Origin of the sequence: Halobacillus sp. BAB-2008 (genome assembly GCF_000328325.1) — a bacterium.
GTDB lineage: Bacteria > Bacillota > Bacilli > Bacillales > Halobacillaceae > Halobacillus.
On sequence record NZ_ANPF01000048.1, the window covers coordinates 1 to 54,657 of the forward strand.

63 protein-coding genes, 1 pseudogene and 1 riboswitch are annotated in these 54,657 nt (G+C 45.9%); of the genes and pseudogenes, 48 read left to right on the forward strand and 16 right to left on the reverse strand.

The genetic code is table 11. The features are described from left to right. Positions 1-371 precede the first annotated feature (371 nt). From D479_RS11090 to phoU, 8 genes are all read left to right on the forward strand, one after another. Positions 372-986 carry a superoxide dismutase gene (locus D479_RS11090; protein WP_008636963.1) on the forward strand — a complete coding sequence of 205 codons (615 nt, stop codon included), beginning with the start codon at positions 372-374 and terminating at the stop codon, positions 984-986. Positions 987-1,089: 103 nt separating this feature from the next. Further along, on the forward strand, positions 1,090-2,325 hold the full coding sequence (locus D479_RS11095; RefSeq protein WP_008636964.1) for an MFS transporter: 1,236 nt from the start codon (positions 1,090-1,092) through the stop codon (positions 2,323-2,325). 84 nt (positions 2,326-2,409) lie between these two features. Continuing rightward, the gene (locus tag D479_RS11100; RefSeq protein ID WP_008636966.1) at positions 2,410-4,578 is read left to right on the forward strand and encodes a penicillin-binding protein 2; all 2,169 of its coding nucleotides are present in this window, start codon (positions 2,410-2,412) and stop codon (positions 4,576-4,578) included. Positions 4,579-4,720: 142 nt separating this feature from the next. After that, the gene (locus tag D479_RS11105) at positions 4,721-5,695 is read left to right on the forward strand and encodes a PstS family phosphate ABC transporter substrate-binding protein (protein ID WP_008636967.1); all 975 of its coding nucleotides are present in this window, start codon (positions 4,721-4,723) and stop codon (positions 5,693-5,695) included. A 79-nt stretch (positions 5,696-5,774) separates the two neighbouring features. After that, positions 5,775-6,722: a phosphate ABC transporter permease subunit PstC gene (pstC, locus tag D479_RS11110; RefSeq protein ID WP_008636970.1), complete on the forward strand. Its 948-nt coding sequence runs from the start codon at positions 5,775-5,777 to the stop codon at positions 6,720-6,722. Next, on the forward strand, positions 6,722-7,600 hold the full coding sequence (gene pstA / locus D479_RS11115; protein WP_008636973.1) for a phosphate ABC transporter permease PstA: 879 nt from the start codon (positions 6,722-6,724) through the stop codon (positions 7,598-7,600). Before pstC ends, pstA begins: the two co-directional genes overlap by 1 nt. Before the next feature lie 21 nt (positions 7,601-7,621). After that, positions 7,622-8,461, forward strand: a complete 840-nt coding sequence (pstB, locus tag D479_RS11120; RefSeq protein ID WP_026577208.1) for a phosphate ABC transporter ATP-binding protein PstB — start codon at positions 7,622-7,624, stop codon at positions 8,459-8,461. 19 nt (positions 8,462-8,480) lie between these two features. Continuing rightward, a complete protein-coding gene (phoU, locus tag D479_RS11125) occupies positions 8,481-9,140 on the forward strand; it encodes a phosphate signaling complex protein PhoU (protein ID WP_008636976.1) in 660 nt (219 codons plus the stop codon). Between the two features lie 26 nt (positions 9,141-9,166). Here the strand turns inward: phoU and D479_RS11130 are convergent, their stop codons facing one another. Beyond that, complete coding sequence (locus D479_RS11130) at positions 9,167-9,610, reverse strand: hypothetical protein (RefSeq protein ID WP_008636979.1); 444 nt, start codon at positions 9,608-9,610, stop codon at positions 9,167-9,169. After that, positions 9,607-9,993, reverse strand: coding sequence for a response regulator transcription factor (locus tag D479_RS11135; protein WP_008636981.1), 387 nt, complete (start codon positions 9,991-9,993; stop codon positions 9,607-9,609). Before D479_RS11135 ends, D479_RS11130 begins: the two co-directional genes overlap by 4 nt. Positions 9,994-10,172: 179 nt before the next feature. On the opposite strand from D479_RS11135, the gene rpmG reads away from it, so the two are divergent. The 4 genes from rpmG to D479_RS11155 all read left to right on the forward strand — a co-directional run bounded on the left by rpmG (position 10,173) and on the right by D479_RS11155 (position 12,848). Next, complete coding sequence (gene rpmG, locus D479_RS11140) at positions 10,173-10,322, forward strand: 50S ribosomal protein L33 (protein WP_008636983.1); 150 nt, start codon at positions 10,173-10,175, stop codon at positions 10,320-10,322. A 55-nt stretch (positions 10,323-10,377) separates the two neighbouring features. Continuing rightward, entirely contained in the window at positions 10,378-10,947 is a 570-nt protein-coding gene (locus D479_RS11145; protein ID WP_008636986.1) for a 5-formyltetrahydrofolate cyclo-ligase, read from the forward strand. Between the two features lie 81 nt (positions 10,948-11,028). Further along, complete coding sequence (locus D479_RS11150) at positions 11,029-11,220, forward strand: hypothetical protein (protein ID WP_008636994.1); 192 nt, start codon at positions 11,029-11,031, stop codon at positions 11,218-11,220. Positions 11,221-11,315: 95 nt separating this feature from the next. Continuing rightward, positions 11,316-12,848: a rhomboid family intramembrane serine protease gene (locus tag D479_RS11155; RefSeq protein ID WP_008636996.1), complete on the forward strand. Its 1,533-nt coding sequence runs from the start codon at positions 11,316-11,318 to the stop codon at positions 12,846-12,848. Here the strand turns inward: D479_RS11155 and D479_RS11160 are convergent. Then, positions 12,842-13,702, reverse strand: coding sequence for a hypothetical protein (locus D479_RS11160; RefSeq protein ID WP_008636997.1), 861 nt, complete (start codon positions 13,700-13,702; stop codon positions 12,842-12,844). The two genes, D479_RS11155 and D479_RS11160, sit on opposite strands and share 7 nt — an antisense overlap. Positions 13,703-13,904: 202 nt before the next feature. Between D479_RS11160 and D479_RS11165 the strand changes: the two genes are divergently transcribed. From D479_RS11165 to fetB, 6 genes are all read left to right on the forward strand, one after another. Further along, positions 13,905-15,308 (forward strand): spore germination protein, encoded by a 1,404-nt coding sequence (locus D479_RS11165; RefSeq protein WP_051348876.1) that lies wholly within the window; start codon positions 13,905-13,907, stop codon positions 15,306-15,308. Positions 15,309-15,374: 66 nt separating this feature from the next. Beyond that, positions 15,375-15,545: a YqgQ family protein gene (locus D479_RS11170; protein WP_008636999.1), complete on the forward strand. Its 171-nt coding sequence runs from the start codon at positions 15,375-15,377 to the stop codon at positions 15,543-15,545. A 45-nt stretch (positions 15,546-15,590) separates the two neighbouring features. Next, the gene (locus D479_RS11175; protein ID WP_008637000.1) at positions 15,591-16,550 is read left to right on the forward strand and encodes an ROK family glucokinase; all 960 of its coding nucleotides are present in this window, start codon (positions 15,591-15,593) and stop codon (positions 16,548-16,550) included. Between the two features lie 289 nt (positions 16,551-16,839). Continuing rightward, the gene (locus D479_RS11180) at positions 16,840-18,720 is read left to right on the forward strand and encodes an LTA synthase family protein (protein WP_008637001.1); all 1,881 of its coding nucleotides are present in this window, start codon (positions 16,840-16,842) and stop codon (positions 18,718-18,720) included. Between the two features lie 139 nt (positions 18,721-18,859). Then, entirely contained in the window at positions 18,860-19,546 is a 687-nt protein-coding gene (locus D479_RS11185; RefSeq protein ID WP_008637002.1) for an ATP-binding cassette domain-containing protein, read from the forward strand. A gap of 14 nt (positions 19,547-19,560) precedes the next feature. Further along, positions 19,561-20,349 (forward strand): iron export ABC transporter permease subunit FetB, encoded by a 789-nt coding sequence (gene fetB / locus D479_RS11190; RefSeq protein WP_008637003.1) that lies wholly within the window; start codon positions 19,561-19,563, stop codon positions 20,347-20,349. Positions 20,350-20,398: 49 nt separating this feature from the next. Here fetB and D479_RS20235 read toward each other — a convergent pair whose 3' ends face one another. Continuing rightward, a complete protein-coding gene (locus D479_RS20235; RefSeq protein WP_008637004.1) occupies positions 20,399-20,566 on the reverse strand; it encodes a DUF2759 family protein in 168 nt (55 codons plus the stop codon). Between the two features lie 159 nt (positions 20,567-20,725). Here D479_RS20235 and D479_RS11195 point away from each other — a divergent pair, with 159 nt between their 5' ends. Next, the gene (locus D479_RS11195) at positions 20,726-21,349 is read left to right on the forward strand and encodes an MBL fold metallo-hydrolase (protein WP_008637007.1); all 624 of its coding nucleotides are present in this window, start codon (positions 20,726-20,728) and stop codon (positions 21,347-21,349) included. A gap of 50 nt (positions 21,350-21,399) precedes the next feature. Here D479_RS11195 and D479_RS11200 read toward each other — a convergent pair whose 3' ends face one another. After that, on the reverse strand, positions 21,400-21,645 hold the full coding sequence (locus D479_RS11200; protein WP_008637009.1) for a DUF2626 domain-containing protein: 246 nt from the start codon (positions 21,643-21,645) through the stop codon (positions 21,400-21,402). Positions 21,646-21,887: 242 nt separating this feature from the next. Between D479_RS11200 and D479_RS11205 the strand changes: the two genes are divergently transcribed. Continuing rightward, a complete protein-coding gene (locus D479_RS11205) occupies positions 21,888-22,271 on the forward strand; it encodes a Spx/MgsR family RNA polymerase-binding regulatory protein (protein ID WP_008637011.1) in 384 nt (127 codons plus the stop codon). Positions 22,272-22,419: 148 nt separating this feature from the next. On the opposite strand, the gene D479_RS11210 is transcribed toward D479_RS11205, so the two are convergent. From D479_RS11210 to comGA, 7 genes and pseudogenes are all read right to left on the reverse strand, one after another. After that, on the reverse strand, positions 22,420-22,818 hold the full coding sequence (locus D479_RS11210) for a hypothetical protein (RefSeq protein WP_008637014.1): 399 nt from the start codon (positions 22,816-22,818) through the stop codon (positions 22,420-22,422). After that, complete coding sequence (locus D479_RS11215) at positions 22,778-23,194, reverse strand: ComGF family competence protein (protein ID WP_008637015.1); 417 nt, start codon at positions 23,192-23,194, stop codon at positions 22,778-22,780. The genes D479_RS11210 and D479_RS11215 overlap by 41 nt, the downstream gene beginning before the upstream one ends. Then, complete coding sequence (locus tag D479_RS11220) at positions 23,178-23,504, reverse strand: type II secretion system protein (protein WP_008637016.1); 327 nt, start codon at positions 23,502-23,504, stop codon at positions 23,178-23,180. The genes D479_RS11215 and D479_RS11220 overlap by 17 nt, the downstream gene beginning before the upstream one ends. After that, positions 23,494-23,940, reverse strand: coding sequence for a competence type IV pilus minor pilin ComGD (gene comGD / locus D479_RS11225; RefSeq protein ID WP_008637017.1), 447 nt, complete (start codon positions 23,938-23,940; stop codon positions 23,494-23,496). The genes D479_RS11220 and comGD overlap by 11 nt, the downstream gene beginning before the upstream one ends. Continuing rightward, positions 23,927-24,225, reverse strand: a pseudogene (comGC, locus tag D479_RS11230) (competence type IV pilus major pilin ComGC). Before comGC ends, comGD begins: the two are co-directional and overlap by 14 nt. 20 nt (positions 24,226-24,245) lie before the next feature. Further along, positions 24,246-25,298, reverse strand: coding sequence for a type II secretion system F family protein (locus tag D479_RS11235; protein WP_008637020.1), 1,053 nt, complete (start codon positions 25,296-25,298; stop codon positions 24,246-24,248). Then, positions 25,252-26,262, reverse strand: coding sequence for a competence type IV pilus ATPase ComGA (gene comGA / locus D479_RS11240; protein WP_008637023.1), 1,011 nt, complete (start codon positions 26,260-26,262; stop codon positions 25,252-25,254). Before comGA ends, D479_RS11235 begins: the two co-directional genes overlap by 47 nt. Positions 26,263-26,360: 98 nt before the next feature. On the opposite strand from comGA, the gene D479_RS11245 reads away from it, so the two are divergent. After that, positions 26,361-26,843 (forward strand): shikimate kinase, encoded by a 483-nt coding sequence (locus D479_RS11245; RefSeq protein ID WP_008637026.1) that lies wholly within the window; start codon positions 26,361-26,363, stop codon positions 26,841-26,843. A gap of 49 nt (positions 26,844-26,892) precedes the next feature. Further along, positions 26,893-27,078 (forward strand): YqzE family protein, encoded by a 186-nt coding sequence (locus D479_RS11250; protein WP_008637028.1) that lies wholly within the window; start codon positions 26,893-26,895, stop codon positions 27,076-27,078. A 202-nt stretch (positions 27,079-27,280) separates the two neighbouring features. Here the strand turns inward: D479_RS11250 and D479_RS11255 are convergent, their stop codons facing one another. Then, positions 27,281-28,087, reverse strand: coding sequence for a YqhG family protein (locus tag D479_RS11255; RefSeq protein ID WP_008637030.1), 807 nt, complete (start codon positions 28,085-28,087; stop codon positions 27,281-27,283). Then, entirely contained in the window at positions 28,084-29,727 is a 1,644-nt protein-coding gene (locus tag D479_RS11260; protein WP_008637032.1) for an SNF2-related protein, read from the reverse strand. The genes D479_RS11255 and D479_RS11260 overlap by 4 nt, the downstream gene beginning before the upstream one ends. 177 nt (positions 29,728-29,904) lie before the next feature. After that, a riboswitch (glycine riboswitch) is annotated at positions 29,905-29,993 on the forward strand. A 165-nt stretch (positions 29,994-30,158) separates the two neighbouring features. Here D479_RS11260 and gcvT point away from each other — a divergent pair. The 3 genes from gcvT to gcvPB are packed head-to-tail and all read left to right on the forward strand — an operon-like array spanning position 30,159 to position 34,087. After that, a complete protein-coding gene (gene gcvT / locus D479_RS11265) occupies positions 30,159-31,259 on the forward strand; it encodes a glycine cleavage system aminomethyltransferase GcvT (protein ID WP_008637034.1) in 1,101 nt (366 codons plus the stop codon). 22 nt (positions 31,260-31,281) lie between these two features. Further along, complete coding sequence (gcvPA, locus tag D479_RS11270; RefSeq protein ID WP_008637036.1) at positions 31,282-32,631, forward strand: aminomethyl-transferring glycine dehydrogenase subunit GcvPA; 1,350 nt, start codon at positions 31,282-31,284, stop codon at positions 32,629-32,631. Then, positions 32,624-34,087, forward strand: coding sequence for an aminomethyl-transferring glycine dehydrogenase subunit GcvPB (gcvPB, locus tag D479_RS11275; protein WP_008637040.1), 1,464 nt, complete (start codon positions 32,624-32,626; stop codon positions 34,085-34,087). The genes gcvPA and gcvPB overlap by 8 nt, the downstream gene beginning before the upstream one ends. An 81-nt stretch (positions 34,088-34,168) precedes the next feature. Here gcvPB and D479_RS11280 read toward each other — a convergent pair whose 3' ends face one another. Continuing rightward, positions 34,169-34,549, reverse strand: coding sequence for a rhodanese-like domain-containing protein (locus D479_RS11280; RefSeq protein WP_008637042.1), 381 nt, complete (start codon positions 34,547-34,549; stop codon positions 34,169-34,171). A 354-nt stretch (positions 34,550-34,903) separates the two neighbouring features. Here D479_RS11280 and D479_RS11285 point away from each other — a divergent pair, with 354 nt between their 5' ends. The 3 genes from D479_RS11285 (at position 34,904) to D479_RS11295 (ending at position 39,087) form a co-directional block, all read left to right on the forward strand. After that, on the forward strand, positions 34,904-37,477 hold the full coding sequence (locus D479_RS11285; RefSeq protein WP_008637044.1) for a vitamin B12-dependent ribonucleotide reductase: 2,574 nt from the start codon (positions 34,904-34,906) through the stop codon (positions 37,475-37,477). A gap of 170 nt (positions 37,478-37,647) precedes the next feature. Then, positions 37,648-38,079 (forward strand): transcriptional regulator MntR, encoded by a 432-nt coding sequence (mntR, locus tag D479_RS11290; protein WP_008637045.1) that lies wholly within the window; start codon positions 37,648-37,650, stop codon positions 38,077-38,079. A 120-nt stretch (positions 38,080-38,199) separates the two neighbouring features. Continuing rightward, positions 38,200-39,087: a patatin-like phospholipase family protein gene (locus D479_RS11295; RefSeq protein WP_008637046.1), complete on the forward strand. Its 888-nt coding sequence runs from the start codon at positions 38,200-38,202 to the stop codon at positions 39,085-39,087. A 27-nt stretch (positions 39,088-39,114) separates the two neighbouring features. Here D479_RS11295 and D479_RS11300 read toward each other — a convergent pair whose 3' ends face one another. Beyond that, complete coding sequence (locus tag D479_RS11300; protein WP_008637047.1) at positions 39,115-39,516, reverse strand: SA1362 family protein; 402 nt, start codon at positions 39,514-39,516, stop codon at positions 39,115-39,117. Positions 39,517-39,829: 313 nt separating this feature from the next. Here D479_RS11300 and D479_RS11305 point away from each other — a divergent pair, with 313 nt between their 5' ends. The 20 genes from D479_RS11305 to D479_RS11400 all read left to right on the forward strand — a co-directional run bounded on the left by D479_RS11305 (position 39,830) and on the right by D479_RS11400 (position 54,006). Further along, on the forward strand, positions 39,830-40,345 hold the full coding sequence (locus D479_RS11305) for a YqhR family membrane protein (RefSeq protein WP_008637049.1): 516 nt from the start codon (positions 39,830-39,832) through the stop codon (positions 40,343-40,345). Between the two features lie 42 nt (positions 40,346-40,387). After that, positions 40,388-40,843, forward strand: a complete 456-nt coding sequence (gene aroQ, locus D479_RS11310) for a type II 3-dehydroquinate dehydratase (protein ID WP_008637050.1) — start codon at positions 40,388-40,390, stop codon at positions 40,841-40,843. A gap of 2 nt (positions 40,844-40,845) precedes the next feature. Continuing rightward, positions 40,846-41,907, forward strand: coding sequence for a Xaa-Pro peptidase family protein (locus D479_RS11315; RefSeq protein WP_008637053.1), 1,062 nt, complete (start codon positions 40,846-40,848; stop codon positions 41,905-41,907). An 18-nt stretch (positions 41,908-41,925) separates the two neighbouring features. After that, positions 41,926-42,483, forward strand: a complete 558-nt coding sequence (gene efp / locus D479_RS11320) for an elongation factor P (protein ID WP_008637056.1) — start codon at positions 41,926-41,928, stop codon at positions 42,481-42,483. Positions 42,484-42,638: 155 nt separating this feature from the next. Continuing rightward, positions 42,639-43,616, forward strand: coding sequence for a stage III sporulation protein AA (spoIIIAA, locus tag D479_RS11325; RefSeq protein WP_008637058.1), 978 nt, complete (start codon positions 42,639-42,641; stop codon positions 43,614-43,616). Beyond that, entirely contained in the window at positions 43,555-44,070 is a 516-nt protein-coding gene (gene spoIIIAB / locus D479_RS11330) for a stage III sporulation protein SpoIIIAB (protein ID WP_081594825.1), read from the forward strand. Before spoIIIAA ends, spoIIIAB begins: the two co-directional genes overlap by 62 nt. Positions 44,071-44,087: 17 nt before the next feature. Further along, the gene (gene spoIIIAC, locus D479_RS11335; RefSeq protein ID WP_008637060.1) at positions 44,088-44,294 is read left to right on the forward strand and encodes a stage III sporulation protein AC; all 207 of its coding nucleotides are present in this window, start codon (positions 44,088-44,090) and stop codon (positions 44,292-44,294) included. Between the two features lie 3 nt (positions 44,295-44,297). Next, the gene (gene spoIIIAD / locus D479_RS11340; protein ID WP_008637061.1) at positions 44,298-44,690 is read left to right on the forward strand and encodes a stage III sporulation protein AD; all 393 of its coding nucleotides are present in this window, start codon (positions 44,298-44,300) and stop codon (positions 44,688-44,690) included. A 14-nt stretch (positions 44,691-44,704) separates the two neighbouring features. Then, a complete protein-coding gene (gene spoIIIAE, locus D479_RS11345; RefSeq protein WP_008637062.1) occupies positions 44,705-45,883 on the forward strand; it encodes a stage III sporulation protein AE in 1,179 nt (392 codons plus the stop codon). Between the two features lie 13 nt (positions 45,884-45,896). Then, positions 45,897-46,499: a stage III sporulation protein AF gene (gene spoIIIAF, locus D479_RS11350; RefSeq protein WP_008637063.1), complete on the forward strand. Its 603-nt coding sequence runs from the start codon at positions 45,897-45,899 to the stop codon at positions 46,497-46,499. Further along, the gene (gene spoIIIAG, locus D479_RS11355) at positions 46,492-47,121 is read left to right on the forward strand and encodes a stage III sporulation protein AG (RefSeq protein ID WP_008637064.1); all 630 of its coding nucleotides are present in this window, start codon (positions 46,492-46,494) and stop codon (positions 47,119-47,121) included. The genes spoIIIAF and spoIIIAG overlap by 8 nt, the downstream gene beginning before the upstream one ends. Before the next feature lie 15 nt (positions 47,122-47,136). Beyond that, the gene (locus tag D479_RS11360; protein ID WP_235601470.1) at positions 47,137-47,682 is read left to right on the forward strand and encodes a SpoIIIAH-like family protein; all 546 of its coding nucleotides are present in this window, start codon (positions 47,137-47,139) and stop codon (positions 47,680-47,682) included. A gap of 143 nt (positions 47,683-47,825) precedes the next feature. After that, entirely contained in the window at positions 47,826-48,323 is a 498-nt protein-coding gene (accB, locus tag D479_RS11365) for an acetyl-CoA carboxylase biotin carboxyl carrier protein (RefSeq protein ID WP_008637068.1), read from the forward strand. A gap of 16 nt (positions 48,324-48,339) precedes the next feature. Continuing rightward, complete coding sequence (gene accC, locus D479_RS11370) at positions 48,340-49,698, forward strand: acetyl-CoA carboxylase biotin carboxylase subunit (protein ID WP_008637070.1); 1,359 nt, start codon at positions 48,340-48,342, stop codon at positions 49,696-49,698. Positions 49,699-49,712: 14 nt separating this feature from the next. Then, on the forward strand, positions 49,713-50,114 hold the full coding sequence (locus D479_RS11375) for an Asp23/Gls24 family envelope stress response protein (RefSeq protein WP_008637072.1): 402 nt from the start codon (positions 49,713-49,715) through the stop codon (positions 50,112-50,114). A 159-nt stretch (positions 50,115-50,273) separates the two neighbouring features. Further along, positions 50,274-50,651 carry a transcription antitermination factor NusB gene (gene nusB / locus D479_RS11380; protein WP_008637074.1) on the forward strand — a complete coding sequence of 126 codons (378 nt, stop codon included), beginning with the start codon at positions 50,274-50,276 and terminating at the stop codon, positions 50,649-50,651. A gap of 23 nt (positions 50,652-50,674) precedes the next feature. Then, positions 50,675-51,532, forward strand: coding sequence for a bifunctional methylenetetrahydrofolate dehydrogenase/methenyltetrahydrofolate cyclohydrolase FolD (folD, locus tag D479_RS11385; protein ID WP_008637076.1), 858 nt, complete (start codon positions 50,675-50,677; stop codon positions 51,530-51,532). Positions 51,533-51,544: 12 nt separating this feature from the next. Continuing rightward, complete coding sequence (xseA, locus tag D479_RS11390) at positions 51,545-52,891, forward strand: exodeoxyribonuclease VII large subunit (protein ID WP_008637085.1); 1,347 nt, start codon at positions 51,545-51,547, stop codon at positions 52,889-52,891. Further along, positions 52,888-53,124: an exodeoxyribonuclease VII small subunit gene (locus D479_RS11395; RefSeq protein ID WP_008637088.1), complete on the forward strand. Its 237-nt coding sequence runs from the start codon at positions 52,888-52,890 to the stop codon at positions 53,122-53,124. The genes xseA and D479_RS11395 overlap by 4 nt, the downstream gene beginning before the upstream one ends. Positions 53,125-53,136: 12 nt before the next feature. Next, entirely contained in the window at positions 53,137-54,006 is an 870-nt protein-coding gene (locus tag D479_RS11400) for a polyprenyl synthetase family protein (RefSeq protein ID WP_008637091.1), read from the forward strand. The last annotated feature ends 651 nt before the right edge of the window (positions 54,007-54,657 follow it).

A 54,657-nucleotide genomic window follows, 5' to 3' on the forward strand; every position in this document is an offset into this window, starting at 1 on the left:
TCAGTCGGTAGAGCAACGGACTGAAAATCCGTGTGTCGGCGGTTCGATTCCGTCCCGAGCCACTTTTGATAAAGAACAAGCCTTAAGGCTTGTTCTTTTTTTTAGCAACAGCCGAGTCTCCCTTGTTCCGATGATCCCGGCACCAAGCTTCTTCTCTCCGTAGTTTTATGCGTATGTATTCTTCGTAGGATGAAGAATGGGACGTGAAAATTTCATGTTTGAATTTCTATTCAGGGGGAATTCTTAATACCGGAAGAGAAATAGCTTTCTTCCGGATGCAAAAAATTTGCATGTCATTTTGCGGTTTGATAATGTAAGATGAGAAGCGAGGCTTCTGTTCTTACATATTAATTTAAAGGAGGAGTTACATTATGGCTAAATTTGAACTACCAGAACTACCTTACGCCTATGATGCACTAGAACCAACAATCGATAAGGAAACAATGAACATCCACCATACGAAGCACCACAACGGCTACGTTACGAAACTGAACGGCGCGTTGGAAGGTCACGCGGATCTTCAGGACAAATCTCTTGAGGAATTGCTTGCCAATAACCTTTCTGTCGTACCGGAAGAAATTCGTACAGCTGTTCGCCGCAACGGTGGTGGACATGCCAACCACAGCTTGTTCTGGACAATTCTTTCTCCGAATGGCGGCGGTGAGCCGGCAGGAGATCTTGCTACGAAGATCAATGATACGTTCGGAAGCTTTGACAAGTTCAAAGAAGAATTCGAATCCGCAGCAACAGGCCGTTTCGGTTCCGGTTGGGCTTGGCTAGTAGTCAATAATGGCAACCTTGAAGTAATCGATACCCTTAACCAGGATTCACCGATTATGGAAGGAAAAACTCCAATCCTAGGTCTTGACGTTTGGGAGCATGCATACTACCTGAACTACCAAAACCGTCGTCCTGACTATGTTTCCGCATTTTGGAACGTTGTCAACTGGGATGAAGTATCGAAGCGCTTCGACGCTGCAAAATAACTAAATGAGGAGAAGGGTACGGATTTATATCCGTACCCTTCTTTTTGTATATCTCCTTTTGTTCTGATAACACTAAAGAGGAACACAAAGGAGACGTGGATTTATGGTGAGCAGCTTGCGAACGTGGCTCGGCCGCGAAGACGTACCGAAAGATTTGTTGTTGTTGCTTTTGATCGGAGGCTTATACTCGCTTGGCATCTTCTTATCCAGTACATTTGTGAACATATATTTGTGGAAGCAATCCAACAGCTATACAGATATAGCCATGTATAATTTGGCCATTTATGTCATGCAGCCATTGACATTCATCTTTGCTGGAAAGTGTGCCAAACGAATCGACAGAGTCATTGTGCTTAGAGCCGGGGTGACCGTTTTATCTCTTTTCTTTATGACGGTATTGATTGTAGGGGAAAGGGCAGCCGAGTTCAATATTATGCTCGGCGCACTGCTTGGTATCGGCTATGGCTTTTACTGGCTTGCCTATAATGTCTTGACCTTTGAAATTACGGAACCGGAAACGAGGGACTTCTTCAACGGATTTCTAGGGGTTCTACAGTCCCTTGGTGGAATGAGTGGACCACTGCTTGCTGGTTTCATCATTTCCCGGCTGAATAATTTTACAGGATACACCGTCATCTTTACGATATCTTTCAGCTTATTTATCGTAGCGGTGCTTGTAAGCTTCGGTTTATCGAGAAGGAAGGCGGCGGGGGTATTTTCTTTCAGGCAGATAGTAAGGGAGAGAAAGCGAAACGGCAATTGGCGAAAAATCCTTCATGCCCACGTATCTCAGGGCTTCCGGGAAGGGATCTTCTTGTTTGCTGTCACCATCTGGATTTTTCTAATGACCCAGAATGAGCTGTCGCTTGGCGTTTTCAACCTGGTTTATTCCGGCTTCTCCTTCCTTTTTTACTTCCTTGTAAGTAAAATAGTGAAGCCTTATAACAGAAAAAAGGCCATCTTCATATCGGGGCTTGTCTTATATTTGAATGTCCTGCTTTTGCTCATCAGTGATACGATGCCGCTCCTCCTTTTATACGGTGCCATTGCCGGAATGTTCTTCCCGCTGTTATATGTTCCCTATGTCTCCCTGACCTATGATGTGATAGGGAAGTCCTGGAACGCTGCCGAAATGAGGATCGAATACATCGTTGTGCGCGAAATTTTCTTGAATATCGGCCGTGTCGTATCGATTATCATTTTCCTTCTGGCGATTGCGCTCATATCTCCGGAAACGGGAATTCCTTATATTCTTTTGATTGTAGGTGGAGGACATTTCTTCATTTACTTTTTTATAAAAGGGATTGATACGAGGGTGTCCAGAGCGTCACATAATTGAAACATAATCCCATGTTCTCCTATCCTTCATAACAGGAAAAATGCTATAATGATGGAAGGATTTTTTTAAGAAGGAGAGGAGTCCATGGGGAAGAAAAACAAGAATAAATACAATCAGAATTCACATCTTCCTTTCCGTTTGAACATCGTGTTTTTTGTTGTCTTTGTCCTATTTGCAGCGATCATTCTGCAGCTGGGTGTCGTACAGATACTCAACGGGGAAGAAGCACAGGATGAAATTGACCGAACAGAGAATACGACTACGACCATACCGGTCCCCCGCGGGGAAATGTATGATCGCTATGGAAGGGTAGTCGTCGATAATAAGCCGCTGTATTCCATTACATACACGCCGTCCAAAGGGGTACAGGCGACGGATAAATTGGAACTGGCAGAGAAGCTTGCCGCGTACATCGATATGGACCATGATAATTTGACCGATCGGGATCTGAAAGAGTATTTCTTCTTATTACATGAAGAAGAGATTACAGAACGGGTCGAAGATAAAGTCGATGATGATATGGATAATGGAGAAGTGTATAAGGTTCAGCTCGACAGCATCAAAGATGACGAAATTTCCGGCTATGATGATCAGACGAAGGAAGTCATCGCGATCAAGAAAGAACTGGACCAGGCCTACGCGCTTGCACCGCACGTGGTGAAAAATGCAGATATATCGGAGAAGGAGTATTCTGCTGTAGCGGAAAACTTGGAAATGCTTCCCGGTATTAACGTAACCGCAGACTGGGAACGGGATTATCCTTACGAGTCCCTGTTCCGCAGCTACATCGGAGGCATCACGTCAAGCAAGCAGGGTATTCCAAAGGATCAGATGGATCGTCTGATGTCGCTCGATTACAGCCGCAACGACCGTGTCGGCGTCAGCGGCCTCGAACAGCAGTATGAGGACGTCTTAAGAGGTACAAAAGAGAAAGTCCAATACGAAACCGACAGCCGCAACAACGTCATCAACACGAAAGTCGTGAGAGAAGGAGAGCGGGGGAAAGATCTCGTTCTGACAATCGATGCGGAATTACAGGAACAAGTCGACAAAATCGTCCAGGAGGAGCTCGCGGCTGCCATTCAGAAGGCGCCGGGACAGAACCGTCATTTAAGGTCCTCCATGGCCGTCGTCTCCAATCCGAAGACCGGCGAGATTCTTGCCATATCCGGCCAGCAGTATAACCGCGTCATCGAAGAGGGCGGCTCGAGGTTCACCGATGTTTCCCACCAGGCGGTGTACAACTCGTACACCCCGGGGTCCTCTATTAAGGGAGCGACGATTTTGACCGGTTTACATGAAGGGGCTATTCAGCCCGGGCAGACATTCTTTGACAAACCAATGTATATTAATGGATTGAAAAAAGGTTCCTTATCCCAAAACAATGGAACTGTAAATGATATTACAGCCCTGCAGAAGTCATCAAACGTATACATGTTCTTCCTCGCAAGAAGGCTGGGTGGAGATTACGGGATGGATTATAATGTCAAAGGATTATCTCTTAAAGAGGGAACTCTTGATAAGTTCGTTTATAATTTCAATCAATTCGGTCTAGGTGTAAAGACCGGAATAGATTTCCCATATGAATCGACCGGTGTAAATGGAGAGATTTCAAATCCAGGAGAGATTCTCGATTTCTCTATCGGTCAGTTCCACAGTTATACAGCGATGCAGCTCAATCAGTATGTATCCACGATCGCTAATGGCGGTTACCGTATTCAGCCGCATCTTGTGAAGAGCATTCACGACCCTTCCCAACAGGAGGGGCTGGGACCGATATACAAAGACTATGATCCAAAGGTCTTGAATCGTATCGATATGGATCCCTCCTATATCGAACGGGTGCAGGAAGGGTTCCGCCAAGTGTTCCAGACGAGCGGGGGAACGGCGAGCAGCGTGTTCTCCAGTCCTGCCTATAAAAAGTATAAAATGGCAGGGAAAACCGGAACGGCGGAAGCGCCGGCTACCGTCCCGGACGGGCAGGGCGGCAATACGTATGTAGAGGAATTATTGAACAAAGTGCTGGTAGGTTATGCGCCTTACGATGATCCGGAAATCGCCTTTTCCGTCGTTACGCCGCACGTCGGTGAAGACGCCAACAGTACGTTCAATGTCAGTAACAACATCGGTGCCCGGATCGGCAAAGCCTACTTCGATCTGAAGGAAGAGCGCGCAGAGAAGGGCTTGACGATGAGCGGAGATGAAGAACAGGTACAAGGAACAGAAGAAGAGCAGACGACCGAAGAAGAGTGATGCGAAAGCATCGCTCTTTTTTTCTATTTACAAAACCTTTACGTATAGTTCATATGTCCTTAAAATACCCCCGTTATGATGTAGTTGTGGGTCGGCCGGGGCCGCCTACATAGATCTGAAAAGAAATAGGGGGAGAAAAGAAATGAACAACTTGAAGAAATTTGCACTACTTTCTGTATTAATGCTTGCAATGGGTGTATTGGCAGCGTGTGGGTCGGACAACGATTCATCTGCAGAAGGTTCTGATTCCGAAAGTGGAGACGGAGTATCCGGTCCAATCGCCATTGACGGTTCATCTACTGTATTTCCAATCATGGAAAACCTGACATATACGTATAACCAGGACAATCCGGATGTCAATGTGACAGTTAACGCTTCCGGATCAGGCGGCGGATTCAAGAAATCAACGGTCGGAGAAATCGACTTGAGCAATGCTTCCCGTCCTATTAAGGAAGAAGAGATGGCTGCAGCAGAAGAAAACGATGTACAGTTGGAAGAGCTTGAACTTGCCTATGATGGTCTTTCCGTCGTAGTAAGTAAAGAAAACGACTTCGTCGATGAATTGACAATCGATCAGCTGAAGCAGATCTTCCTTGATTCTTCGGATGTACAAACTTGGTCTGACATCAATCCGGAATGGCCGGATGAGCAAATCAAAATCTTCAGCCCTGGTCACGATTCCGGTACGTTCGACTACTTCAATGAAGTCATTCTTGAAGAAGAGCCGATGAAAGAAGGCAAGAACACGACCCTTTCTGAAGACGACAACGTCCTAGTACGCGGAATTGAGAATGATCCAAATGCGATCGGATTCTTCGGATATGCGTATTATGCAGAGAATGAAGACAAGCTTAAGGTTCTTGGAATTTCTGAGGATGGTGGAGAAGCAGTTAAACCGAATCCAGAAACGATTCAGGATGGTTCTTACACACCGCTTTCCCGTCCATTGTTCACTTACGTAAACGTGGATGCATACAAAGAGAAGGAGCAGGTTCAGGATTTCACAACATACCTGCTTGAGAATGCCGGTAAGGCAGCAGAAGAAGTTGGTTATGTAGCTCTGCCTGAAGAGAAGTATCAAGAACAGCTGGAAACAGTAAAAGGCTGGACGGAATAATAAATTTGGAAAACTGAACAAGGAGAGGTGAGACTGATTATGGTCTCACCTTGCCTTATGGATGAGAGGAGTTTTGAAGATGGACAAAGGATTGCAATCAGAGGGGAAAATGATTGATGTCCAACAGATGATAGAAGAGAACAAAAGAAAGAAAACCATGGGGGAGCGTATGGAACGTGTCATCCCGTTCTTCCTTCTATTGTGTGCAGCCGTTAGTGTACTGACAACAGCAGGTATTTTGTTCACATTGTTACGGGAGTCTATCGGATTTTTCTCCGAGGTGAATCTCTTTGATTTTTATACAGGAACCCAGTGGTCCCCGTGGTCCGGGGAATATGGGATTGCACCATTGATCGGTGGAACGCTTTTGATTACATTGATCGCTACAGTTGTAGCAGTTCCGCTCGGATTAATGTCCGCTATTTTCTTGAGTGAGTACGCAAGTGATCGAGTAAGAAGGATTATCAAGCCGATTCTGGAAGTGTTGGCTGGTATTCCTACGGTCGTTTATGGATATTTCGCATTGACGTTCATTACACCTTTGTTTCAGTCCTTCATTCCTGACTTAGGAATATTCAACGCCATGAGTGCAGGTGTCGTCGTTGGAATTATGATTATTCCCATGATCGCCTCTTTGTCGGAAGATGCAATGAATTCCGTGCCGAACGCGCTTCGGGAAGGTGCGTATGGACTCGGTGCAACCAAGTTGGAAGTTGTCTTTAAAGTGGTCCTTCCAGCTGCATTCTCTGGAATTGTCGCTTCCGTCGTTCTCGCTGTATCGCGGGCTATTGGGGAAACGATGATTGTAACGATTGCGGCAGGTGCCACCCCTAATATGACATTCAACCCTACGGAATCCATTCAGACGATGACGGCGTTTATTGTGCAGGCGGCAACGGGTGATACGACGTTTGGCTCTACGATTTATTACAGCCTTTATGCTGTAGGAATGACGTTGTTCGTCTTTACGCTTGTCATGAACCTAATTGCACAATTTATATCACGCAGGTTCAGGGAGGAATATTGATGCTTGGACAAAAGGAACAAACCATAAAGAGACGAATGGAAGGAAGAGTAGCTGTCAATAAAATCATGATGGCACTGTTCGGGCTTGCGACCGCTGTAGGACTCATCTTCCTCGTCCTGCTCTTTTATCGTGTATTGACTCAAGGAATTGGCTATTTAAGCTGGGATTACATTTCTAACTTTCCTGCTCCCTATCCGGAAGAAGCAGGAATTTATGCCGGTCTCATCGGTTCGATCTTTCTTATGATCATTGTTGCGATTGTATCAGTGGTCATAGGCGTGGCTACGGCCATTTATTTAGAGGAATATGCACCGAAGAATAAGATGACGGATTTCATCCGTGTCAATATCCAGAACCTTGCCGGCGTTCCATCTATCGTGTTTGGTCTACTGGGTCTGACATTTTTCGTTTACATGTTCAGCTTCGGTTATACCTTGCTTGCTGGAGGATTGACGATGGCTCTCTTGATTCTTCCGGTCATCTTTGTAGCAGCGCAGGAATCCATCCGGTCTGTACCGGCGGAAATTAAAGAAGCGTCATACGGAATGGGAGCTTCCAAATGGCAGACGATTCAGCGGGTAATCCTGCCGGCTGCCGTACCTGGTATTCTGACGGGAACAATCATCGCCCTTTCCAGAGCCATCGGAGAAACGGCTCCGCTCATCATCGTCGGAGCGGCCACAGCGATCTATACGCTGCCGGAATCGCTGCTTGCGAAGTACACGGTCATGCCGATTCAAATTTATAACTGGACGGGCCGCCCGCAGGAAGAATGGCAGTTTGTTGCAGGGGCCGGGATCATCATTCTTCTTGCCGTATTGTTGCTCATGAACTCTATTGCCGTTGTAATCAGAAACAAATATCAAAAACGTTTTTAACTTGGATGAGGAGGGTTTCTCATGATGAAAGTCATGGATAAAACAAAAAAGAACCAAACGACACCAGCGGTGGATCAGACTGCGGACCATGGTAGCAAGGAAAGCATGAAGAACATCATGGAAGTGGAGAATTTGAACCTTTGGTACGGATCAGACCAAGCACTGTACGATGTGAATATGGAGATTCCGGAACGAAATGTGACGGCAATTATCGGCCCATCGGGTTGTGGGAAATCTACATTCCTGAAAACGTTGAACCGTATGGTGGAAATGGTGCCGATTGTAAAGACATCCGGAAGTATTAAATACCGGGATGAAGAAATATTCAACAGTAAATTCAAGAAGGAATACTTGCGGACGAAAGTCGGTATGGTTTTCCAAAAGCCGAACCCTTTTCCAAAATCCATCTATGACAACGTTGCTTACGGACCGCGTATCCATGGAATCAAGAAGAAAGCGGTGCTGGACGAAATCGTAGAAAAAAGTTTAAAGGGCGCTGCTATTTGGGATGAGCTTAAAGATCGTCTGAACGAAAATGCCTATGGTTTGTCCGGTGGTCAGCAGCAGCGTGTATGTATTGCTCGTGCTCTTGCCGTGGAACCGGATGTCATTTTAATGGATGAGCCGACTTCCGCCCTGGATCCTATTTCTACGGCTAAGGTCGAAGAGCTCGTTCAGGAGTTGAAGAAGAAATACAGCATCATCATCGTCACTCACAATATGCAGCAGGCTGCGCGTATATCTGACAAGACAGCTTTCTTCCTAAACGGGGAATTAATCGAATATGCCGCTACGGATGACCTGTTCCAAACCCCTAGGGATAAACGTACAGAAGATTACATTACAGGCCGTTTCGGTTAAGAAACAAAAGGGGGATACTATGACGACACGAACACACTTTGAAGAAGCACTTGATGGTTTAAAGAAACAGATTCAGGATTTGGCTTTATCGACGAAAGAATCTTTGGACACGGCTATCCATGTTTTCTACGAGGGAGACCTGGAGGGAGCAAGGAAGATCATGGAAGAGGATGAATGGATTGATTTAAAAGAAGAAAAAATTAATGACGAAGCGATTCTTATGCTGGCAAAGCAGCAGCCTGTTGCCAGGGATCTGCGTAAGATCATCATTTCCATCAAGATATCTGCAGATTTGGAAAGAATGGCAGACCATTCCACGAACATTGCGAAGGCAACGCTTCATCTTGGTGAAAATCATGGGATAGCTATCAACCCGGAACTTAGGGAAATGGCGGTCATGGCGATGGACATGGTTGACCTCGCCATCAAGGCTTTCGAGTACGAAGATATTTCTCTTGCGAGGAAGCTTCAGGAAATGGATGATATCGTGGATGACAAATACGGGAAAATTACACGAGAAACACTTGAATTGACGGCGATTAACCCGGAACAGATCCAGCATATCATGCAGGTTTCCTATGTGGCGCGGTATATCGAGCGTTTCGCTGATCATATCACGAACATTGGAGAGAACATTTATTACCTGGTTAAAGGGAAGACGCTTGATTTGAATAAATAATGAAAAGGCCGCCAAAAGGCGCTTCATTATTTAGTAGAGATGGCTTCCGCTATTTCTTCCATAGACATGTTGGAATTGACGGTAACGGTACCCTGGCGTATATATCGGCTGTAATCGTTCTCCTCCATGTAGTCGGAGAGAGCGTCCGGGTCTTGAAGGATGTTTGTTCGGGCCAGTTTCTCAATAATATCAGGGAGCGTAGTTCCTGCTGTTATATCAAGGGAAAATGTGTGGACAGCTGTATCAGGCTTGGCAGCTTCCACAGGCTGTTCAGCAGTAAGGGCAGCCCTTTCGTCGCTGGTCATAACGGCATACCCATCATCTTCCAGCTGGCTGATCATTTCCTCTTTCGCAGGCAGCTGCCTGCTCTCCACTTTCTTAACCGGTTCGTCCGTAATCCAAAGGAATCCTGCAAGGATAAGAGCGGAAGTCATCAATCCCAGGGAGAAGGCTCTGAGTGACGTCTTCATTGCTTCACACCTGCCGCTTTCTCTTCCTCAATCAAGGACTCCACCGTATGTTCACTGAGTTTTGTCTGTTTCGCTATGTAATGTGTCTTATAGCCTTTTCTGTACATATGCAGTACGGTTTCTTCAGCCGGAAGGTCTTCGGGAACAGGCGCGGACGGACGCGGGGAAGCCGGGCGCGGAGCTTTATCTTCCACTATATGATCACTTAAAAGTTCTTCTTCCAGGACCTTCATTTTCTTTTTCATTTGATAATTGTTCTGCATCATCGTAAGAGAGACCTGCTCTACCTGCTTCTCTACTTCCTTCACACGATCTTTCATGAAAAATGAGAGGATGAACAGGACCGCGGCAATGATGACGATGGTACTAATGATGGATATCATAAAACCACTCCTTTTTTTTCTCCAAAATTAGTTATATCATAGATGGTCTCCGGTGACTATGGGTTTTCCGATGTTTTCCGTGAATATATACTTGAAAGGAAAGTTTCTTTTTGTTATTATGATTAAGTCTGATAGTGAAGGATAGACAGTGAATTCGATGATGATTAGGAGGAATACACATGCGCGTAAATATTACACTTGCTTGCACTGAAACTGGTGACCGCAATTATATTACTACGAAAAACAAGCGTAAAAACACAGAGCGTCTGGAGCTTATGAAATACAGCCCACGCCTAGGTAAACACACGCTTCACCGTGAAACGAAGTAAGCAGTAGGATTTTTTCCTACTGTTTTTTTTGTATCAAAAGAAGGGAGAGGACGTTGTGGACAAGACAGAGCTACGTTTCAGAGGAAAGCGTCTGCTTAAAGGGATTGGTGCCGGGGATAGAGAGAAGCTGGAGGCATCTATGCAGGAGAACCTGTTCCGCAGTTCTTTATGGAAGACAGCCGACGTCATAGGGGTGACGCTCTCCCAGGCTCACGAATGGTCGACTAAAGGGATCATTGAGGAAGGGTGGCGGGATGACAAAACGATTGTTATACCGAAGTGCTTCCCTGATACGAAACAGATGGCATTTTACCGCCTGGAAGATTACGACCAGCTGGAAAAAGTGTATTTCGGTCTTTTAGAGCCGGATCCCGAGCGAGCCGAAATGGTCGACAAAATGCAGATCGATCTTCTTCTCGTACCAGGGCTGTTGTATGACGCGGAAGGATACCGGATTGGGTACGGAGGGGGCTATTATGATCGTTTCCTGGAGGATTTCCGAGGGACTACGATGATGATGGCAGCGGAAATGCAGCAGCAGGAAAGGCTTCCCATCGAATCTTATGATCAGCCTGTCCATTATATTCTGACAGAGTCAGGCATCCGTTCCACAGTTGAAAAGTGAAGGAACTTAACTTTTCATGAATAAGACTACATCCGCCTGCGGAAAATAGGGATATCACAGAAAAGAGTCGAGGTGGTTTGGATGCGCCGTTTCTTCCGTTGGGCGGTTTTCGTGAGCACCATGATCAGTACGCTGTATCGCTACCGGTATATGGTTCTCGATGTGGTGGCGAAGGTCCCTGTATTAAGGAGAATACTGGTCCGTTTCTCGATGAACATTCCTTGGATCAGAGAAAGAATGCTGAGCCAAATGTTTCGAAGAGGTGGAGAGTAAAGCTGTCAGGTTTCCTGATGGCTTTTTTTGTGCACGCTATTAGCCCGCTTGAATGCCGTCATGGTATGATGAACGGGAAGAGGGGGGAATCGGTTGTGTTTATCGAACAGGAGTTTCACTTATGGAAAATGACCTATGATTTAGTGTTAAACAAAGGTTTCCAAGTTTTACATATGAATACTCAAGCAGGGGAAGTCTGGCTTGAGAAACAATACAAACGGAAAAATCATGTCGTCCGCATGAAACATAAACAAATCAATTGGAGAAGTGAATGGAAAAGAGATTTGGAAATCACCCTCACCCAGCTTAATCAAAATAAACAGCTGTTCCGCGGGGCGAAAGTCGTCTTTCATTCCATTTATATATCCGAGCATCCGCCGGTTGATGACTGGGAGGATGTATCCGAAATCACGTCCTCTTTTAAGACGACGACGGAGCTTTACTATCTCCATGATGAGAACAAGAGGGAAGGGACAGCAAAATTCTATGATCAATTAGGCTTGACGCCGATGGAAGAGACCGGAGATTGGGATGCAGATCAGAAAGAGGCTGCCATTCCTCAGCTGCAGCGTCAGATTGTAGCTCATCATGAAAGAAAGAAACAGGAAGTACAAGAGCTGTTCGGAAATGGAAAGCCGTTCGTCACTTATCTGCTTTTGGCTGTGAACGTCGCCCTGTTTCTTTTACTGGAGTGGGCGGGGGGAAGTACAAACGTGGAAACCCTCATTGAGTATGGAGCGAAATTTAATCCTGCAATCATGGAGGGGGAATGGTGGAGGCTCGTGACTTCCATGTTCCTTCATATTGGTCTTATCCACTTGATGATGAACATGCTTGCGCTCTATTATATAGGAACGGCAGTGGAGCGTATTTACGGATCGTGGCGTTATATCATTATCTATCTGCTTGCCGGAGTATTCGGAAGTGTTGCCAGCTTTATGCTTAACCCACAAGTCTCCGCAGGTGCTTCCGGGGCGATATTCGGATTGTTTGGTGCCCTGCTGTATTTCGGAGTTTGGAACAGACGGTTGTTCTTTCAGACGATGGGCTGGAATCTGCTGTTTATTATCGGACTGAACATCGCTTTCGGACTATTTGTTCCACAAATTGATAACGGAGCTCATATGGGTGGGTTAATCGGCGGTTTTATCGCAGCGGCGATCAGTCAGCTGCCGAAACAGAAGCGGCCAGGGCTGCGGACGGTGTCGGTGCTCGTATTTGCAGCAGCTCTTGGGGCGATGGTCCTTCTCGGATGGAATGGCACATTCAACGGCGGCCAGGTCTTTTCTGAAGTACAGAAAACGCAGGAACTAAATGAACAAGGGGAGTTTCAGGAGGTCATCGATCGTACGACAGATGCGTTGGAGGCCCCTGACTTGTATGAAGCGGAGCTTTTGTTTAACCGTTCTTATGCGTATTTTCAAGAAGGGGAGACCGCTCTTGCAGAGAAGGATCTGAATAAAGTCGTAGATCTAGCTCCGGATATGGCCGAAGCTCATTATAATCTCGCTCTTCTGTATGAAGAGCAGGGAGATATAGAGAAAGCAGCCTCTCATGCGAGAGAGGCTGCCCAGTTGGTTCCCGGCAATGAAGATTTCCATCGGTTTTATCAGGAACTCAATCAATAATATTGGAGCAGCTGATGTTTCTTACCTGTGTCGTCTTCATACAGAACCATTACATGCTTCCCCTTTTTATCGAAGAGAAGGAGTGGGATATAGCTTTGGATCGGGTGGCTGGAATTCGTATCATGGATACCCAGAATGTAGTTCTTATACAATCCTTCCCAAAGCTGTCCCTTAATCCTCTCTGACTGCCCTTTAGGAACTCCTGGAAGTTCTTTATCTTCAAAGTCTGCCAGGCGTGTGAGGGGAACAGCGGTATAGTCGCTTTCTTTCACTTGAAAGTGAGCGAGAAGCTCATCCCACTGGGCGCGGATCTGTTGATTAATGGTATGATCGAGCCGTTGTTTCCACTCTTCTTCCTCCGGTGTTTCCGGGGATGTAAAAGAGGTGCGCTTCGTATGCGGAGAATCGATGACGTAGAGCTCATCTCCGGATGTTGCCTGAATGCTCCTGATTGCTTCCTCCCCTAGATGAAGCTCACCGTGATGGAACGATACCGCTTGATATTTCTGACTGTCCTCTCCGTGGATGCTCGTTTTCTTCTTGATGATGGACGCGTTCTCCTCCCATTTGCTCACCACTCCTTTTAGTCTTCCATTTACATATAGAAGGGAAACATCCTGACGCAGATACATCGGTTTTTCGCTCTCGGAAGAAACTTCCCAAACCACTTCATATTCATCTTCGTCTTCCTGGCCGGAAAATTCCAGACTCGTCCCAAAAGATTTGAATGCCGTTGTCTCATCCAGCGGGAAATATTTAATGACTGCTTCTTCCGTGTAAGATTGTGTGAACACAGCGATGGTGGCGGCTAATACGAGCAAACCCAGCACCCAATAAATCCATACCTTCTTCACCACTACCAACTCCCTTGAAGGCTGAAAGCTATTCTATATAGGGAGGATATGATGTTTTTCTCCGGGACATGCCTGTGAATTCCTTGATCGTCCATGCATGATTCCTCTTGTTTGGAAAAAACTAACCGGTAGCAAGGAAGAAGGAGGAAATGCTGTGGAGGAACAACGGTTATTTCAGGACTACTCAAAAAATGTTTCCTATATGAAAGAGCGGCTCGGTGTGGATGAGAGCTTTGACATGATCCACCTTGATCTCGTCTACGCAGGCAGGGGCATGTCCCTGTTCATGGTCGACGGCTTTGTGAAAGATGATATACTCCACTATTTAATGAAGTTACTATCGGAGCTTGATAAAGATCAGCTTGAGCCTGATCCGCTGGAACGCCTGCTTCGAACACACCTTCCTTATATAGAACTGGATAAGCAAAAGGATTTAAATAAAGCAGCAGATACGGTATTGGCAGGACCAACGGCGCTTGTCGTGGAAGGTGTGGATGAAGTCATACTCATCGATGCCAGGACGTATCCGGTACGCGGCCCCCAGGAGCCCGATTTAGAGCGGGTGGTTCGAGGATCCAGGGACGGTTTTGTTGAGACGATCGTTTTTAATACGGCACTAACACGGAGAAGAGTGAGGGATCGCTCCCTTCGGATGGAGTACTTGCAGATTGGAAGACGTTCCCAAACGGATGTGTGTATCTGCTATATTAAAGACATCGCAGACACAGAACGCGTCGAGCACCTCCAGCGTGTGTTGAAAGAGATCGATACGGATGCTCTTCCAATGGCGGAGAAAACGATCGAAGAATATATCAGTGGGAGATATTGGAATCCTTACCCTGTCATTCGATATACGGAAAGACCGGATACAGCCGCCGCCCATCTATATGAAGGGCATATTCTGGTCATCATTGACGGATCACCAAGTGTAATGATTACGCCGGCTACTTTTTTTCATCACTTGCAGCACGCGGAGGAATACCGGCAGAAACCGCTTGTCGGCGCATATTTGCGCTGGGTTCGTTTCTTTGCATTCTTTGCGTCTATCTTTGTATTACCTTTATATTTCCTTTTCTCTAAACAGCCGGAATTACTGCCGGAATTATTGTCATTTATTGGTCCATCAGAGGCGGGAATCATTCCGCTGATCATCCAGTTCCTGATTGCCGAGATCGGTATTGACATGCTGCGTATGGCGGCCATCCATACACCATCATCGCTCGGGACAGCACTTGGTCTTGTAGCGGCGATCTTAATCGGACAGGTTGCCGTCGAAGTCGGCTTGTTCTCGAGTGAAGTCGTCCTCTATTTAGCACTCGCTGCCGTGGGTACGTTTGCAACACCGAGCTATGAAATCGGTCTCGCAGACAGACTCTCACGAATGGCGCTGTTGTTGTTTACCGGTGTGTTCGGAGTGAAAGGGTATGTCATAGGTGTGACGTTTTGGATATTGTATCTTGCGAACATGCAGACCTTTAAGACTCCTTATTTGTGGCCGTTTCTTCCTTTCGCCTGGAAGCCGTTGCGGGATGTCCTGCTCCGTTCACCGATCCCTCTCAAAAACAGACGGCCTGCGTTCCTGCATCCCCAAGACCCCGACCGTTAATGGTATCGGGGTTTTATTATTTTCAGAATGCGATGGACTTGGTATAATGGATAAAGGTGATGCTTCGTGAAAACGATTTATGATATTCAGCAATACTTAAAAAAGTTTGGAACATTTATTTATATCGGAGATCGTATTGCCGATCTCGAGTTGATGGAAGAGGAAATCAGGGAGTTGTATAAGGCCCAATGCATGTCCTCCCATGATTACCAAATGGCCCATTTTACTGCTGCGTAGTGAAATGGCAGAAGAGAGAGAACGATTGAGGGGAGAGGGAACATCATGACACAAACCTATTACATAGGTGCGGATATCGGAGGCACGACCGTAAAACTGGCTGTTATTAAAGAGGACGGCGACATTCTTACGAAATGGGAGATACCTACGAACACCACAGACATGGGGGCATCTATACCTGCTGATATTGCAGAAGCAATCGCTTCCAAATTGCAGGAAAGCGGAATTGACAGGGAACAGGTAGCCGGTATAGGTGCAGGAGCTCCCGGTTTTGTTGATACAGAAACCGGCTTCATACATGAAGCGGTCAATATCGGCTGGAAAGATTTCGATTTCGGTATGCACTTGAAGGAATTGACTGGTTTACCTGTCTGGGTCGATAATGATGCCAACCTGGCCGCTCTCGGGGAAAATTGGCTCGGAGCCGGGCAGGGATGCAAAGAATTGATTGCAGTAACGATCGGAACCGGCGTCGGTGGCGGCATTATTGCGAACGGCAATATCTTAAACGGCGCAAATGGAACAGCGGCTGAACTCGGCCATGTGACCGTCCTGCCTTCAGGCGGGGCGCCATGTAACTGTGGAAAGACCGGCTGTTTGGAAACGGAAACATCTGCTACTGGAATTGTTCGTAAAGCAACGATTGCTGCCAATAAGGACAAGACTTCTATATTGAACGATCTTATCAATAAAGGGGAACTATCTGCGAAAGCAGTCTTTGAAGCAGCAGCAAATAAAGATGCTTCAGCTGCCCAAGTCGTGCATGAAGTGACAGAGACCCTGGGGATGGCCATCGCCAACCTGGCCATTGCCATTAATCCGGAGAAAATCGTCATTGGCGGGGGCGTTTCCAAAGCCGGCGACATTCTGCTCAAGCCGCTGGAGGAAGCGTATAGAAAATATGCACTGAAGCGGACGGCGCAAGCTTCGTCCTTCGGTATCGCCCAATTAGGGAATGATGCAGGAGTAATCGGTGGTGCCTATTTAGTCAAAAAAAATCGATAAAGAAAAAGGAGCTGAGTGATCAGCTCCTTTTTCTTTTTATAAAACAAATTTTTCCTTTCAAAATTATAGGGATAAGGCTTCCCTTTTTAGTTTTCCTTTATTATGATAGGAGATGGATTATGTTCGGTTACAAATGATGGAAAAATATTTTTTTGAAACTTTTAGCGTATGATACTCGTCATATAAGACGAAGCTGTTTAATAATCTTATGGAGTGGAATAAGCTAAAGGATCATGCGGGGCACGATAACAACGTGCAGAACCGCTATTGCTATAGAGGAGGAGCCATCATGCAGGTAAGAAATAATCGCATTCCGCTTTTTGTGATTGCGACATTACTGTTCGGGCTGAAAACCTACCTGGTTTATCGGTTCTTTTTTGATTTATCAATAGAAAATCCGATGCAGGAATTCATCTTGTTCTTTAACCCGATTGCAAGCGCCTATCTCGTTTTCGCTGTCAGTGTTTGGTTTAAGCCTAATAGCCAGCGAAAATATTTGAGATGGACGACGTTACTCGGAACTTTGGTATTGTTTTTTAATCTGATTTTTTATAGAAATTTCACGGACTTCATTACCCTCCCGGTATTATTCCAAGGAAATAACGCAGCCGATTTGTCAGGAAGCATCCTGACACTGATCCACTGGGAAGATATCTTTCTGTTCCTTGATGTGGCGGTTGTCTGGTATTTGAGTACGAAAAAGTTCGATTTGACCGTCAGACTTCCAAAGAACAGCAAGATTGCAGCAACAGCGATTACGTTCCTGCTGCTCGCCGGCAACGTGGTTCTTGCTGAAATTGAAAGGCCCATGCTGTTCGTGAGGACGTTTGACAGAGAATACCTGGTGAAGAACATCGGGATTTACAACTATCATCTTTATGACGCGACGATGCAGACGAAGACCAAGGCACAGCGCGTATTCGCCGATGGAAGTGAAATCAGTGAGATTGAATCCTACATTGAGGAGACTTCGCCGGATACGGTGGATAAGAAAGATGAGCTTTTTGGTATCGCTGAAAATAAAAATGTCATTTTCGTCAGTGTGGAATCTTTCCAGAATTTCCTGCTTGATTCGGAAGTGAACGGGAAAGAGATTACGCCTTTCCTTGATGAATTGAAAGAACAGGATGATACCATATTCTTTAATAATTTCTATCATCAAACCGCACAGGGAAAAACATCGGATTCTGAATTCATCGTTGAAAACTCCCTTTATCCTTTGGGAAGAGGAGCGGTCTACTTCACCAATGCCGATAATGAATACCACGCTTTACCGGAAATACTGAACAATAACGGGTATGAAACGTCTGTTTTTCATGCAAACAACGCCAGCTTCTGGAATAGGGATGTCATGTACGACAACATCGGATATGACGAATTTTACGATGAGAACTCCTACCAGATCACACCGGACAATTCGTTCGGGTGGGGGCTGGAAGACAAAGCTTTCTTTGAGCAGTCAATCAAGTATTTACAAGCGCAGGAGAAGCCGTTTTACAGTAAGTTCATTACACTTACGCACCATTTTCCTTTCGAACTGCCGGAAGAAAAAGCACATATCGACCCATACGATTCCAATTCAAACACCCTTAATGCCTATGTGCAGACGGCTCGTTATACGGATGAGGCCCTGGAGCAGTTCTTTCAACAGCTAAAGGATTCAGGGATATATGAAGACTCCATTATTGTTCTTATGGGGGATCATTATGGTATCAGTGATTTCCATAACAAAGCCATGGGACAGTTCCTGGGAGAGGAAGTGACTCCTTATGTCCAGACTCAACTCCAGCGTGTCCCTTTCATGGTCCATATTCCCGGGTATGAACAAGGTGGGATCAATGAGAAAGTGGTCGGCCAAATCGATGTCAAGCCGACATTGCTTCACCTTCTCGGTATCGATGCTTCGGAGGATATGACCTTTGGAGACAACATGTTCGGGGAAAGGAAAAAAGATTTTGTCGCAATGAGAGATGGAAGCTTCGTGACGAATGATTACGTCTATGCAAGTGAAACATGCTATGACAGGGAAACGGGAGAACCTCTTCCGGAAAATCAGAAGGACGCATGTGATCAAACAAAAGAGGCAGTGAATAAAGAATTAAGTTATTCCGATAATATTATCTATGGAGATTTGTTCCGTTTTTACGATTTTCAGAAGACCGGAAATTGATATGACAAACCCTTATTCCCTATGGGAGTAGGGGTTTTTTATGTGAAATTCTGCGCGGGGTGGTTTGTCTACATATTTTTGTGCATATGGGGGTATGGTTACATATATACATAGTGATTTAAGAAATGGGGGAAGCCTTATGTTCCAATTGAAGCATGTGTATCAAGATCCTTTGGAAGACATCAACTTCACGATGGAGAAGAATGAAAAAGTCATTCTCTTCGGACCTTCAGGTGCAGGGAAAAGCACTCTGTTGTTCCTGCTGAACCGCTTGAGCGATCCGCAAAAAGGAGAAATTTATTTCAAAGGAGAACCGATTGAGAATTATTCGATAACTAAACTTCGTAAAGAAGTAGGACTTGTTCTTCAATCTCCGAACCTTTTTCCAGGAACGGTTCTTGACAATATTAAATATGGACCAAGTCTGTCTGGAGAATGGAATGATAAAGAGGGGAAAAAGCTGATGGAGTATGTTCAGCTGCCATCCAGCTATCTCAATCGGGACGTGGAACAGCTGTCCGGCGGTGAAATGCAGCGCGTGTCTCTTGCTAGAACCCTCGCGAATTCTCCGGACGTTCTGCTTCTGGATGAGCCGACCAGTGCTCTGGATTACCGGACGGCGGAAGAGATCGAAGAGGTGCTGGAGGAATTGATTCATGAACATTCTTTAACGATGCTGATGGTTACACACAATCTCTCTCAGGCACGCCGCCTGGGAGACCGTGGTCTTTTTATTGCAGATGGACATCTGCAGGAAGACGGCCCCTTCCCGGATATGCTGGACCAGCCGAAAACAGAAAAACTTTCTCAATTTCTTGAAGATTAAGGATGTGAGTACTTTTGACGCCTGAGATATCTAACCAATCTTTGCTATTCCTGATTATTTTTGTGATCGTTCCACTTGCCTTATCTTATTATTATCAACTGGGTGTCAGTAAAAGTGTCATTTGGTCGACGCTTCGCGGGACGGTTCAACTGTTTGCCATCGGCTATATCCTGACTTATTTATTCGATCTCCCTGCCGCATACGGCATTCCCTTCATGTTGACCGTTATGATTATCATCGCTACATTTCATGCCAGACAGAGGGGAAAGGAGCTCCCTTATGTAGGTTTCATCCTATTTTTCGGGCTTTTGGTTATTGAGGTCGGAGTATTAACACTTTGGCTGGTGTTTGATATGATCAATTTTGAACCCTCGGAGGTCGTACCAATGAGCGGGATGGTTATTGGAAACAGCATGACAGCAATGGGACTCGCGCTCGAACGAATGAAGGAGGAATACAAAGAAAACAACGGACGGATCCTTGCAGCGTTGTCCCTCGGGGCTGAACCAAAGCAGGCTTCCCATATGATCGTCCAAAAAACGCTGCACGCCTCTCTCATTCCAAACGTGGATCGTTTAAAAACGATAGGTCTTGTTCAACTGCCGGGGATGATGACCGGACTAATCCTTGGGGGAGTCTCACCGGTAATGGCTATAAAGTATCAGCTCGTCATATCGCTAAGTATCTTTTCATCTGTCTCCCTTAGTGCGATGTTCATTACACTTGCCATGTACCGTTACTTCTTCAATCAGAATAAACAGCTGCTTGAAACAGAAGAGGAGATACGTAACAACCGATCCTGATTAAGCACAAATAAGCGGCCTTCCATTGGGAAGGCCGCCTATTTGTCGTTCATGCCACAAAAAGGTTGTGCCAAATCGTCATGACGGAGAACCATCCAAAAACCAACGCGGATGCACCTGCAAAGACGACAGCGAAAAAGTTCTTTGTTTTCAGCTCTCTTAAGACTGCGAAGATACATAAGATAGTTGCGAGTAAAAGAAGTATAGCTGTTACCATGATCAGCACCTCCAAAGCTCTTTTCTTTATTATCATCCACTAGGCATGGATGTTATACTATATGTATCGAGTATATTCTATCTTTCATTTTATAGGAAAATTTTGAAAAAGTCGAGTTGCATTCTGTGTATTTTGAAAATTATCAGTGAGGTGTATGTTTTGATTAAAATTTCCAGATTACCACTGGGTCCGGTAGCTACCAACGCTTATATCATTCATGAAAACAAAAAAGCAGTTGTTTTTGATCCTGGTGGAGATTTCAATAAGTTGGATGATTACTTGAAAGAGCGGGAACTCGAGGTAGAGGCTATCCTTCTCACTCACGCTCATTTCGACCATATAGGTGCCGTTGATCAACTGAGAGAAGCCTATCATGCTCCTGTTTATGTACATAAGGAAGAGGCGGACTGGCTGCAGAATCCTGATAAGAACGGATCGAAGCTGTTCGGATTGGGAGAAATAACAGCAGCACCTGCCGATCAGTTTATCGAAGTGGGTCCAATGGAGATTGCGGGCATGCCTTTTGAGGTCCGACATACTCCCGGTCATTCTCCGGGGAGCGTCTCCTATGTTTTTCGGAACCAGCGACTGACAATTGCCGGGGACACCTTATTCCAGGGCGGAATCGGCAGGACAGATCTTCCGGGAGGCGATCGTTCCTTGTTGAATCGCAGTATACAAGAACAATTGCTCACTCTTCGAAATGATATGAGAATCTTCCCGGGACACGGGATGCCGACGACCGTTGGAGAAGAATTAGGAACCAATCCGTTCCTTAAATGAATCGCACTATGAAAAAAACCTGTTATCCTCAACTGGATAACAGGTTTTTTTCAGTGCCCTCCGAATGTTGGTACGAGAATGAATGAAGTATAATACGTGAAACCGATCATAAAGACTGTCAAGTATGAGAAGAATATGTAGACATACATACGTTCAGACAGCTTCAGATAACCAATAGTAAGGAAAAATGCCGTTTGAGCAAGTGACAATAGTGCTGCTTCCATCATATCGCCGGCAAAGAACATGACAGTGAAGATCCCTGTCCAGAAAGCCAGCACCCGGAACATACGGTCCATGCTTTTCCCCCTCCTTCTCGCGCGTTAGAGTATCAACTGTAATTATATCCGAACCAGTAAAAATTGTAAATAAAACGCATACATAAATACCTTCTTTCAGTTTGTGCATTTTTCGTCGGCATATTCACTCAAAATTAAAATTATTTTCGAATTTTATGTCGAAATAGGTTTCAAATATTGTACAAAGGTTATACAGGTACTATACAATAGAGGCGTACCAAAAAAAGCGAGGAGCGAAAAAAATGGAAGAGTTAAAATTCTACACATACCCAAGTTGTACATCTTGTAGACGGACTAAGTCATGGTTGAAGAGCCAAGGGGTGGATTTTAACGAACAGCACCTATTTCGTGAGACTCCTACGAAGGATGAATTGAAGAGAATACTAGCACTGACGACCCATGGAATTGATGAAATACTGGCTAAACGCAGCAAGGAATATAAAATGTTGAACATGGATGTAGAGGATATGACATTAAACGAATTTCTCGAACTTGTTACAGAAAAGCCTAAACTGCTTAGAAGACCGATCCTAACCAACGGAGAAAAATTGGTTATCGGCTATGACCTCGATGGTTTGAGAGGAATTACCAATAATCGTTTGGAATATACGGCTATCATTTCATAAACCATATACAAAAAGAGCGCCTTTCTAAATAGAAAAGCGCTCTTTTGTTTGTAAAAGTATCCCTAATCCATAAGGAGGGACCATCATTCAAATGTGCATGTACATGTTCTGCAGCAAAGAAATAAAGAGGGAACACCGGCCCCGTTCCTCATTTGGAGGGGTCTTGATAAGTGACTAATGATTTTACAGATTCGTCTGATAGGGAAATGGTCCAGTTGCAAATCCACCCGCCTATCTGATCTTTTGTGCAGACCGATTTAATTTCCCCCTCGGGAAGCTGTCGAACGAATGTATAGGTTGATTCACGGTCTGGAGTAGAAACAAGTGCATCGTTTAAAATGCTCTGTGTCGACTGCACAAGGTATTGGGAGGTGAGGGCGCGTTTGGTCATCTCTGTATTGCTAAGCTGGTTCTTATACATGGCTGTTGTCGTCAGTAAGGCGGAGCATAGCACCAGGCATATTAACAATGCCCATGGAAAGATGACTCCTTCCTCTCGTTTTTCTTTAAGGTAGATGTATGAGTCGTTGAAACCTACTGTCCTCATGGATCTGTACCTCCAAAGTAAGGGTGGATGGACCATTATCGTGTATAGTGAAAGATTCAACTGGAGTGAGTAATGTTTCGTGACCTGTTCCATTTACGGTTCTACGTACGATGGTGCCGTATTGCTCAATTTGAATGATCCGGTCATCCCAAGAAACAATTTGAATGGTGTTGCCGTTTAAAGAGAAGCTTTTAGAGGCATTGATCTCTTCCTGTATGAAGTGAAACAGGTGGAGCGAAGCCTGTTCTTCATAGTAAGAAGGGTTGCGGATAGAAGTGAGTAAAGGAGTCGATAAGAAAAGGATGATGGTAATGATAGTGAGGCTGAACAGTGCCTCCAGAAAAGTAAACCCATTAGACTCATGAAGACGGGGCATGTAAGCAAAACTCCTTAGTCTCTTTATCTTTCCTTTGCCAGGTAATACAGCCGGTCAGGGTGGAATCGCTTTTCCATAATTGGATTTCATAAGCGGTCGGCTGTGTTCCGGTATAATGAAAGGAAAGAGGTTTTTCATCTGTATGCAGCTGAAGTTCATCATATAGTCGGACTGCCATTTCTCTTTCCATGGCAAGCTCTTTTTGATCAGAGCGGAGTTGAGTCAGAGCAGGCAGGACGGTAAGACAGATGACCATGACCGTGCTGAAAGCGGCGATTGTTTCAAGGAGCGTAAAACCTTCATTCTTCATCTATTCTCACCCTGCTCGTTCCGAATGGAAAGGTGACTTTGTATGACGTGTCTCGAGAGGTGAACTTCATGGTTCCCGGGGATTGAATGATTCCTCTTTGATTAAACTTTACTTGAGGCTTGAGTGTCAGCATATTGATTCTCCAATCAGCTGGTAATGTGCGCTGAAATACCATTCGTTTTTCCTTGCTGTCATATAAAGCGTACTGATTGTTCGTTTCATAGAAGTAAAGGGTGAAGTAGGGGTGTTTATATTGAGTCAGCTGCTGGGATAACAGGACGTCTTCCTGGAATTGCTGCAGAAAGAGCTTTTCTTGAACGTGGTGGAGGGTGTGATGGTGCAGAGGTGCGATACAGAGGAGGAGGATGGACCATGATAACAGGACGAGGACTGTTTCTGTAAACGTGTAACCGCTCTGTGAATTAGGAAGGGGCATGATCAACTTTGCCGTCTGTAATCGTTAAGGTATCTCCATTCGGACACTTTGTTTCTTTCAAATATCCCTCGGTTTTTAATACGTCTATCGTCGTTGGATAGGCATCATTATCAAGAAAATAGGCTTCTGCCTGGCTTCCGCCGTCGCTGTGAGTGCCTCGCATCCTTTGTCGCGGATATTCTGACTATTCTTGGTCATGTTTGGAATCGTGATGATAAGCAGTACGGAAATGACCAGCAGCACGATAAGCATCTCGATTAGTGTGAATCCTTTTTCATTTTTCATGTTTGAACGACTCCTTTTCGTTATAGTTGATTCATCCATCCATATAGAGGAAGCATGATGGATGCATAAATACTTATGATCACCACAGCTACCAGAACGAAAAATATCGGCTGTATTCTCTGGATCCAAGTCGTAATCTTACTCTGAATATGTTCAATGAAAAATTCAGCCAGTATTTCCAGTTCGCTTTGCAGTGCTTCCACATCGTTGGTGTGGTGGAAGATATCAGTCAGCTCTGTTCGGAATAACGGGCAGCTGTGTAATGCCTGTCCAAAAGACTTTCCCTCGCCCAGCTGAAGGAGGATCTCTTTACTGTAAGTGGACAAAACCTCATCCCCGTGATGGTCCCGCATCGTTTCCATCGATTGCTTTAAGGTCAATCCCGCACGCAGTAAGGAGTGAAGGTGGGTAGTGAAGGAATAGGAGGCAGAATAGGAGTAATAAACGCGCAGTACTGGAAAACGCTGATAGAAATCCAACTTGTTTTGTACGGACATCCTCGGTAATATAAACAGGAGAGATACAAGAGAACCGCCCAGGAGCAGGAAAATGATTACCATTCCGGTCATGAAATAATCGACCCCCATCAGCAGCCACAAAGTGCTGGTGGACTCTCCTTCAAAGAGTTGGATGAAATTAGGCAAGACGGTCCTTTTCATGATTGTAAAAGCACCAATGAGGAAAACTAAGAGCAGAAGAGGGTATCGGAGGACGCGGGTGATTCTTTCTTTGTATTCTTTCTTCATTTCCATAAGCTGTTTGGTCTGACGGAAGATGTGAGGCAGGTCGAAGTGGATGTTGCTGAAATATAGAAAGTTGGTTACGGTTTTTGAGAAGCGGGCGTGTTTATAGGCCTGATCAATCGTATCTCCTCTTCCAAGTGCTGTAATCAGTGACTCTGCGACAGGCTTTAATCGTGCGTCCCAACCGGTCATTCTTAAAGCCTCAAGCAGAGGATATCCCTTACTGAGGATATGACTGAGTCTATGAAGGAACAGGATTTGCAAATGATCCGGCAGCCTTCGATCAGAGGAGCGGACCTGCTTCCTTTTTCTCAATAAAGCCGAGAGCATAGGCTTTCCTCCTCAGTTTCTGGAATGAATGAAAAAGATGTGGGGAAGGTGCGGTCCCGAGCATCGCCCGGCGTAGGAGCTCTCCTTCAAGCATTTCGAGAATAGCCGCTCGTTTCGGCAGCTGTTTGTTTGCCGTAATTGGAACGAGCTGCTGAGCGGTGATAGCAATGAGGGACTGCTCCAATTCCGCCTGCTGGATGTCCATCTCCTTCAAACGGTGAATGGTTCCATAGGCATTCATTGCGTGAATCGTACTGATGACGAGGTGTCCGCTGAGCGCTGCTCGAAAAGCGAATTTTGCTGTTGCCTGGTCCCTGATTTCTCCGACCATCAATAGATCAGGATCATGACGAAGTGCCGCTTTGAGACCGGTGTCATAGGTAACACCGGCCCGTTCATTTACCTGGACCTGAATAATGTTGTTCAGATTCTTCTCGATGGGATCTTCAAGCGTGATGGCCTGGAAGGAGCTCTGTGTCATGAGGGATTGAATCAAGGCGTACAGGGTGGTTGTTTTTCCACTCCCTGTCGGTCCGGTAAACAGGATCATTCCGCTTCGGTGACGAAGCCAGGATTCCAGACGGTTCCGCTGATGAGGGAAGAGGAAGAGTTGTTCGAGTGGCATATGGTTCATCGGATTCAGTATGCGAATGGCGAGACTCTCCGTTCCGGTAATGGGAAGAGTGGAGAGACGGAGATCGAAAATCGAGTGGTTGTTTCTGTAAGGGATGGTGCCGTTCTGGGGGCGCTTCTGTTCACCAATGTCCATACCGGAAGTGAACTTGTAATAGGAAAGGATTTTCTGATACATAGGCAGTGGAAGTTTCGAGTGGAAAATTCGTTCCCCATGGATGCGGAAATGGACGTTCGCGTTCTCGGAGTAAGGTGTGAAATGGATATCGGAGGCAGACTGCTGAATCGCGGAGAGGACGAGGTCGTTTGCGCGGGTGGCGACGGAGTTCAAATGAATAATCACCTCATTTCTAAATTTATACATAGAATTATATTCGACAATGATCGAGTAAATCCTGCTTCAGGAAAAAATAAAAAGGGGGCCCGTCAATGATTTTTATCGTAGGTTTCATGGGAAGCGGAAAAACGACCGTAGCAGAACAGCTTGGAGAAGCAACCGGGTACAAAGCGGTGGAGATGGACAGAGAAATCGAACGTCTGGAAGGGATGACGATTCCTGAGATGTTCGAGCGATACGGAGAAGCGTATTTCCGTTCTGCGGAAACGCGTTTTCTAAAAGGGCTTCACGGGGACGGCATTGTTTCCACCGGGGGAGGCGTCATTCTCCAGGAGGAAAATCGAAGAATTCTTGCAGAAGGAACCGTCGTTTATTTAAGGGCGGAGTGGGAGACGATCACAGCACGTCTCGCCGGCGATAAAAATCGTCCTTTGTGGTCCGGTGCATCTTCTGACAAGCAGAAGCGGTTTCAAGAACGCCTTCCTTATTATAAGGAAGTGGCGGATATCACCATTGATGTAGATAAGAAATCACCACAGGTAATAGCGGAGGAAATACAATTGCGTCTAAAATAATGGTGATAGGTACATACTAGAACCAAACGGTTAAAAAAGAGGGATTCAAATGGACAAGAATGATTATGTGAAATTTTTGACAGAAGAAATGGTCAAGTACATGCATTTGTCTAAAGAAGAAAAAAGGTTGAGGAAGGAAGAGAAACCTTCCAAGAAATCATCCTCGTATTGGTTCGGCATTCTTCCCTTTGCTTGGAAGTTGTTTAAAAGAAAAAGAAGGATTACAAATCCTTGAAACCGAAAAAGCCGCTGAGAAATCAGCGGCTTTTTTCAGCTTGTTGAAGAAGTGATATGCAGGAAGGGAAGGCGAATCAAGTAAAATGAGCGCTTCCACTGGCCCGTATGCCTTTTCTCTATGTCTTATCCGTTTGTGGATTCCCGCTCACCAAACGCAGACGCGGCGGATGAGAGGTTCTTCTCTTCCGCCGACTGTTTTGTTATCGTTTGGTCAGCCACTCGGCACTCGTATTCTGCGATAGGTAAAAAAGACCGCCGTTTATAACGTCCCACTCAATTCTCGGTTTGTAGCGGATGTCGAGCTGTTCTCTTTCCCTTGTGAAAGAATCGAGGTCAATGTCTTCCGACTGATAAAATGTTTCCAACAACTCTCTCTCTTTATTCCATTCTAAAATGGATTCTTCCGCCCATTTATTCGTTCTCGCTTGAATATGCTGTTCCAGATGCTTTTGTATGCGTACATAGGCGTTCTTCAAGGAAATCACAGGTGTCATCGGGAACGTATAGTCGGATACGGTTGATTCAAACCGCAGCGGCATGATCCGCTCCATCATTCCGACCATAAGCGTCCCGTGAATGAGGTTTATACCAATGGATAAAGGTTCGTCCTTAGCTTGTTTTCCTCTGTATTGGAGCTGCAGGTTTAAGATGAGCCATGGACTCATCGCCCTGTTTGTACCAGGGGTATCGATGACTTCGTACAAACGAGCCGTCTTCCCTTTCTTAATGGCCGTATGATAGAGCGAGTGCAGCTTCGGAGTGCCGGCATGAAGATAAATTCCTTCTTTTTCCGTATGGTTGGTATCGGTGAAGGTCAACTGCATCGGGTCTCCATCCCGGTTCATTTTCTTCATATAATGCCAGTAGAACGGGCGGTTCATAATCTCTTCATCCATTTCACTGGTCAGCTGGACCGTAAAATGTCCTTTAGCTTTGTCTATAATGGAACAACCGTATGTTTCAAAGAAAGATTGGACGAAACTTTCGTGCGGGTTTGTTTCATTCAACTGGATTCTCTCCTCTCATTTACGCTGTATTCTACGTAGCTGACCAGATTGTTCAGTTTTATATTCACTTCGCCTTGACTCTCCGACTGCTTAAGGATCGACTGTATCTGCTGATCGAATGACCCTCCAGGTATTTGCTCCAGAATGTGGTCCAGGTCTCCGACCGCATTCTTAAAGACTTCAATTTTCTCATAAAGCATATTCATGATATGGTCTTCAATCGTATTTTTGATGGCAAAGTTATAAATCTTGACGTCGTTTTCTTGACCGAACCGGTGAATCCTGCCGATTCTTTGTTCGAGGCGCATCGGGTTCCAAGGCAGGTCGTAGTTGATCATGTGGTGACAGAACTGCAGATTAATACCTTCTCCGCCCGCTTCGGTTGCTACCATGACTTGAGCCTTATCTCTGAACAGCTGCTTCATCCAGTCCCGCTTCCCTTTATTGAACTTTCCGCTGAATGGGACCGAGGTAATTCCGTGCTGCTGCAGGTACCACTGGAGATAGAACTGGGTTGCCCGATACTCTGTGAAAATAATGAACTTTTCTTTTGTCTGTTCAATTTTTTCGATCATTCGCTTCGCTTTCACATGGTGGGGGAGACTACCGACCGCCTCCATGATGTCATCATACAAGGCGCTTTTCCCTTCCGGTGCTTTCTTCTTTAATTCTTGAAGCGACAGGAAACAGGCTTCTCTGGAAGAACATAATTCTTTCGCAAGGGTCAGCCACGTAAACGAAGGGTGTGAGGCTTTCAATGTCTCGAGGCTTTGGTAGACTTTTGCCTCTTCCTCGGAGAATTCCAGGCGTTCATTCGTCACTTTCCGCTTGGAAGCATCCAGTCCTGTATCCTTCCGCCGGTTCCGAATCATTAATTTTCCAACAAGAGAATGAATGTGTTCTGTACGTTCGTCTTGATCGGCATTCTTCTGGTATTTCTTTTTGAAATCTGTCAGGTTTCCCAAATATCCTGGTTTCAATATAGAGACGAGATTGAACAGGTCGCTCAGTTTGTTCTGTATCGGTGTTGCCGTGAGTAACAGGCAGTAAGTCTTTTTCAACGACTGGACAAATTGATAGTTCTTCGTCTGGTGATTCTTTAGTTTATGTGCCTCATCAATGATCACCAGGTCGTAATCAATATTAAGTATTTCCTCTTTATGCTGTTCTCTTTTCGCCATATCAATCGATGTGACCGTTATTTCCCATTCTTTCCACGATGCATGTTTTTTCCTGGGAGAAGCGGCCTGAATATAGAATTTCTCGTTCAATTCCTGTATCCATTGGTTCACGAGAGATGCAGGCGTGAGAATCAATACTTTCTTCGCCCGCCCTCTGATCATAAGCTCTTTCAAAATCAGCCCTGCTTCCAGTGTCTTACCGAGCCCCACTTCATCAGCCAGAATCGCCCTGCCATGCATATGGTGGATGACCTTGGAGGCAGCTTCTATCTGATGTTCCATGAAGTCGATATGGGGAAGGTGTTCAAGGGAAAGCAGACCATCAAAGTGTGGGACCGTTTGGAACTGTGCCGCTTTATAGGCAAGTTTGAACCCCTCCCAGGAACTCAGTCTTTCCGAAGAGTCCAAATGACCGGATAATGTGTGTAAAAACGCTTCATCTGGATGAATTTGAATCATATGGAATCGCTCCTTTTTCTAATAGTTTGCCTTTCGTAAAGATTGTGAATAATTTGTTGAATTCCCATGTCTTTTGTAAAGAATGCGTGATATAATGTAGCTGAATTTGAAGTGAAAACCGCATCCATAAGCTATAAAATAGTATGCCCGCTGCAATCTAATAAAATACGAAAGCGGATGACTGTAATGGGAGAGACTACTACCGTGGCGCCGAAGGAGCAAACAATCTTTGTGAATCTCTCAGGCAAAAAGACCTTTACAGGACGCAACTCTGGAGAGCGTCTGCGAAGAAGCAGACCGCCCAAGAAGCAAGCGGACGGATATAGGAATCCGTACGTGAAACTTTCTGGCTTACATGGACAGAGACTCCCTTGATTACAGGAGGAGTCTCTTTTTTTATGGATGATCACATTGCATAAGGAGTGGTTTGGATGACAGAGTTGAAGCGTACCCCTTTGTTCCCTGAATACAAAGAACTCGGAGCAAAAACGATTGATTTCGGAGGTTGGGATTTACCTGTCCAATTTACGAGTATCAAGGAGGAGCATGAGGCTACACGAACGGCTGCCGGGTTGTTCGATGTATCCCATATGGGAGAAGTGATGGTGGAAGGACCGGGCAGTCTTCCTTTTCTACAGAAAATGTTGACGAATGATGTTTCTAAATTGGAACCGGGGAAGGCCCAGTATACGATCATGTGCTATGAGAACGGTGGAACGGTCGATGATTTGATCGTCTATCATCTGGACGAAGCGAAATACTTGCTCGTCGTCAATGCAGCGAACAGAGAAAAGGACTATCAGTGGTTGAAAGATCACCAGACAGGCGATGTGACAATCCAGGATGTATCGGATGAATACGTTCAACTTGCTGTCCAGGGTCCCAAAGCAGAAGAGATCTTGCAGACATTGACGGACAGCGACGTTTCTTCCATTAAGTTCTTTCGTTTTCTATCCGATGTCCGCTTGAAAGGTGTATCAAAAGAAGCTATTGTCTCACGGACCGGATACACCGGCGAGGATGGGTTTGAAATATACCTTCCTGCAGAAGCTGGAAGGGAGCTGTGGCAGGCGCTTCTTACTGCCGGTGAGCCGCACGGATTACAGCCGATCGGGCTGGGGGCGAGGGATACGCTTCGATTTGAAGCGAATCTGGCGTTATACGGCCAGGAGTTAAGTGCGGATATTACTCCGATGGAAGCAGGTCTTGGCTTTGCGGTAAAAGTGAACAAGGATGCGGACTTCATAGGAAAGAACGTGTTGAAAGAACAGAAGGGAAACGGTCCTCAAAGGAAGCTTGTAGGAATTGAAATGATCGATAAAGGCATACCGCGTACGCATTATGAAGTGTTCGTCGGAGAAGAGAATATCGGTTTTGTAACGACAGGTACCCAGTCTCCGACTTTAGGAAAAAACATTGGACTTGCCTTATTGAAGAAAGAGTTTACGGAACCTGGCACGGAAGTCATTGTCCAAGTGCGGAAACGCCGTTTAAAGGCGAAAGTCGTCACTACACCATTTTATAAACGATAATTAAATGAAGGGGGAACTACGTATGGAATTTCGTTACCTGCCCATAACGGAGAAGGATAAGAAAGAAATGCTTGCAGCAATCGGAGTGGAGCACTCCGATGAGCTGTTTTCCGATATACCGGAAAGTGTACGTTTCAAAGGAGACCTCGATATAAAGGATCCGAAGAATGAGTTCCAATTGACGAAAGAGCTGTCCAATCTCGCAGAACAAAACGTTCATTTGAAATCCCATGTTTCCTTCTTGGGTGCGGGAGTCTACGATCACTATATCCCGTCGATCGTCGATCATGTTATTTCCCGTTCTGAATTTTATACGGCCTATACACCGTACCAGCCGGAGATTTCTCAAGGTGAACTCCAGGCAATTTTTGAGTTTCAAACAATGATCAGTGAATTGACGGGGATGGATGTAGCGAACTCTTCTATGTATGACGGCGGAACGGCACTTGCAGAAGCCGTAAACTTATCAGCCGGCCAGACGAAGAAAAAGAAAGTGCTCGTATCGAAAGCGATCCATCCGGAATCCCTTGACGTTATTCGATCTTATGTGAAAGGTCCCGGCCTTGAAGTCATTGAAATCGATCACAAAGAAGGAAAGACAGATTTGGAACAGCTGGAGAGAGAATTAGATGAGAATGTAGCAAGTGTCGTCGTTCAATATCCGAACTTCTTCGGTCAAATCGAACCCTTAGCCGAGATCCGCTCCATTGTGGATCAGGAGAAAAAAGCGATGCTTATTGCTTCCAGCAATCCTCTTGCGCTGGGTTATCTGACACCTCCTGGTGAATTTGGAGCAGATATCGTTGTTGGTGATGCGCAGGTATTTGGTATCCCTGCTCAGTTTGGGGGCCCACACTGCGGATACTTCGCCACGACGAAGAAACTGATGCGCAAAGTACCTGGCAGACTGGTCGGCCAGACGGTAGATGAAGATGGCAGACGTGGCTTTGTGCTCACGCTTCAGGCTCGGGAGCAGCATATCCGGAGGGACAAAGCTACTTCCAACATCTGTTCGAATCAGGCACTAAACGCTCTGGCAGCATCTGTAGCGATGAGCTCCCTGGGCAAGCAGGGCTTGAAGAAGATGGCGCGGATGAATATACAGAAAGCTGCCTATATGAAAAACCAGTTGGAGGCAGCGGGTTTTGAACTTCCATACAAGGACGCTTTCTTTAATGAGGTCGTTGTAAACGTCGGCCGTAATATTGCGGAAGTAAACAAAAAACTCCTTGCGAAAGGTTTCATCGGAGGGTACGATCTCGGTCGGATGTCAGAAGGATTGTCTGAACACATGCTGCTTGCTGTTACAGAAATCAGGACAAAAGAAGAAATTGATCAATTTGTTAAGGAAATGGGGGATATTCGTGGCTAATCAGGACTTTCCGTTAATTTTTGAATTGAGTCAAGAAAGCCGTACCGGATTCAGTCTTCCGGAGTTGGATGTACCGGAAGTGGACGTGGAAGGTATGATCGGCGAGAAATATGTTCGGAAACAGGAACCGGATCTCCCGGAAGTAAGTGAACTTCAAATTATAAGGCATTATACGGGACTTTCTAAACGGAATCACGGGGTCGACTCCGGTTTTTATCCACTCGGCTCCTGTACGATGAAGTATAATCCTAAAATGAATGAAGATGTTGCCCGCTTTCCTGGCTTCAGCCACATCCACCCGTATCAGCCGGAGGAGACGGTACAAGGTGCCCTGCATTTAATGTACGACCTTCAAGAATCGCTTGCTGCTATAACCGGGATGGATACCGTCACTCTGCAACCGGCAGCGGGTGCGCATGGAGAGTGGACGGGATTAATGATGATTCGTGCCTACCATGAAGCGAATGGGGATTACAACCGTACGAAAGTTATCGTTCCGGATTCTGCGCATGGAACGAACCCAGCCTCCGCAACAGTCGCAGGATTTGAAGCTGTAACCGTTAAATCCGATGATCGCGGGCTCGTCGATCTGGAAGATTTAAAACGTGTGGTCGATGAAGAGACGGCCGCCTTAATGCTGACAAACCCGAACACGCTTGGTCTGTTTGAAGAGGATATTGAAGAAATGGCAGCGATCGTTCATGAAGCAGGCGGAAAGCTTTATTATGACGGTGCCAATCTGAATGCTGTTTTAGGTTATGCCCGCCCCGGGGATATGGGATTTGACGTCGTCCACTTGAATCTGCATAAGACGTTTACAGGTCCACACGGCGGGGGAGGACCTGGTTCCGGGCCTGTAGGGGTAACTGCAGAACTGGCGGCGTACCTGCCTAAGCCGATTCTGGTGAAACAGGGCGGTCAGTACATCTTTGATTATGATCGACCGGATTCTATCGGCCGGGTGAAGCCGTATTACGGTAATTTCGGCATCAACGTTCGTGCCTACACGTATATACGTACAATGGGGGCGGAAGGCTTGAAGAAGGTAAGTGAGTATGCTGTCATAAATGCCAACTACATGATGCGCCGCCTTCAGGAGTATTATGACCTTCCATTTGACCGTCATTGTAAGCATGAATTTATTTTATCTGGCAGACGTCAGAAGAAGCTCGGAGTACGGACGTTGGACATAGCAAAACGCCTGCTTGATTTTGGGTACCATCCACCGACCATCTATTTCCCGATTAACGTCGAGGAAGCAATGATGATCGAACCGACGGAAACCGAATCCAAGGAAACGCTGGACGGCTTTATCGATGTGATGATTCAAATAGCCAAAGAAGCAGAAGAGAATCCTGAAATTGTTCAGGAAGCTCCTCATACGACAATCGTGAGCCGCATGGATGAAACACAGGCGGCAAGGAAACCGGTATTGAAATACCGGAAAGGCGAATGAAAATAACCGGAGTCCCTTCAAGGACTCCGGTTTGCTTTTTTCTATCATGATTGGGATAATGAGTAATCTCCCGGCAGGATATTACTTCTTCGTTTTGATCTTTCCGGACCATTTTTTGAATCCGCTCTGCAGCATGTTCAAATCTTTGTAGCCGTTTTTATGCAGCAGCATAGCTGCACGTGCAGACCTGGCACCGCTTTGGCAGTACAGGTACACCGGCTTATCTTTGCGGATTTCAACAAGACGATTGCGCAGCTGCGATAGTGGAATATTTCTCGCGCCCAGTATATGTCCGCCTTCGTATTCTTTCGGTTCCCGGACGTCGATGAGCTGGGCTTTTCTGTATCCTTCGCGGAACTGTTCTTCCGTCAGTGTCGTCATGATTTTTCTAGCTTTGAAGTATCTATATAATCCAAAAGCAATGATCAAGACCAGTGCACCGATTAAAATCCATAAATCCATATGTGCCTCCCCCTTTTCTCTCTTTCTCTATCTATTATAGGAGGGAATCGTTTGCATTTCAAAAATATTTTTCCGTGTTTAAGCAAAAACATGCGCCATCATGGTTTTCCGATGGAAGTGGGAATGCAACAGATGAATAAATGGAAAAGAAGGATAATCGGCTGTTTTTGCTTCGGATTGCTTTTCAAATCGGCTTCGCTCGTAATATTATTAGATTGACAAATTTCTACCTTTTTGTTCAAAACACAAGATATTGAATATATTCTGAAAAAGGGCACAAGATATTGATTATATTTTTGAAAATGTGGTATGTTACTTATATCGATTTTTTATTTAGTAAGGGAGAGATGCAAGATGCAGACGTCAACCTCCACCGATGTCCATACAAAGATTAATGTGGAAAGACTGAACGCAGATATCCGTCAGTTTCCGCAAGTACATGAAATTACAGAAAACATGTCTATTACACACAAAGGCGTGTCCCGGCTTGTCATGTTGGACCGCTATGCATTCAAAGATACAGAGAAACTTACATTGTCGGAGGGAGACTTTGTTGTTCTCACGGTCAAAGACGATCCTAAGTTCCCGGCTCGAGGCTTTGGCTTCATTCATGAGATTGATTGGGAGAAGCACGAAGCTGTTGTCCGTGTCGAAGATGAATTCCTAAGCGTCCTTGACAGACCGGAAGAGCAGGAGTCAGGATTGATCCGCAGAAACCTTGACACGATTGATAAACCGTTAGAGGTATATTACGAACAGATCGCTCTTCGGAATGCGACAGGCCTGTCCGAAGTGGAAACAGATCCGCTTAAGAAACAGGAAAGTTTCGAGAAATTCTACGAAGAACTTTCTGATATGAATTTCATCCCGGCCGGCCGTGTGCTTTATGGTGCCGGTTCCCAAACGGATGTTACGTATTTCAACTGTTACGTGATGCCTTATATCCAGGATTCCAGGGAAGGCATATCCGATCACAGAAAACAGGTGATGGAAATTATGTCACGAGGAGGCGGTGTCGGTACGAATGGTTCCACACTGCGCCCACGCAATACGCTGGCCCGTGGAGTGAACGGTAAATCATCCGGATCCGTTTCCTGGCTTGATGACATTGCGAAATTAACGCACTTGGTTGAACAAGGTGGATCGAGACGCGGTGCGCAGATGATTATGCTTTCAGACTGGCATCCGGATATTCTTGAATTCATCATTTCTAAAATGCAGAATCCACGAATCCTGCGTTACCTGATCGAAAATACAGAAGATGAACAAATTAAGCAGCTTGCCAAGGACAAGCTTAAATTCACCCCACTTACGGAGACGGAGAAAGATCTCTATCAGAGCGTCGTGAATTACAAGCATATCCAAGGACAAGGGGGCTTTACGGACCAAAGCATCCGCGAAGCAGAAGAAAAGCTTCAAATCGGCGGCACTTATACCGTTCATAATTCCGAGTTTTTGACGGGAGCCAATATCTCCGTCTGTGTCACAAAAGAATTTATGGAAGCTGTCGATCAGGACGCTGCCTACGAACTGCGATTCCCGGACGTGGAGAATTACACAGAAGAGGAAATGCGTGTGTATAACGAAGAATGGCACAACAGCGGCGACGTCCGTGAATGGGAGGAACGTGGTTTTGGAGTCCGTACGTACCGTACAGTCAAGGCGAAAGAACTTTGGAACTTGATTAATATTTGTGCTACGTACTCAGCAGAGCCGGGTATCTTCTTCATCGACAATGCCAATGAGAAAACTAATGCGACCGCTTATGGTCAAAAAGTCGTTGCGACAAACCCTTGTGGAGAGCAGCCGTTAGCGCCGTTCAGCGTTTGTAACCTTGCTGCCGTAAACTTGGCCGGTGTCGCCGATAAGGCTAACAAGCAGGTCGATTTCGCTAAGCTGAAACAAACGGTCGAGCGTGGTGTGCGTATGCAGGATAACGTTATTGACGCAACGCCATACTTCCTGGAAGAGAATAAGAAGCAGGCTCTTGGTGAACGTCGTATTGGATTAGGGGTAATGGGGCTCCACGATCTCCTTATTTACTGTGAATCCGTCTACGGTTCCGAAGAAGGAAATAAACTTGTCGATGAAATCTTTGAAACCATTGCGACCACGGCTTATCGTGCATCGATTGAACTCGCGAAAGAGAAAGGAAGTTTCCCGTTTCTGATCGGAGAGACAGAAGAAGAAACAAAGGAGCTTCGTGAGCGTTTTATCAACACAGGTTATATGAAAGACATGCCTGAGGATATCCGTGAAGATGTATTGACTTACGGTATCCGCAACTCCCATTTGTTGACTGTTGCTCCGACAGGTAGTACAGGCACAATGGTGGGCGTTAGTACTGGTCTGGAACCTTATTTCTCCTTCTCTTACTACCGAAGCGGACGTCTAGGTAAGTTTATTGAAGTGAAAGCAGATATTCTTCAGGAATATTTGGATGAACACCCGGAACAGGATCCAAACGAGCTTCCGGAATGGTTCGTAACCGCAATGACTCTCAGCCCCGAAGCACATGCAGATACGCAGTGCATTATCCAACGCTGGGTCGACAGCAGTATTTCCAAGACGGTAAACGCACCGAAAGGATACACGGTCGAACAGGTAGAGAGCGTCTATCAACGCCTATACCGCGGAGGAGCGAAAGGCGGTACGGTGTATGTGGATGGAAGCCGTGACAGCCAGGTGCTTACGTTGAAAGCAGAAGAGAATGATTTCGACGGCGAACAGACAGAACTCTTTGAAGAAGAGGAGAAGACGCCGCGTGTCGTTCTCATGGATACGATTCAGGAGCTCGACAAAACAAATGTGACGATTGGATCGGAAGTCGGTGACACCTGCCCGGTCTGCCGTCAAGGAACGGTAGAAGACATCGGCGGATGCAATACGTGCACGAACTGTAATGCGCAATTGAAGTGCGGACTGTAAAAAGGAAGAAGCATCGGACAGGCTGTCCGATGCTTCCTTTTTTCTGGGTGCAGCATTCCTTGTCACTCAGGTTAAACTAGTGTATCATTTTATATTGGGAAACAGATCACCAGACCATTATCGGTAGGGTCGTGCCCATTTGTACATACAATGGTAATTGGGGGTTCATCATGCCAACACCAAGCATGGAAGACTATATTGAACAAATATATATATTAATAGAAGAAAAAGGATATGCCCGCGTGTCGGATATCGCAGAGAATCTCCAGGTTCACCCGTCATCCGTCACCAAAATGGTGCAGAAACTGGACCGCGATCACTACTTGAATTACGAAAAATACCGGGGTTTGATTCTGACGGCCAAAGGGAAAAAAGTAGGAAAGAGACTGGTGTACAGACATGAATTACTGGAGCAGTTTCTTGAAATCATAGGGGTCGATCATGAGAACATTTACGAGGATGTGGAAGGGATTGAGCACCATATGAGCTGGAATTCAATCGACAGGATTGGAGATTTGGTGCAGTACTTTGATGAAAACCCTGAACGTATGAAGGCCCTCCGTGAAGTGCAGAAGAAGAATGAAGAACAAAATGAAGAATAAGACATCAAGAGGCGCTTGGAAAGATTCCATGCGTCTTTTTTTATTACATAGGGATTAGGTCCCGGTTGTTCTAAATTCCATTTGTCGCGTTTATAATGAACTAAAGTGGGGTGAGGCAGTATGAAAGTGGATGGAGTATTTTCGGGAGGCGGCATAAAGGCTCTGGCGTTTATCGGGGCCTTGGAAGAGCTCGAGGAACAAGGGTACAAATTCCGTCGTCTGGCCGGTACCTCCGCCGGAGCGATTCTGGCATCGCTGACAGCAGCTGGATTCACTTCGACAGAAATAAGGCAACGAGTGGAGAAACTCTCTTTTGAACAATTGGTAGATGTGTCGATTACAGACCGGCTCTTCCCCTTCTTGAAGTGGCTGCTCCTCTATTTCCGGATGGGGTTATATAAGGGGAACAAGCTGGAAGCGCTACTGTCTGAATGGCTGGAGGAGAAAGGAATACGGACGTTCGCAGACCTCCCTGAAGGTTCCCTGAAGGTCATCTGTTCCGACTTGACCCTTGGAAGGATCGTAGTTCTGCCCGATGATCTAAAGAAAGTCTATGGGATTGATCCTGCCACCTTTTCTGTAGCGAAAGCCGTTCGGATGAGTTCAGGCCTCCCTTATTTTTTCATTCCTGTCAAGATTCATGGCAAACGGGGGAAGTCTTTTATTATTGACGGAGGAGTTTTGAGCAACTTTCCATTATGGATATGGGAAAAAGCCGACGGATGCCGTACGAGGCCTATCATCGGAATGAAGCTGAGTGACGAACCGGATAAACTGCCGGAGCAGCAAATCAGCAATGCGATACAAATGTTCCACGCCCTTTTTAAGACGATGCAGCAGGCACATGATGCACGCTACATTTCCAAAACGATGAGCAAAGACGTTATTTTCATTCCGGTAAATGATGTGGAAACCACTGATTTCCATTTATCGGACGCGGAGAAGGAAGCTCTAATTGAACTCGGGCATGTCCATGCGCGGAAGTTTCTTAAGCGTTGGAGCAGATGAATAAGAATACATGAAAAAATCGAGCCATTAAAAAGTGGCTCGATTTTTGTCTTTGCTCTTATTTCCTTCTATAACGCGAAGCTGTGGACCGCTGCTTCTTTTTCTTCCGCGCTTACCTAAAGGGGAAGGCTTGCTTTGTGCTTTGACTGCTGTTTTCTTCTTAACTACAGGAGCAGGCTGTTTATACTTTTGTTTGGATTGTTTAACCGCTTGTTTATATTTCTTCATCTCATTACGGTTCCCGCCGCCTCCAAATCCTCGGTTGCGGAGGAAAAGGAAATAAATAGCACCATAAATCAATACGGCGAAACCGACCATCATCAGGATGGAGTTCAGAAAGCTGGATGTGTTGGTGAACAGCTGGACAGCCACGAAGAAGACAGCAAGGCCGATGAGCGTGTACATGACAGGAGTCATCCACTTACGCATATATGTTCCTCCTTTCTAATATAAGGGTCATGGGTCATCTTCTGAAACACCCGTTGATTGTCTATACCCTAAACAGGGACATCTTTATCATGGAAAATGCTTTCTTGTGTGCTTATATGTGTTATTCAAATTGTTTCCTTATTTCATCGTTTTATGCAAATATTGTCTGCCTTATTCATCTGTACATTCAGGGTTTTCCAATGGAGGATCGTACCTTTATTTTATAACATTCCTCCCTTAATCTCCAGCATTTGCCCGTGCTCAGGCATGAAATAATAGCGGTTGGTTAAAATGAGTATAGGAGGTATGAGAAATGGCAGATAAACAGAAAGATCAAAGACAGCAAGAACCACAGCAGAGTGTGTTAGGAAAAGCGTTGATTACAGGTTTTGTAGCGGGAATATTGTGGAGTGGATTGGGAACAATTGCTTATTACTTCCATTTCGCCGAAGTGTCCGCCGCTTCCTTCTTCTTTCGGTCTTTTTTTCAAACGGACTGGACGGGGACATGGCTCTCGGAAGTACTTGCCATCCTGCTTACAGGCATCCTATCCATTCTAACCGCGCTGGTCTATTATTTTTTACTTAAAAACAAAAATGGACTTTGGCCGGGGATGTTGTATGGAGGGATAATCTGGGCCGTAGTATTCCTCGTTCTGACACCGGTCTTTCCGGCGGTGCCAACCTTTTTGGAGATGGACAGCGATACGTGGGTGACGACGGGCTGTTTATTTATTTTATACGGCGTATTCATAGGGTATTCCATTTCTTATGAGTATAGAGAGTCGAGCGAGACTTCGAAATCTTATTCAAAGCAGGGGAGAGTGTGATAAACTGGAAGTGTAATTGAATCGTTTAGTGGGGGTCTAGGAATGGGGAATAAACGTATTTTCTTGATCAACGGTCCGAACTTGAACATGCTCGGCAAGAGAGAGCCCGATACTTACGGGCACGACACGCTGGAGGATGTCGTTCAATTAGTGAAGGACACGGCATGGGAAGCCGGGTATGAAGTAGAGGACTTTCAGTCGAATCACGAGGGAGAGTTGGTTGATCGCATACAGCTTGCTGAGGAAAAGGCTGCGGGGATCATCATTAATCCGGCTGCTTATACACACACAAGTATTGCCCTGAGGGATGCGATCAGTGCTATTACCCCTCCTGTGATTGAAATTCATATATCCAATGTACACAGCCGTGAGACATTTCGGCACACATCCATGCTGGCTCCTGTTTGTGCGGGTCAAATCGTCGGATTCGGTATCGATGGATATCGCCTTGCCGTAATGGGGATTATTGACAAGATAGAAAAGGAAGGGAGAAATTAATTATGAGTAAGTTGTCAAGTCTAAGGAAGGCTGTTGCCTCCCGGGAATTAGACGGGATTCTTGTCATGAGTGAAATGAACAGACGATACTTGTCTGGGTTTACGGGGTCGTCAGGAGCGCTACTGATTACAGCACAAGAGTCCGTTCTTGTCACGGACTTCCGATATACGGAACAGGCAGGGAACGAAGCGCCTGATTTTCGTATCGTTGAACATAAGAAACCGCTCCACGAGGCGGTTGCGGAACTATCCCAGCAGTTAAACCTTCATAAAATCGCCTTTGAAAAAGATTATGTTACATATAGTCAATATGAGCAGTATAAACAAGCATTAAGCGCGGAACTAGTTCCGACTTCCGGATTGATTGAAAAATTACGCTTGATAAAGACGGATGAGGAGATTAGTATATTAAAGGATGCCGTCAAGATTGCGGATGATGCCTTTGAACATATCCTCAATTACATAAAGCCTGGTGTCAAAGAAATAGATGTATCAAATGAACTCGAGTTCTTCATGCGTAAACAGGGAGCAGCCTCCTCAAGCTTCGATATCATTGTCGCATCCGGCTACCGTTCCGCATTACCGCACGGAGCGGCTTCTGAGAAGACGATTCAATCCGGGGAGCTGGTCACTCTTGATTTCGGGGCTGTGTACAAAGGTTACAGCTCAGATATGACACGGACAGTCGCTGTCGGTGAAATCAGCGATAAGCTAAGAGACATTTATGATACAGTTTTAGAGGCACAGCTTAGAGGTATGAAAGGAATAAAAGCAGGCATAACCGGTAGACAGGCAGACGCATTGTGTCGTGATTATATTAAGGAAAAAGGATACGGCGATTACTTCGGACACTCGACAGGTCATGGAATAGGTCTTGATGTCCATGAAGGGCCGGGGCTTTCCTTCCGTTCGGATCAGATTCTCGAAGAGGGCATGGTCGTTACGGTGGAACCTGGTATTTATATTCCTGAGGTAGGTGGATGTCGGATTGAAGATGATCTGATCGTCACTGCGACCGGTAATGAACGCCTGAACACCACAACCAAAGAATTGATCACGTTGTAATTTAAAGGAGGAATCATCATGATTTCAGTAAACGATTTTCGAACAGGATTAACAATCGAAGTGGATGGTAATATCTGGCAGGTTATGGAGTTCCAGCACGTCAAGCCTGGAAAAGGTGCCGCATTCGTCCGCTCAAAACTCCGTAACCTTCGTAACGGCAACATTACGGAGAAAACGTTCCGTGGTGGAGAAAAAGTAGAGCGTGCTCATATTGAAAACCGAAAAATGCAGTATCTCTATGCAAATGGGAACATGCATGCGTTTATGGATATGGAAACATATGAGCAAGTAGAGATTCCTGGTGCAACGATTGAAACAGAGCTAAACTATTTGAAAGAGAACATGGAAGTCCAAATTCAGTCCTACCAGAGTGAAGTGATCGGAGTAGAGCTTCCGAAGAACGTTGAACTGACGGTAACTGAAACGGAACCTGGTATCAAAGGGGACACAGCAAGCGGCGGTACGAAGCCGGCTACGCTGGAAACCGGATTGTCCGTACAAGTACCTTTCTTCATCAATGAAGGAGATGTACTGCTTATCAGCACAACTGAAGGTAAATACGTTTCGCGTGCTTAATGCATGCTGCAGCCCTTCCCATGCGGGAAGGCTTTTTTTGTTCCGTAAGCTCTATCAGAATCCTCTATTAAACCTCTATTTTTTCTTCTCTCACCTGTCATAACCCGGAAGTATAGGCATACATATGAAGTAAACCAATTAAAGGAGGGAGAGGAATGAAAGAGATTGTCCGATTGTTTCCTCCTTCTTTCCAACGATTTCTGATGAATGATGTTTCCTGGGGGAAGGTGCAGGAAATTCGCTTGAGGGTCAATCATCCATTAGAAGTGTTAGATGGAGCAAGCCATACCAGTGTGAAAGGAATTATCGTTACAGCGGAACACCTTGCCTTTGTGCTCAACCAGATCAGCCAATTTTCTCTCTATCGGCTCCAAGATGAACTGAAAGAAGGGTTCTTGACGATTGAAGGTGGACATAGAGTCGGTCTGGCAGGGAAGGTGAACACTTCCGGACACCGGATCGATACATTAAAGCATATCACTTTCATGAACATCCGAGTCGCTAGAGAAGTGGCTGGACAGGTCTCTTCTCTCCTCCCGTTTTTATATGCAGATGGAAGGTGGAAAAGCACGATGATTATAGGCCCTCCCCATTCAGGAAAAACGACCCTGCTCCGGGCCTTAAGCAAATGGATTGGTTCGGATCATACGGGATACCGGGGGTGCAAGGTGGCAGTCGTGGACGAGCGTTCTGAAATTGCTGCAAGTTTAAGAGGCGTCCCCCAGTTGGAGGTAGGAGTCAGAACGGACGTCATGGACGGCTGTCCGAAAGCAGCCGGTATGATGATGATGATCCGTTCCATGTCGCCCGACGTCCTCATCGTCGATGAAATCGGCGGTCTGGAGGATGCGGATGCCGTCAGGGAAGCTTCTTACACCGGTGTACAAGTCATTTGCAGTATACATGGCCGGACGTTGGATGGCGTGAGGAAACGCCCTTCGGCACGAAGCTTGGTCGAGGAACAAGTCTTTGAACGGTATGTTGTGTTGGAACGAATGTCTCCGGAAAGAAATGGAGGCGTAGTTATTCTGGATGAATCCGGCAAAAAGCTGGCGGGATGGAAAGGATGGGATGATCGTGCAGTGGATCGGAGCCGTCATTATTCTGACTGTCACCACGTGGACAGGGTTTGACATCGCCTCTCGTTTTCGTAAGCGGCCCGGCCAAATCAGACAGTGGAAGAGTGCTCTTCAGATGATAGAAGCAGAAATGGTCTTCGGACATTCGTCTTTGTGGGAAGTATGTGAGAACTTATCGAAACAGCTGCCGGACCCGATCGCTCGGTTCTTTCAAGAAATGGTGGAGAATATAGATGACTGCGATGATTTTCCTTCATGGTGGTCAGGACATCTTCAAAGGCACTGGTCACAGAATGCACTTGGTAAGACGGAACTGGAAATTCTTCATCAGTTTGGAAGGACACTTGGACAGCATGACTTGGAGCAGCAGCAGAAACAGATTCAGCTGACCCTTCATCATCTTGACAGAGAGCTTCATGAGGCAATGGAAGGGGTGGAGCAGTACCAGAAGATGGCAAGAGGGATGGGAGTTTTGAGTGGTCTGTTAGTCATAATCTTAATTATGTAAAAGGAGGACGAAACATTGTGCTTCAGGATGCAACGATCCTTTTTCAAATAGCCGGTGTCGGGATAATCGTAGCAATGATTCACAGTATTTTAAAACAGATGGGGAAAGAGGAAATCGCGCAAGCTGTCACGCTGACCGGTTTCATTATCGTATTATTTATCGTTCTCCATCGTTTGGCCGATCTTTTTCAGCAAATCAAATCGGTATTTCTATATCAAGGGTAGGTCATGGATATTATTCAAGTCGTTGCTTTAGGACTGGTCGCGGCACTCTTGATCATCCTGCTTCAGGAACACAAATCGACGATTGCTTTCCTGCTGTTATTATTTACGGTCCTCATTATTTTTCTGACGATCCTTGATCAAATACAGCACATATTCTCTCTGTTATCCTATATGGCCAACCAGGCGCAGGTAGAGCCGGTTTATTTCAAAACCATCCTGAAAATAATCGGCATCGCCTATATTGCGGAATTCGGTGCCCAGTTGATTCGCGACGCAGGATTAAACGCCCTGGCATCCAAAGTAGAACTGGCTGGAAAGTTGTTCATTCTAATGCTGGCCATCCCGATCATCACGGCCGTTATTGAGACGATTATCGGATTCATTCCAGGGGCATGAAGAGGAGGGGTGCAATGAAACAGATAATTGCCGTGATTTTCCTTTGTCTATGTTGGGGGAGCTTCCCTGTTGTTTCCTCTGCATCCCCCTCTCCATCCTCGGTAGAAACGGATGATGGGTCAGATATGCTTGATCACTTATCGGTGGACGAGCTCGAACAGAACTGGCTGGATGTTCAACGGCAGTATGGGGAGTATCTCCCGGCTTTCAACGGGGAGAATTTCAGGGATTTCATTGACAAAGAGAGCACAATCGAAGCGTCGAAATGGTATTCCGGTATTTTGAAGTTCTTTTTTCAGGAATTGATGGTCAATGGGAAGCTCTTGGCAACGTTGTTATTCCTTACGTTATTCAGTACCCTGCTTCGGTCCATTCAGTCGGCCTTCGAGAACTCTGTTGTCAGCAGAATTGCTTACATGGTCATATATCTGGTGCTTATCACGCTGGCTTTGGAGAGCTTTCGGCAGGTGATTACTTATACGCTGGATACCATTGAGCGGATGAGTGGATTCATGATCGGTCTTCTGCCACTTTTACTTGGGATCATGGCTTCATTCACGAACCTTATGTCTATATCTTTCTTTCATCCGATCATTATTGCACTTGTGCAGTCAAGCGGACTGCTTGTGAAATATTTGTTGATCCCTTTGTTTGCATCCTCTGCCCTCCTGCTTATTGTAGGTACGTTGAATGATGATTACAAGGTCGATCAGCTTGCAGAACTGCTTAGGAAAACGGGGCTTGCTGTCATGGGCGTGTTTTTAACTATCTTTCTAGGTGTCATTTCTGTACAGGGGACGGTTACCGCTGTGCAGGACGGAATTACCATGAAGACGGCAAGGTTCGTTACCGGTAATTTCGTCCCGGTAATCGGCCGTCTGTTTACAGATGCTACGGACACGATCTTAGGCGCATCCCTTGTGCTGAAGAATACGTTAGGAATTGCCGGAGTGGTTATTCTGCTTGGAATTGCCATTTTCCCGGCCTTGAAGGTACTCGCCATTGCTATTATTTACAAAATTGCTGCCGCACTTCTGCAACCGCTTGGAGATGGTCCCGTTATTGAGGCGATGGCTGTTGTAAGCCGGCACATTTTTTATATATTTGCAGCATTGCTGATGGTTTCGATGATGTTCTTTCTTGTAATTGTCATTATGGTTGCAGCGAGTAATATAACGATGATGATCAGGTAAGGGGGCTTTAAGTTTGGAAGCTTTCGTAGAATGGATTACGAGAATTGTGCTGTTTCTTATTCTGGCGATTGTAGCAGATGCGCTCTTGCCTTCCGGGGTCATGAAGAAGTATGCCAGGCTCGTCATGTCCATCCTTCTGCTGCTGATCTTCCTCGGGCCTCTTTTCCGGTTATTGAACGTCGATCCTGAAGTGTTGATGAGGGAGACGAATGCAGCGCTTGACGAACAAGTGGATGGAGAGATGCTTGATGAAGAAATAGAATCGAAGAAAAAGGAAATACTCGAGGGACAAGATGCATATAAATTAGAACAAGTTACCCAAGCTTTATCTGCCGAGCTGGAACAACCGTTGGAGGAAAACTATCAAATGACTCTCGCTGATGTGGAAATGAGCTTTTATCAGGAGCCCTACGGCATGGAGACGTTGGACAAGTTGACCTTAACTCTTTCCAGTGAAAAGGAAAGAGAAGCGGTGGAAGAGGTGGACATTTCAATCAAAGAGGAAAAGCAAACGGAAGCTCGGGGAAACGATGAAGAAATTCAACAATGGGTGGCCGAACAATTAGACTTGGACAAAGAACAAATTGATATCCGCTGGGAGGAAGAGAATGGATAAATGGTGGAAGAAGCTGTTGCAACCTTTGTCTAGTAAAGAAGGGAGAAAGCTCCATAAGCCCAAATATTTGATCGCTCTCGGAATTATCGGGGTGTTGATCATCCTGACGAGCAACTGGTTTCAGTCTTCGGACCAGCCGTCGCCCGGCGATCTGGAGCAGAGTACAGCCCAGCAGGCAGGTACCGGTCAGGCGGCTGCGGAAGGGGCGGAAATGACCGATTCCATCACACAACTGGAGACGGAATATGAGAAGCAGCTCCTTCCGCTGCTCGAAAATATTCAAGGGGTGAGCAATGTTGATATTATGATCAATTTATCCTCCACTCATAAAAAAGTGTATGACAAGAACTTGATCATCGGGAAGCAGACGACGAAAGAAAACGATAAGAACGGAGGCGAAAGGGAAATTGAGGATTATTCTCGTGAACAGCAGCTAGTGCTCGTGAGGCAAGGAGACCGGGAAGTACCGCTGCTCACCCAGACATCCAAACCGGAAGTAAGCGGCGTATTTGTGACCGCTGAAGGGGTGGATCAAATGAAAGTGAAAGCCTGGGTTGTGGAGGCGGTCTCTAAAGTATTGGATGTTCCTACCCACCGTATTTCGGTGCTGCCTAAAAAATAAGGAGGGATTCCCTTGGTGAAAAAACAAACAGTATGGTTGTTAACGATGTTGAGCTTGTTGATTGTCCTGAGCGTCTACTACATGACCTCCCCGGATAATGGTGAAATGGCATTTATTCAGGAAGATGAATGGGCAGAGATGACAGGGGAGAATGCAGAAGACGTAGAGACGAGCGGTGACGGTGCCTCTATTTCCCAGATGTCTACAGATGAATTGTTTTCTGCTATTCGTCTGGATATGCAGAACGAACGCGATCAGCTGCAAGAACAGCTGTCCGAGATTGTTGCTTCCAGTGATTTCACCACTCAGGAGAAGAATGATGCCTTGGAGAAAATGGAAACCATCAAGTCGAACCAGTCTAAGGAATCCATCATTGAAAATACCATTCTTGCCAGCGCGGAATATGATGATGTTCTCGTCCGGGCCGAAGATGAAGTCGTCCATGTGACGGTTCAGGCGGATGAATTAACCAAGACAGAAGCCAATCAGATCAATAAGATGGTATCCGATGAATTTGGAGAGAAGAAAGTCCAGGTTCAATTCCAGCCATCCAGTAAATAAGAGCGAAACCCGTTCCTTTAGGAGCGGGTTTTTTCACGTATAACAGAAGGCAAGTTGCAGGGATGTGGTACTTTATAATAGAATGTTAAGAGGAGTTATTAGTACCAGTTATAAAAAGTTAACTACATAAAGGGGTGCCACATATGTTAAAGGTACAAGAAATCCGTGAAATCATTAAACTAATTGATCAATCTAATATCGATGAGTTCGAGTATGAAACGAACGGAACGAAAGTAACAATGAAGAAACAGCAGGGACAAGTCGTTTCTGCACCGGTTCAAACTTCACAGCCGGTCCAAGCAGTTCCAGAAGCACAGCCGGAAGCTGTTCAGGCTGCACCACAGCAGGAAAGCAAACCTGAGACTGCCAAACAAGAGGCGGCGGCTCCAAAAGCGGACTATGATGCAGAAGTGACTTCACCAATGGTGGGGACGTTCTATCAATCACCGTCACCGGATCAGGGAGCTTATGTGAAGGTCGGCGATGAAGTGAAAGAAGATTCCGTCGTATGTATCGTCGAAGCGATGAAACTATTTAACGAAATCGAAGCGGAAGTCTCTGGAGAGATTGTCGAAATTCTCGTCAAAGACGGTGAACTCGTAGAATACGGACAACCGCTATTCCGTGTAAAGTCTAAGTAATCGGGGGATGAGACGTTTGATTAAAAAAGTTCTGATTGCAAACCGAGGAGAAATCGCAGTTCGGATCATCCGTGCCTGCAAAGAAATGGGTATAGAAACGGTTGCCGTTTATTCGGAGGCCGATAAAGAAGCTCTACACGTGCAGTTGGCGGATGAAGCCTACTGTGTTGGTCCTAAACTCAGTAAAGACAGCTACTTGAGTTATACAAATATTTTGAGTGTCGCGACATCGACAGGTACGGATGCCATTCATCCGGGGTACGGCTTCCTTGCGGAAAACGCCGAATTCGCGGAAATGTGCGAAGAGTGCAATATCACCTTCGTCGGACCGTCCGCCTATGCTATCCAGAAGATGGGTACGAAAGATGTAGCGAGAGAAACAATGAAAGAAGCAGGTGTACCGGTTGTTCCCGGATCTGCAGGAATCATTGAAAATGTGGAAGCCGGTCTGAAGGTCGCAGAAGAAATCGGGTATCCGGTTATCATCAAAGCGACTGCCGGCGGCGGTGGTAAAGGTATCCGCGTAGCCCGTGATGAAGAAGAACTGAAAACAGGAATCCGTATGACGCAGCAGGAAGCGGAAACGGCTTTCGGTAATCCTGGTGTGTATATTGAGAAATTCATTGAAGATTTCCGTCACGTGGAAATCCAGGTGTTGGCGGACAATCATGGAAACGCCGTCCATTTAGGGGAGCGTGATTGTTCCATCCAGCGCCGTCTTCAGAAGCTTGTAGAAGAAACGCCTTCTCCGGCAATCTCTGAAGAAATGCGTGCGAAGATGGGAGATGCAGCTGTTAAAGCCGCATTGGCTGTCGACTACTCTGGAGCGGGCACGGTAGAATTTATCTTTGATCAGGCAGCGGACTCTTTCTATTTCATGGAAATGAACACAAGGATTCAAGTAGAACACCCGGTTACAGAAATGGTGACGGGCGTCGACTTGATTAAAGAAATGCTCTTGATTGCTAATAATGAGAAACTAAGCTTTAAACAAGAAGATATTACTTTTGACGGATGGGCAATTGAATGCCGTATTAATGCCGAAAACCCAGCGAAGAATTTTATGCCTTCTGCAGGGAAGATCGAGATGTACCTTCCGCCAGGCGGTCTTGGTGTGCGTGTCGATTCAGCTGCCTACCCGGGTTACAGCATTCCTCCTTATTATGATTCCATGGTCGCTAAGCTGATCGCATACGGAAAAGATCGTGATGAAGCGGTTCGTCGCATGAAGCGTGCCCTCGATGAGTTCGTCATTGAAGGCGTTCATACAACTATTCCTTTCCATCAGCGCTTAATGGAACACGAAGTTTTTGTAGGCGGAGACTTTAATACAAAGTTCCTGGAGAAATATACTATAATGAAGGATGAATCTTAAGGGGAGTGATCGTAGTGAGTGAAAAGCAATTGTTAAATGTCACAGACGGCTCGACTCTCGGTAACGTCGAGATTGCACCGGAAGTGATCGAAGTCATTGCCGGAATTGCTGTTTCAGAAGTCGCTGGTGTCGCTTCTATGCGCGGGAACTTTGCCTCCGGAGTAGCAGAGCGCCTCGGCAAGAAGAATCACGGAAAAGGTGTGAAAGTCGAATTGACGGAAGAAGGTATCTTAATCGACACCTATGTCGTCATGGACTATGGAATATCTATACCTGATACCGCTCAAAAGATTCAGGATAACACCCGTCAGGCGTTGAAGAATATGACGGCATTGGATATCAGCGAAATCAATGTTCATATTGTAGGCGTCCAGATGGAGACAAAAGAAGAAGATACAGATATGGAAGAAATTTAATGAGTTAAAAATCAGAAAGGGGTCCTCCTTTTCTGATTTTTCTTTTTTTGCAGAGGAAAAATCGAAATGTTCTGTCATCATCGAACATTCCTGTTCTGATAGCTTTTATTCCGCTAAAATGTTATTATGCAAACGGATATTACTTAAAGGAGAATGAAAATGAAACGACGCACAGCACGCGAAAAAGCCTTTCAGGCGCTTTTCCAAACGATTACGAGTGAAATCGATACCGATGAGGCGATCCGGCACGTAATCGAAGATCAGGAAGTAGACCCCTTCCTTCATGACCTGGTGCACGGTGTTATGAAGAACAGGGACGAGCTGGACGGATGGATCTCTGAGCATTTGGATAACTGGACACTGCCGCGTCTTCCAAAAGTGGAAAAGACGGTACTCAGAATGGCAGCCTACGAAATGCGCTACAAGGAAGATGTGCCGACTCAGGTCGCTATCAACGAAGCCATTGAGCTTGCTAAAATCTTCGGTGAAGAAGATTCAGGTAAGTTTGTCAACGGCGTTCTATCGAAAATGGTTTAACACAAACAAGGGGGAATGGGAAAATGTCAGCAGAAATTATTTACGGTAATCAGTTAGCGGAAGAATTACGTCAGGAAATGAAAGAAGAAGTACGTACTTTAAACGAAAGCCGGATTCATCCTAAATTGGTTGTTGTCATAATCGGGGAAGACCCTGCATCCATGTCCTATGTCAAAGGGAAGCAGCGCGCTTCAGAGAAAGTCGGTCTGGATTCTGATTTGATTGAGCTTCCGGAAGAAACGACAGAGGAGGAACTCCTGTCCCTGATCGATCGTCTGAATCACGATGAAACGGTTCATGGGATCCTCGTTCAACTGCCGGTTCCTGACCATATTTCAGATCAGAAGATCATCGAAGCTATTGCTCCTGAAAAAGATGTCGATGGATTCCACCCTTCAAATGTTGGGAAAATGATGACTGGTCAAGACACCTTTTTCCCATGCACCCCTTATGGAATTGTTGTCATGCTTGAACGAGCAAACATTGATTTGGAAGGGAAGCACGTCGTTATCGTCGGGAGAAGTAACCTCGTCGGCAAGCCGGTGGGCCAGCTCCTTCTTAATAAAAACGCGACCGTGACCCACTGCCATTCACGGACAAAAGATTTACGCTATCATACGAAACAAGCAGATATACTCATCGTAGCAGCTGGGAAAGCTTCTCTTGTGTCCGGGGATGATATTAAACAAGGTGCTGTCGTTATTGATGTCGGTGTGAACCGGGTGGACGGGAAATTGACAGGAGATGTTGATTTCGAATCCGCTCTTGAAGTAGCCTCCCACATTACTCCTGTACCAAAAGGAGTCGGCCCTATGACGATCACTATGCTTCTCCATAATACAATTAAAGCGGCCAAGCGCATCCATCACTACGATCAATAAGGGGATTTTACTGTGAGCGATCAATATTTAACGGTTACGGCACTTACGAAGTACATTAAGCGGAAGCTGTCGGGAGATCCTCATCTGAAAACCGTGTGGCTGCGGGGGGAAATCTCTAATTTTAAGCACCACAGCCGCGGCCACATGTATCTTTCCCTGAAAGATGAACAGGCGCGTATTCAGGCAGTCATGTTCGCCGGCAGCAACCGGTCGTTAAAGTTCGTTCCGGAAAATGGGATGAACGTACTTGTTAAAGGTGAAATTAACGTCTATGAACCGATGGGGCAGTATCAATTGTATATCAAGGAAATGCAGCCGGACGGAATCGGAGCTTTGTATTTTGCATTTGAACAATTGAAGGAGAAATTGGAAAAAGAGGGCTTATTCGATGTAGAGAGAAAAAAGCCTCTGCCTACATATCCGAAACATATCGGTGTCATTACTTCTCCAACCGGAGCAGCTGTAAGAGACATCTTGACGACAATAAAGAGGCGTTACCCAATTGTTCCTGTCTCTATTCTTCCCGTTCTTGTTCAGGGCGAGAGAGCGGCAGACTCTGTCGCTCAGGCAGTCCGTTATGCAAACGAACACCTCGACTGCGACGTGTTGATCGTCGGCAGGGGCGGGGGTTCGATTGAAGAATTGTGGGGATTTAATGAAGAGCAGGTCGCGAGAGAAATTGCTGATTCCCGGATCCCTGTTATTTCTGCCGTCGGTCACGAAACGGATACCACCATTGCGGATTTCGTGGCAGACGTCCGGGCTGCGACTCCGACAGGCGCAGCGGAATTAGCTGTTCCGTCGATTGTAGAACTGAGAGAGACCGTTCAAGGACGGCAGCGCCGCTTGAATCGATCCATGATCGTCAAGAAAGATGAGTCTCTACAAAGGCTTCAACGCATCAAGAAATCCTATGCCTTTAAGTATCCGGAACAACTGCTCAGACAGAAGGAGCAGGATCTTGACAGGATGCTCGAACGATTGACGCGAAGGCTTGAACAGAACAGGACACAGACGCTGGAGCGGTGGACTTCCTTGACGAGGAGACTCCGTCAACAGGGACCGGAAATGAAAATCAGAGACGGGTCCCGAGCTCTCCAACGGACAGAAAAACAGCTGAACACCAGAATGAATCAGATCATTAAAACGAAAAAAGATCGTTTCCACAATCACATAGACAAGTTGACGCTCCTCAACCCGCTGGAAATCATGAAACGCGGATATGCGATCCCGTTCAACGACCAGGGCGGGGTCATAAAAAAGACTTCTGAAGTCAAAGAAGGGGAAGCAATCTCGCTTAAGGTGCAGGATGGAAGGATTGATTGTCACGTAACCGCTGTGAAGGAGGATGAAAAATGACCGAGAAGAAAGATGAACTCAGTTTCGAAGAAGCGATGGACCAGTTAGAAGGCATTGTAGAGAAATTGGAGACGGGGGAGGTCCCTCTGGAGAAAGCTATCCAATATTATCAGGATGGTATGAAGCTTTCTAAATTATGCAGCGAGAAATTGGGCAATGTGGAAGAACAGATGCAGAAAATAATGAATGAGCATGGCGAATTTGTACCATTCTCCGTCCAGGAGGAAGAATAAACCGTGGCATTAATGGATTACCTCAGTGATAAACGTGAGACAATCAATGACTATTTGGATATGTACCTGCGCGAATACTCGACTCCCGGGAGGCTGCAGGATGCCATGCTGTATTCGTTAAGAGCAGGAGGGAAGCGACTGCGGCCGATTCTGCTTATGGCGACAGCCGAGGCGTTTGGAGTAGAAGAAACAAAAACATTGGGAGTATCGTCGAGCCTGGAAATGATCCATACCTACTCCTTAATCCACGATGACCTTCCGGCAATGGATGATGATGATGTGCGTCGAGGTCAGCCTACCAATCACAAACAATTTGACGAGGCGACAGCGATTCTTGCAGGGGATGCACTGCTTACGATGAGCTCCCGGATCGTTGCAGAAGATCCTGCGCTTTCCGATCGAGAGCGTGTGTATCTGATTAAAGAACTGGCAAAAGCAAGTGGAGCCACCGGCATGGTCGAGGGACAAATGCAGGACATGCTCAGTGAAAATAAACAAATTACGCTGGATGAGCTTGAAAGTATCCATAGAAATAAGACGGGACAGCTTCTCCGTTTTTCTGTCATGGCAGGTGCTTATTTAGGAGGAGCTTCCTCCGAGGCATGTGCAGCCATGGAGAAAATGGCGGATGCACTCGGTCTTATTTTCCAAATTCAGGACGATATCCTGGACGTAACAGGAGACGCAGCCGTCATTGGAAAGCCGACAGGAAGCGATGAAGGCAATCATAAAAGCACCTACCCTCAACTTCTTGGCCTCGAAGGTGCCGTGGAGCAGAAGGAGCAATATGTCGGTATAGCAAAACAGGCACTTAAAGACGCCGGAGTGGAAGGGACGTTTCTATCCCAACTGATCGAGTACTTAAGTGATCGTGACCATTGATCCCGGATGTTTTCGATTGAGCGGCTGATCATTCTATGGTATATTTGATTTATATAAAGGAATGGTGCAGTATCCTAGTCGGCCCTCCGTTCCTGAAGGCGGGCCTAAAAATCCGCCGAAGGGCACATCGATGAAGTTCCTTGTGTTGGCTTGAGGCGCCCAGCCTTGGGTCGATGCTGGGAGTTAAGGTCGCAGGGCGATCCACAAAGGCATGTGGGCGTTGACCCTGCTTCCGCGGAGGCCCATTCTTGTGATGGCATCTGAGCCAGATGCCGTTATGAAATGGGGTATGAACCTGCAGCATATGGAGTAGTCTCTATGTGCGCAGCGTAGCCTGCCTTGAGTGGTGTTTGAGGGGATTATAGCATGAATGTCAGTTCATCTTCAGATGGCCACTGAGGTGCTGATGCGTAAACTATATGAAATCATGACTGCAAAAGAGGCTAAGGAACGGCTAAAGGCTGTCGGGGAAATCCCCTAGGCTGTTCGCTTATGGACATGGAACAGGAATTATAGTGCGGACTGAGTGGCAATCTAGTCCAGTTTTCGGAGACGGAGCTGAGCTGAGTTTAATGGGGAACCGCCAGAGTGGTGACACTCGGTACTCAGTTGGGAAAACCTACTAGACCTAAGCCGCAATTTTTACCTGTT

Excerpts from the sequence above, each read along its gene's own strand:
- D479_RS11215 (WP_008637015.1), bottom strand. The coding sequence starts at position 23,194 with ATGCCCCGTCTTCATGAGTCTAATGGGTTTACTTTTCTGGAGGCACTG.
- D479_RS11210 (WP_008637014.1), bottom strand. The coding sequence starts at position 22,818 with ATGAGGACAGTAGGTTTCAACGACTCATACATCTACCTTAAAGAAAAA.
- D479_RS11315 (WP_008637053.1), top strand. The coding sequence starts at position 40,846 with ATGAGTAAGTTGTCAAGTCTAAGGAAGGCTGTTGCCTCCCGGGAATTA.
- mntR (WP_008637045.1), top strand. The coding sequence starts at position 37,648 with ATGCCAACACCAAGCATGGAAGACTATATTGAACAAATATATATATTA.
- comGD (WP_008637017.1), bottom strand. The coding sequence starts at position 23,940 with ATGCCCCTTCCTAATTCACAGAGCGGTTACACGTTTACAGAAACAGTC.
- spoIIIAG (WP_008637064.1), top strand. The coding sequence starts at position 46,492 with ATGGATAAATGGTGGAAGAAGCTGTTGCAACCTTTGTCTAGTAAAGAA.
- spoIIIAA (WP_008637058.1), top strand. The coding sequence starts at position 42,639 with ATGAAAGAGATTGTCCGATTGTTTCCTCCTTCTTTCCAACGATTTCTG.
- D479_RS11205 (WP_008637011.1), top strand. The coding sequence starts at position 21,888 with ATGGAAGAGTTAAAATTCTACACATACCCAAGTTGTACATCTTGTAGA.
- D479_RS11280 (WP_008637042.1), bottom strand. The coding sequence starts at position 34,549 with ATGGATTTATGGATTTTAATCGGTGCACTGGTCTTGATCATTGCTTTT.
- D479_RS11300 (WP_008637047.1), bottom strand. The coding sequence starts at position 39,516 with ATGCGTAAGTGGATGACTCCTGTCATGTACACGCTCATCGGCCTTGCT.
- D479_RS11235 (WP_008637020.1), bottom strand. The coding sequence starts at position 25,298 with ATGCTCTCGGCTTTATTGAGAAAAAGGAAGCAGGTCCGCTCCTCTGAT.
- pstB (WP_026577208.1), top strand. The coding sequence starts at position 7,622 with ATGATGAAAGTCATGGATAAAACAAAAAAGAACCAAACGACACCAGCG.
- D479_RS11100 (WP_008636966.1), top strand. The coding sequence starts at position 2,410 with ATGGGGAAGAAAAACAAGAATAAATACAATCAGAATTCACATCTTCCT.
- pstA (WP_008636973.1), top strand. The coding sequence starts at position 6,722 with ATGCTTGGACAAAAGGAACAAACCATAAAGAGACGAATGGAAGGAAGA.
- D479_RS11285 (WP_008637044.1), top strand. The coding sequence starts at position 34,904 with ATGCAGACGTCAACCTCCACCGATGTCCATACAAAGATTAATGTGGAA.
- spoIIIAB (WP_081594825.1), top strand. The coding sequence starts at position 43,555 with ATGATCGTGCAGTGGATCGGAGCCGTCATTATTCTGACTGTCACCACG.
- gcvPA (WP_008637036.1), top strand. The coding sequence starts at position 31,282 with ATGGAATTTCGTTACCTGCCCATAACGGAGAAGGATAAGAAAGAAATG.
- D479_RS11130 (WP_008636979.1), bottom strand. The coding sequence starts at position 9,610 with ATGAAGACGTCACTCAGAGCCTTCTCCCTGGGATTGATGACTTCCGCT.
- spoIIIAD (WP_008637061.1), top strand. The coding sequence starts at position 44,298 with ATGGATATTATTCAAGTCGTTGCTTTAGGACTGGTCGCGGCACTCTTG.
- gcvT (WP_008637034.1), top strand. The coding sequence starts at position 30,159 with ATGACAGAGTTGAAGCGTACCCCTTTGTTCCCTGAATACAAAGAACTC.
- phoU (WP_008636976.1), top strand. The coding sequence starts at position 8,481 with ATGACGACACGAACACACTTTGAAGAAGCACTTGATGGTTTAAAGAAA.
- D479_RS11135 (WP_008636981.1), bottom strand. The coding sequence starts at position 9,993 with ATGATATCCATCATTAGTACCATCGTCATCATTGCCGCGGTCCTGTTC.
- pstC (WP_008636970.1), top strand. The coding sequence starts at position 5,775 with ATGGACAAAGGATTGCAATCAGAGGGGAAAATGATTGATGTCCAACAG.
- D479_RS11295 (WP_008637046.1), top strand. The coding sequence starts at position 38,200 with ATGAAAGTGGATGGAGTATTTTCGGGAGGCGGCATAAAGGCTCTGGCG.
- accB (WP_008637068.1), top strand. The coding sequence starts at position 47,826 with ATGTTAAAGGTACAAGAAATCCGTGAAATCATTAAACTAATTGATCAA.
- D479_RS11260 (WP_008637032.1), bottom strand. The coding sequence starts at position 29,727 with ATGATTCAAATTCATCCAGATGAAGCGTTTTTACACACATTATCCGGT.
- D479_RS11250 (WP_008637028.1), top strand. The coding sequence starts at position 26,893 with ATGGACAAGAATGATTATGTGAAATTTTTGACAGAAGAAATGGTCAAG.
- D479_RS11200 (WP_008637009.1), bottom strand. The coding sequence starts at position 21,645 with ATGGACCGTATGTTCCGGGTGCTGGCTTTCTGGACAGGGATCTTCACT.
- rpmG (WP_008636983.1), top strand. The coding sequence starts at position 10,173 with ATGCGCGTAAATATTACACTTGCTTGCACTGAAACTGGTGACCGCAAT.
- efp (WP_008637056.1), top strand. The coding sequence starts at position 41,926 with ATGATTTCAGTAAACGATTTTCGAACAGGATTAACAATCGAAGTGGAT.
- D479_RS11400 (WP_008637091.1), top strand. The coding sequence starts at position 53,137 with ATGGATTACCTCAGTGATAAACGTGAGACAATCAATGACTATTTGGAT.
- D479_RS20235 (WP_008637004.1), bottom strand. The coding sequence starts at position 20,566 with ATGGTAACAGCTATACTTCTTTTACTCGCAACTATCTTATGTATCTTC.
- D479_RS11395 (WP_008637088.1), top strand. The coding sequence starts at position 52,888 with ATGACCGAGAAGAAAGATGAACTCAGTTTCGAAGAAGCGATGGACCAG.
- aroQ (WP_008637050.1), top strand. The coding sequence starts at position 40,388 with ATGGGGAATAAACGTATTTTCTTGATCAACGGTCCGAACTTGAACATG.
- folD (WP_008637076.1), top strand. The coding sequence starts at position 50,675 with ATGTCAGCAGAAATTATTTACGGTAATCAGTTAGCGGAAGAATTACGT.
- nusB (WP_008637074.1), top strand. The coding sequence starts at position 50,274 with ATGAAACGACGCACAGCACGCGAAAAAGCCTTTCAGGCGCTTTTCCAA.
- D479_RS11305 (WP_008637049.1), top strand. The coding sequence starts at position 39,830 with ATGGCAGATAAACAGAAAGATCAAAGACAGCAAGAACCACAGCAGAGT.
- D479_RS11220 (WP_008637016.1), bottom strand. The coding sequence starts at position 23,504 with ATGAAGAATGAAGGTTTTACGCTCCTTGAAACAATCGCCGCTTTCAGC.
- D479_RS11165 (WP_051348876.1), top strand. The coding sequence starts at position 13,905 with ATGAAAGAGCGGCTCGGTGTGGATGAGAGCTTTGACATGATCCACCTT.
- D479_RS11095 (WP_008636964.1), top strand. The coding sequence starts at position 1,090 with ATGGTGAGCAGCTTGCGAACGTGGCTCGGCCGCGAAGACGTACCGAAA.
- D479_RS11175 (WP_008637000.1), top strand. The coding sequence starts at position 15,591 with ATGACACAAACCTATTACATAGGTGCGGATATCGGAGGCACGACCGTA.
- D479_RS11090 (WP_008636963.1), top strand. The coding sequence starts at position 372 with ATGGCTAAATTTGAACTACCAGAACTACCTTACGCCTATGATGCACTA.
- D479_RS11185 (WP_008637002.1), top strand. The coding sequence starts at position 18,860 with ATGTTCCAATTGAAGCATGTGTATCAAGATCCTTTGGAAGACATCAAC.
- D479_RS11180 (WP_008637001.1), top strand. The coding sequence starts at position 16,840 with ATGCAGGTAAGAAATAATCGCATTCCGCTTTTTGTGATTGCGACATTA.
- D479_RS11105 (WP_008636967.1), top strand. The coding sequence starts at position 4,721 with ATGAACAACTTGAAGAAATTTGCACTACTTTCTGTATTAATGCTTGCA.
- D479_RS11150 (WP_008636994.1), top strand. The coding sequence starts at position 11,029 with ATGCGCCGTTTCTTCCGTTGGGCGGTTTTCGTGAGCACCATGATCAGT.
- D479_RS11245 (WP_008637026.1), top strand. The coding sequence starts at position 26,361 with ATGATTTTTATCGTAGGTTTCATGGGAAGCGGAAAAACGACCGTAGCA.
- spoIIIAE (WP_008637062.1), top strand. The coding sequence starts at position 44,705 with ATGAAACAGATAATTGCCGTGATTTTCCTTTGTCTATGTTGGGGGAGC.